Genomic DNA, 56363 nt, shown 5'->3' on the forward strand with positions numbered 1-56363 from the left:
CCTGCGCCAGGGCGGGAGCTCCTGCAAGCCCGACCGCCGCAAGCCCGGCAAGGCCAAGCACCAGATGGCGGCGGCTGAGCGACGGGCGGTGCGACGGAATAGAACGGGGTGTCATCATGGGATCTCCTTCAGGCGTCTTATGGCGTCGAAAGACGGCGGCTTCGTGACAGGAGCGGCAGGGCGGTCGGGCAGGCCAGCGGCCGCGAAGATGCCCCCGCTGCCGTTCGCCGAGACGGCCTCAACGCTCGATGATGTCGGATTCGGTCGGAACGAGAATTTCGCGCTTGCCCGCATGGTTGGCCGGGCTGATGATGCCCTCCTGCTCCATGCGCTCGATCAGCGAGGCGGCACGGTTGTAACCGATGCCGAGGCGGCGCTGGATATAGGAGGTCGACGCCTTGCCGTCGCGCAGCACGATGGCGACGGCCTGATCATAGGGATCGTCGGAGTCCGACAGATTGCCGGTGCCGGCCGGGCCGCCGCCATCCTCGTCATCCTCCTCGTCGGCGGTGATGGCCTCGAGATATTGCGGCGCGCCTTGCGTCTTGAGGTACGAGACGATGTCTTCCACCTCGTTGTCGGAGACGAAGGGGCCGTGCACGCGCTGGATGCGCCCGCCGCCGGCCATATAGAGCATGTCGCCCATGCCGAGCAGCTGTTCGGCACCCTGCTCGCCGAGAATGGTGCGACTGTCGATCTTCGACGTCACCTGGAACGAGATTCGCGTCGGGAAATTCGCCTTGATCGTGCCGGTGATGACATCGACGGAGGGGCGCTGCGTCGCCATGATCACATGAATACCGGCAGCGCGCGCCATCTGCGCCAGGCGCTGCACGGCACCTTCGATATCCTTGCCCGCAACCATCATCAGGTCAGCCATTTCGTCGATGATCACGACGATGTAGGGCATCGGTTTCAGGTCGAACTCTTCCGTCTCGTAGATCGCCTCGCCCGTCTGCCGGTCGAAGCCGGTCTGTACGGTGCGGGTCAGCACTTCGCCCTTGGCAAGAGCCTGTTCCACGCGGCTGTTGAAGCCGTCAATGTTGCGCACGCCGATCTTCGACATCTTCTTGTAGCGCTCCTCCATCTCGCGGACGGTCCACTTGAGCGCCACGACCGCCTTCTTGGGATCGGTGACGACAGGGGACAGGAGATGGGGAATGCCGTCATAGACGGAGAGTTCCAGCATTTTCGGATCGATCATGATCAGGCGGCACTGGTCCGGCGTCATGCGGTAGAGCAGCGACAGGATCATGGTGTTGATGGCAACCGACTTGCCGGAACCGGTGGTGCCTGCGACGAGCAGATGCGGCATCTTGGCAAGGTCGGCAATGACAGGCTCGCCACCGATCGTCTTGCCGAGCGCCATGGCAAGCTTCGCCTTGCTGGCGTCGAAGTCGCCGCTGCCGATCAGTTCGCGCAGGAAGACCGTCTCGCGACCCTGGTTCGGCAGCTCGATGCCGATCGCATTGCGGCCGGGAACGACCGCGACGCGGGCGGCGATCGCACTCATCGACCGCGCAATGTCATCGGCAAGGCCGATGACGCGTGACGACTTGATGCCGGGCGCCGGCTCGAGTTCGTAAAGCGTGACGACAGGACCCGGACGCACATGGATGATTTCGCCCTTGACGCCGAAATCCTCGAGAACGCCTTCGAGAATGCGGGCATTCTGCTCCAGCGCATCGGCCGACAGCGTGGCATCCCGCACCACGTTGCGCGGCTCGGAGAGCAGATGGACGGAGGGAAGCTGAAAACCCTCCGGGTCGAGCAACGAAGACTGCGCCTCCCGCACGACACGGGCGCCTGGACGCGTCGGTGCGGCAGGCGCCGCCACGCGACCGGACGCCCTTGCCCCAGCCTGCCGCAGACGCGGCGCATCGAAGGAAGGCTCGTCATCCTCATCCGGCAGGATGCCGGCCGGACGCATCGACTCGTCATCAGCCTCATCGACGGCGCCCATCGAGGGCGGCGAGATGCGCCGCCTTGCCGCCATGAAATCGGACATCGGGCTGTCGAGGGAGGGTTCGAGGCGACCCGGAGACCCGACCTTGGCTCGAACCGGTTCATTCAGCTTGCCGAACTCGTCCTCGTTGAAGTCATAAGGCGCATCATAAGCGGCCGTCTGGCGCGAGGGCGGCGCGATGCGCAGCAGCCGGCGCAGCCTTGCCTGCGTGATGTACCAGTAATGGGCCAGCGCCCCGAAGGCGAGCAGGCCGGCGAAGAAGCCCTCCCGCTCATCGTCATCCTCGTCCGCCGGCGCGGCCCGGCGGCGGCTCTGGACAGGCGCCTCCTCCTCGTCGTCCTCGTCAAAGAGTTCCTCCTCCTCGCGACCGACGAGACCGGCGGCAAACAGCAGGAACCAGACGGCCGGCACGGCAAAGAGCATGCCCAGAACGATCGCCACCGTGCCAGTCGGATAGTTTCCGATAAAGAGTGCAGGAAAGCGCAGGATCATGTCGCCGACGACACCGCCGATGCCGTTGGGGATAGGCCAGGTCATCGGCACCGGAAAGCAGCCGAGCGCGGCCGTTGCCAGCACCGTGCCCAGCGCAAAGCCGCCCAGGCGTGCGGGAATGCGGCGGAAGGAGCGGCCGGAGACCAGAGACAGGGACCAGGCCAGCACCGGAAGCAAGGCCAGCACGCTGGCAAGGCCGAAAAACTGCATCATAAGGTCGGCAAACACCGCACCGGGATAGCCGAGCAGATTGGTGGGCGGATTGCTGGTGGCATAAGAGAACGACGGATCTGCAACGTTCCAGCTGGCAAGCGCGGCAACGGCAAGGGCAAGGGCAAGGAAGAGAGCGAAACCGCACAGGGCGAGAATCTGGCGCACGATGAAGGACACCAGCGCATGGCGGGTGGAATTCGGCGCCATCGCGGCCGGAGTGCTTCTGCCCATGGTCGATCAGCCTGAACGTTTCGGTTTCGCGCGATGGCCAGAAAGGTTTTTCACCCGCCCGCACGCATCCCGTCTTCACGTCAGATTACGCAAGGTTGGTTAACGTCGCTTTAACCACGTCCGGACAGAGAGAGGGATCCGGGCCGCTTGGCGAGGCGGGCAGCTGTCAGCCGCCCGCGCGCGATGCGACCGGCATACCGTCCATGCCCACGGCCCGCTGCGCCTCTGCATTGCGCTGGTCGGTGTCCGCGAAGCGATAGCCACGTTCGATCAGCCGCTTTGTGTAGATCCTGTTGTAGACCATGCCCCAGCCGGCGCCGACGGCAAGCCAGCCGACCAGCAGGCCCGGCAGGCCAAGACCGATCACCCCCACCAGAAGCGCGGCGATGCCGCCTGCGACACACACGCTCGCACCCATGACGAGATCACCGCGGAAGATGGCAGGAACACCGCCGAAAACCAGCGAGGTCCAGCTAAAGCCGTAGTATCCGGTCCGCGAGAGACCGCTCCGGGAGTGCATCAGTTGAATTGCCTTCGCCACCATACAATCTCCGGTCAGAAAGTAATGTCAAATACTCCCTCCCCAAAAGCAGATACACCTCCGAAGAATTTCTTTCAAATCAATTTTAAATCCGCGTTTTTATTATCGTTTTCGCAAATAACGGATTGCAAATCATTAACGGACGTTAATGATGAAAAATGGCCCGGTTTCCCGGGCCACAGATCAGATATTCAAAATTCGGGGTGCGGAGGCGCCCAAGCGACGCCCACGCTCCTTACGAATGATAGGCAGCTTCGCCGTGCGAGGCGAGGTCGAGACCTTCGCGCTCGGCTTCCACCGGTACGCGCAGACCGATGATGATATCGACCACCTTGTAGAGGATCGCAGAGCCGATACCCGTCCACAGGATGGTGATGACCACGGCCTGGATCTGAACCATGACCTGGCCGGCCATCGTCTGTTCTCCGACATAACCGACGCCGCCCAGCGAAGCGGAGGCGAAGATGCCGGTGGCAATGGCGCCGAACATGCCGCCGATGCCGTGCACGCCGAAGACGTCGGCGGTATCGTCATAACCGAACTTGTTCTTCACCACGGAGACGAAGAAGTAGCAGAGCGGCGAAACGATGATGCCCATGACGATAGCGCCCATCGGGCCGACGATACCGGCAGCCGGGGTGACGGCAACGAGGCCGGCGATCATGCCGGATGCAGCGCCCAGCATGGAGGACTTGCCGCGCGTCAGCGCTTCGACAACGCACCAGGAGAGGGTGGCGGCAGCCGTGGCGACGAAGGTGTTGACGCTGGCGAGCATGGCGCCACCGGAGGCTTCGAGGTTGGAGCCGGCGTTGAAGCCGAACCAGCCGAACCACAGCATGGCGGCACCGACATAGGTGAGCGTCATGGAGTGCGGGGCCATCATGTCCTTGCCGTAGCCGGTCCGCTTGCCCACCATCAGGGCGCCGATCAGGCCGGCAACACCGGCGTTGATGTGAACGACCGTACCACCGGCGAAATCAAGCGCGCCGAGACCGAACAGGTAACCGTTGGCATCCCAGACCATGTGGGCCACCGGGAAGTACACGAAGGTGACCCACAGGATGCAGAACAGGATGGAGGCCGAGAACTTGATGCGCTCGGCGAAGGCGCCGATGATGAGCGCCGGCGTGATGGCCGCGAACGTCATCTGGAACAGCACGAAGATGAATTCCGGAATGACAACGCCCTTGGTGAAGGTTGCCGCCGTCGTGGTGGTCGACACACCCGACAGGAACATCTTGGCCGTACCGCCGAAGAAGGCATTGGTCGCGCCACCGAAGGCGAAGGAATAGCCGTAGAGAACCCAGATGATCATCACGGCGCAGGCGATGACCGTGCACTGCATCAGGACGGAGAGCATGTTCTTGGCGCGCACAAGGCCGCCGTAGAACAGACCGAGGCCGGGAACGGCCATGAACAGCACGAGAATGGTGCTGATGAACATGAAGGCCGTATCCCCCTTGTCGGGCGTCGGCGCAGCCGCTGCGGCGGCCGGCGCTGCATCCTGGGCAAAGGCGATGGCCGGCGCCAGGAGGGCTGCCGATGCGGCAGCCAGACGTCCATACATGGACGAGAACTTGGAAAATGACATTGCGAGAAACTCCCCTGATCAGCCGTGTCTTAAAGCGCTTCGGTGTTGGTTTCGCCGGTACGGATGCGCACGGCCTGCTCGATGGAATAGACGAAGATCTTGCCGTCGCCGATCTGGCCGGTCTTGGCGGCGGATGCGATGGCCTCGACGGCCTTCTCCACCAGGTCGGATGCCACCGCGATCTCGATCTTCAGCTTGGGCAGGAAGCTCACAGCATATTCCGTGCCACGGTAGATTTCGGTATGTCCCTTCTGGCGCCCGTAACCCTTCACCTCGGTCACGGTCAGGCCCTGGATGCCGACAGCGGTGAGGGCTTCGCGCACCTCATCCAGCTTGAATGGCTTGATAATGGCCATCACGATTTTCATGTGGTTTCCCATCCTTTGTTGCCTCGGCGCGGAGCCGACTCTCCTGCCGCTGACAGATCCGTGAGCAGCGACTGACCCTATACATTCAAGGCGCGTGCCAGATTCTCGCCACAAAACAAGTTATTGAATTATAAAGACTATCAGCGATACCACATGCTGAAATGCAATTGAGCGCCATTTAGGCGCTCAATTCTTAGGCAAAAATTCAAAAATGACCCCAAACTAGGCACTTGCCCGTTTGCGAATCAATCCTTCCTGCGCCACCGAGGCGACGAGTGCGCCCGAACGGTCATAAAGCGCGCCGCGCGTCATACCGCGCGCCCCCGAGGTGCTGGGGCTGTCCTGCGCATAGAGCAGCCAGTCATCCAGGCGGCTGGGACGATGGAACCACATGGCGTGGTCAATGCTCGCGGCCTGGATCGACGGATGGAAGATCGTGGTTCCGTGCGCGTAAAGCGAGGTATCGAGCAGCGTCATGTCCGAGAGATAGGCCAGCACGGCGGCCTGATAGTGCCGGTCATCCGGCACCGCGCCGGTGGCACGCACCCAGATCTGCTGCTCGGGCTTCAGCTTCTCATCGGAAATATAGTGAACCAGCGAGACGGGCCGGATCTCGACCGGACGCTTGCGCCCCCAGTAGCGCTTCACCGTTTCCGGCGCATGGGCCAGAAAATCCTTCTGGAACTCGTCCTCTCCCATCAGGTCTTCCGGCGCCCTGACGGAGGGCATCGCCGTCTGGTGGTCGTAGCCCGGCTCCTCGATCTGCGCGGAGACGGACATGGCAAAGATCGCCCGTCCGTGCTGGATGCCGGTCACGCGGCGGGTGGTGAAGCTCGAGCCGTCACGCAACCGCTCGACATCGTAGACGATCGGTACCTTGGGGTCGCCGGGCAGCAGGAAATAGCCGTGCAGGGAATGCACGAAGCGGTCCTCCGGCAGCGTGCGCTGCGCGGCCATCAGCGCCTGCGCGATCACCTGTCCGCCGAACACCCGCTGCCAGCCGATCTGCGGGCTGACCCCGCGAAACAGGTTTTCCTCCAGTCGCTCCAGGTCAAGCGTGGCGATCAATTCGTCCATCGGCGAGAGGGCGACGTCAGGCTGCGGCATTTTTCACGGTCTCCGACGGTAGGAAGCACAGGATCGATGATCTATATGTCGGGCAGTGCAATCACAAGTACGGCAGGAGCAAGCGATGCTGGATATGCTGATCGTGGGCGGCGGGTATGTCGGCCTTTCCGTCGCAGTGGCGACCAAACAGGCAGCGCCACATCTGTCCATCGCCGTGATCGAGGCTGCACCTGATCACGTCTGGGAAAAGGACGAGCGCGCCTCCGCCATCATTGCGGCCGCCTCGCGCATGCTGGACGTGATGGGGCTGTGGGACGAGATCGCCCCCCAGTCGCAGCCGATCAACCGGATGATCGTCACGGATTCGCGCACCGCCGATCCCGTTCGTCCGGTCTTCCTGACCTTCGACGGCGAGGTGGAGGAAGGCCGCCCCTTCGCCCACATGGTGCCGAATGTCGCCATGGTGCGGGCGCTGCGTCGCGCTTGCGGCGAGCTTGGCATCGAGATCCGTCACGGTGCCTCTGCCACCGGCTTCGTCGCCGGCTCCAATGCCGCCAGCCTGACGCTTTCGACCGGCGAGGTGCTGGAAAGCCGCCTCGTCGTCGCCTGTGACGGCGTTCGCTCGAAACTGCGCGATATGGCCGGCATCAGGACCGTGCGCTGGGATTACGGCCAGTCCGGCATCGTCACCACCGTCGAGCACGAGCGGCCGCATGAGGGCTGCGCGGAAGAGCACTTCCTGCCCCCCGGCCCCTTCGCCATCCTGCCGATGACCGGCAACCGCTCCTCGCTGGTGTGGACGGAGCGGACCGAGGATGCCAACCGGCTGGTCGCCGCCGACGACCTGATCTTCGAGGAGGAACTGCAGCGCCGCTTCGGCCACAAGCTCGGGACCCTCAGCGTGGTGGGCGGCCGCAAGGCGTTTCCGCTCGGCCTCACGCTGTCGCGCGCCTTCGTCGCCCCGCGCCTGGCACTGGCAGGCGATGCGGCGCATGGCATCCATCCGATTTCCGGCCAGGGCCTCAACCTCGGCTTCAAGGACGTGGCGGCGCTCGCCGAAACCGTGGTGGAAGCTGACCGCCTGGGGCTGGACATCGGCGCGCTGACAATTCTTGAGCGCTACCAGACCTGGCGGCGCTTCGACACCTTCCGCATGGGGGTGACCACGGACGTGCTGAACCGGCTGTTCTCCAATGACATCGGCCCGCTGCGCATCGCACGCGACTTCGGACTTGGCGTGGTGGAGCGCCTGCCGAAGCTCAAATCCTATTTCATCGGGGAAGCTGCCGGCACCAAGGCGAAGGACGCCCCACGCCTTCTGGCGGGACAGGCGATCTGACAGCCGTCACGCGCGGGGCCTGCAGGCCCCGCCGCCCGGGCGCGCCTCGATCAATCCTCGATGCGGCGCGCCTCGGACACCAGCATGATCGGAATACCGTCGCGAATCGGATAGGCGAGACGCGCGCTTTCGGAAATCAGTTCGTTGGTCTGGCGATTGAGCGTCAGACGCCCCTTGCCGAGCGGACAGACAAGGAGATCCAGCAGCTTCGGATCGACCTTGGCAAGCTTTTCGTCCATGGCGCGCCTCACCCTTGCCTATTGCAGAATGGTGTCGGAATCGCCGAACCCGCGGGCGAGGTGGATTTCGGTGATCGCCACCAGCGTTTCGGCGCGGGTCTTCAGATCCGGCGCCTCCAGCAGCGCCTGCTTCTCGGCAGGGCCGAAGGGCGACATCATCGACAGGGAGTTGACAAGCGTGCTGTTGCCGGCCCGTTCCACCGCCTCCCAATCCGCCTCCAGCTGGTTGGCATCGAGATAGGCGCGGAACACGCGCAGCAATTGCTGACGGTCGACCGTCGTTTCGTCATCCTCGCCGGAAAGATCCGACAGGAAGGGCATGAAGCGTACCGTGCGGAAGGGATGCCCCTCTCCCACTTCCTCCATCACGCGGAAGCGACAGACACCGCTCAGCGAAACGATGTAGCGGCCGTCGCCGGTTTCAGCAAAGGAGGTGATGCGGCCGATGCAGCCGATTGGGCTCAGCGCCGGACGGCTGCCCTCGCCGTTTTCGCCAAGCGCCGGCTGGATCATGCCGATCAGCCGGCTACCGGAAAGCGCTGAATCGAACATGGCGAGATAGCGCGGCTCGAAGATGTTGAGCGGCAACTGGCCGTTCGGCAGGAGCAACGCCCCACTCAGCGGGAAGACCGGCACGGTTTCCGGCAGATCTTCACGCTTCACATATCTCGCATTGCCGACATGCATGGGCTTCCTCCCCTTCAAGATGCACCGGAACAGGGCATCCTATATGTGGTGCCGGCATTCCGTTTCACAAGCCTAGCGGGACGCCTCGGCCTTCATCAGGAAAACAGGATGGAGGACAGGCGGCGGCGGGCCGAAATGGTCGCCGGGTCCTTCGGCCCCCAGGCTTCGAAGAACTGCAGCAGCTGGCGACGGGCCCCATCGTCATCGAACGTACGATCGGTCTTCATGATCAGCAGCAGATGCTCGGCTGCCTCGTCACGCCGGCCCTCGACATTGAGGATCTTGGCGAGCTTCATGCGCGATTCGTGGTGATCCGGATGCAGCGCAAGTTCATGTTCGAGCGCAACGGGATCGCCGAGCTTGCGGGCTTCCTCGATCTGCTGCAGTTTCAGGGCCACGGCCTGCACCGGCGCCTGCGACGACACTTCCGGCGGCAGCGATTCCAGCATCTGCCGGGCGCGTGCCATTTCGCCGAGCGTGATCAGGCAGTCGATCATGCCAGCCGCCGCCTTCGGATTTTCGGGATCGGCCTGCAGGACCGCGGCAAACAGCTGGGCGGCGCCATCGAGATCGCCACCGTCGAGCAGCGCGCGGGCTTCCTCCAGCGCGGCCTCGATCTCGGCCGCCTGATCGGCGCCGGCGGGACCGGCGACCTTGTCGATGAACTGGCGAATCTGGCTTTCCGGCACAGCCCCCATGAAGCCATCGACGGGGCGGCCATTGACGAAGGCGATGACGGCGGGAATCGACTGGATGCCGAGCTGGCCGGGGATCGACGGATGATCATCGATATTGAGCTTGACCAGCTTGACGCGGCCATTGCCCTCGTTGACGACCTTTTCCAGCGCCGGCGCCAGCTGTTTGCAGGGGCCGCACCAGGGCGCCCAGAAATCCACCAGAACCGGCTGGCGGCGCGATTCCTCGAGAACGTCCTTGGTAAAGGCGGCAGTCGTCGTATCCTTGATGTGGCCGCCGGACGCCGGAACGGCTGCACCGGCGCCGGGGGAGGCCGAACCGAAGCTCATCTTGCCGCTCATCTGGCCGCCGTAGGAACCGCCATAGGGATTGTTGCTGCCGCTGCTCATGGATGTCTCCCGGGGATGCTTCTTCTGTCTGTGACGTCTGCTGGCAAAGATCGTATGTCAGCCCGTGACTTTCAAGACAAGCGGCTCGTGTCCGGTGGCCTTGAGAAAGCGGATCAGGTCGTTGCGGCCGATCGAAGTGGTGGCATCGTTGGAGAGCGGATGACCGTTGATGATCTCGTGGCTCATCAGGTCTTCGTCCAGCACGAAGGTCACGTTGTTGCCGGTGTCGTTGAGGGCACCGAACACGGTGACGGAGCCGGGAATGACGCCGAGATAGTCCAGCATCTTTTCCGGGCTGCCGAAGGAGACGCGGCTGGAGGCGCCGATCACCTTGTGCACGCTCTTCAGATCGACGCTCGCCCGCTCCTCCACCGTGAGAACGAAGAAACGATCCTTCTTGTCCTTGACGAAGAGGTTCTTGGTGTGACCGCCCGGGATCTCGTCGCGCAGGCTTTCCGATTCCGACACGGTGAACACCGGCGGGTGGCTCTTCGTGGAATGGCAGATGCCGAGGTCATCGAGGAAGCGGAACAGGTCCTGCGCGGTCTTCGGGGCATCAGAGTTCGGGGCCTGGGAAACGGTCTCTGTCATGGCGGGAAACGGGACTTTCGGTGGGGCGCAAGCGCCGGAGGATCAGGATCGGAGAGCCCGATTATAGGAAGCGGAACAGCCGGACCACAAGCCGGCCTGCGGCACTTTCCGACACCTCCGCGAAGGCGTTCGCCTTGGGCATTTCAGCAGCCCCAGACGGACGGGGAAGAGAAGGCTCCAAATTTTATCTATTATATTCAGCTACTTGCGAGAAAAAATCAGGAATTTTGAAAATCCTGTCATTTCCCTGTTGCATTCAAAAATGAGTTGGGCCATATAGCCCCCGTCGCCGCAACGCAGCGACCCGCGGTTCAGCGAACTACCCCGAACCGACGGAATGATGAGCGGGTGTAGCTCAGGGGTAGAGCACAACCTTGCCAAGGTTGGGGTCGAGGGTTCGAATCCCTTCGCCCGCTCCATTTTCCAGAAAATGATGACATTGACGGTTGGAAGATGAAGCCCTTCGGGGCTTTGCCGCATTCCGGATTTCGGCCGTACGGGCGCTTGCGCGCCCGCACCTGCGATTCATTCCTCACGCCGGCATCGGGCCCACATAACGCGACTGCGGACGGATCAGGCGTCCGGTCTGTTCCTGCTCCAGCACATGCGCGGTCCAGCCCGCCATGCGGCCGGCGGCAAACACATTGGTAAAGCTGTCACGCGGGAAGCCGACCGCCTCCAGAAGCAGCGCAGTGTAGAACTCGACATTGGTCTGCAGCGGCCGCAGCGGCTTTCTTTCGTGCAGCAGCGAAAGGGCCGCGGCTTCGACCTTCCCGGCAAACGCGATGCGGCCGGAGCCATCCTTCAGCGCCGACACCGCCTCCTTCAGCACATCGGCGCGCGGATCGCGCACGCGGTAGATGCGATGGCCAAACCCCATCAGCCGTTCGCCACGATCGAGCGCGTCCGTCAGCCAGTCTACGATGCGGGCCTCGGTGCCGATCGCATCCAGCATGTCGAGCACCGGACCCGGCGCCCCGCCATGCAGCGGCCCCTTCAAGGCGCAGAGACCGCCGACGACGGAGGAGAAAAGTCCCGCCTTGGTGGAGGCAATCACGCGCGCCGCAAAGGTCGAGGCGTTGAAGCCGTGATCCGAGACAGTCACCAGATAGGTGTCGAGCGCCCGGACCTTGTCGTCCGCCGGCGGCTCGTTGCGCAGCATCGCCAGGAAATCGGCGGCGTGGGAGCGGGCAGCATCCGGCGCCACCAGCGGCAGGCCGCGCGCCTGGCGAATAATGGCGGCGGTAAAGACGGGCACGGCAGCCACCGCCAGCACATGATGTGGCTCGGCGCTGTCGTCTGGCAGCGCCGCCAGCAGAAGCCGCAGCGATTCGACGGGGCTGAGATGCGCCAGCCCCGGCAACAGCGGCTGCATCAACGCAAAGGCGCGCACACGCGCCTTGCCGAGACGGGCAGCGATCTCGCCGGCGGACAGCGACTGCGGCACAAGACCGCTCCACAACAGTTCCAGCACCTCTTCGAACCGATGACCGGCCAGTTGCTGCAGGTGATGGCCGGCAATGATCAGTTCGCCTGCCTGTCCGTCCACATGGCTGAGACGGGTTTCGGCGGCGATCACGTTGTCGAGGCCGGGAGCGGGGCTCTCGGCGGCCAGAACGGGGGTCAACGCGGCGGATGGGCTCATGGCAAGTCTCCTCAGGATGATGAAGGCCTTGAGCATGTTGCGCTGCACATATATGGTCAATCTTGATTCATCCAATCAATGTCAGATCGATCATGACCCAGCCCGACAAGTTCCTCGATGCCGAAGGTGCCGCCGTGACCCTCGGCATCAGCCGCGCCACCCTCTACGCCTATGTCAGCCGTGGCCTGATCCAGACGACGGGCACCGATGAAGACCCGCGCCGCCGGCTCTACAGCATCCACGACATCGAACAGCTGAAGAAGCGCAAGAACGTCGGACGGCGGCCGAAGGAGGCTGCCGCCAATGCCCTCGACTTCGGCCTGCCAGTACTTTCCTCCTCGGTGACGCTGATCGAGCATGGCCGGCTGTTCTATCGTGGCCAGGATGCGCTCTTGCTCGCCGAGCAGGCCAGCCTGGAAGACATCGCCCGGCTTTTATGGGATTGCGGCGAGGCCGATCCGTTCCGCGACCCCAAGGCGGAGCCGCAGGGCTGGAACGACGGGCTGCTTGCCGCCACCGAAAGCCTGCCGCTGACGGAACGCTGCCAGGCGCTGATGCCCTTCGTGGCGGCTGGCCGCGCCACGGCCTGGAAACGCGAGTCCCGAAGGCTCTGGCCGGGCGCGGCGGCGCTGACCCGCAGCATGGCTGCCGCCTGCCTCGCGCGCCAGCCGGACGGGCGCCCGGTGCATCTCCATCTGGCCGACCATTGGGGACTTGATGCCGCAGGCGCCGATCTCATCCGCCGCGCGCTGGTGCTGCAGGCCGATCACGAGCTGAACGCCTCCGCCTTTGCCGTGCGGGTCACCGCCTCCACCGGCGCTTCGCTCGGCGCCTGCCTCAATGCAGGGCTGTCTGCGCTGAGCGGCCCGCGGCATGGCGGCATGACGAGCCTCGTGGAACTGCTGTTCGACGAGGTGGAGCGGGAGGGCGATGCGGCCGAGGTGGTGGAAACCCGCCTGCGACGCGGCGATGGCATGCCGGGTTTTGGCCATCCGCTCTATCCCGACGGCGACCCGCGGGCGGACGGCATCCTTCCCCATCTGCCCGCAGACCCTCTGACGGCGGATCTGCTCGCCGTGATGGAGGAGACGGCGGGGCTGCGGCCGACCTGCGACGTGGCGCTGGTGGCGCTGCGCCGCAGGCTTGGCCTGCCGCGCGGTTCGGCGCTGGCGCTCTTCGCCATCGCCCGCACCACCGGCTGGATCGCGCATGCGCTGGAGCAGACGGAGGACGAGCGGCTGATCCGCCCGCGCGCCCGTTACGTCGGCCCGCCGCCCGGCTGATTCTTTTTTCAAAAAAATCGCTCGGGCTGCGGAATAGAGTGAGGGTCTGATCCGTATACTGGGGCATGAGCGACAAGAAGCACCCCTTCGATGTTCTGAACCAGCTGGCGACGCTGAGGCGCTACGCCCGTTCGCTCGTCCGCAATCCGGACGATGCGGAAGATCTGGTGCATGACGCGCTGGTCAAGGCCTACGAGCGGAAGGGCACCTTCCGCACCAACGCCAACCTGCGCAACTGGCTGCTCTCCATCGTTCACAACACGCATATCGACCGCCTGCGCCGCAAGCGCTCGACGGAGGCACGCCACCAGGCCGCGGCAGATCTCGGCGAAACCGCACATCATGCCGATCCGGATCAGTCGATCCGTCTGAGGCAGCTGCGCGAGGCCTTCTTTGCCCTGCCGGACGAGCAGCGCGATGCGCTGCATCTGGTGGCAATCGAGGGCCTGTCCTACCAGGAGGCGGCCGATGCGCTGTCCATCCCCGTGGGCACGCTGATGTCGCGCCTGTCGCGCGCCCGCGCAAGGCTGCGCGCCTTCGAAGAAAACGGCCGTCGCCTGCCAGCCGCAGGCAGCCATCTGACCATCATAGAAGGGGGCCGCGATGACACCCGTTGACCCGATCCAGTCCGCCGATCTGGAAGCCTATGTGGATGACCAGCTTGATGCCGGTCGCCGCATCGCGGTGGAAGCCTATCTCTCCGAACATCCGGAGATCGCCGCCCGCGTGATGGCCGATCTGGCCATCAAGGGCGAGTTGCGGCTGGCGCTGGCCGAGGGCCATCAGCGGCACGGTCGCCCGGACACGCGCGAAGCCGCCCGCCGGCTGCAGAGCGCGCTGGCGCGCGGCCGCCTGTTTCGCTCGCTCCAGAGGCTGGCTGCCACCGTGGCGCTGATTGCCGTCGGCTGGGGGCTGAGCCACCAGCTTGGCCCGCTGACGGTGTCGGAGGTGGTAGCCTCCGTGCCGCCGCCCGCCTTCGTGGAAGAGGCGCTGCGCGCGCATGGCACCGCGATGCTGCGAGAAACCATGCCGTCCCAGAAGGAAACACCGCAATACGACCCGGCGGAGATCCGCTCCGCCACCGCGATCGTGATGCCGGAGATCCCGAAGGACTGGAAGGTCAGCGACGTGCAGGTCTTCCCCTCCGCCTTCGGGCCGAGCGTGGAAATGGCCATCACGCGCGATGCCGATATTCGCCTGTCCCTGTTTGCCGTGCGTCCCGGCAGCTTTGCCGTGATGCCGGTCGCCATCGCCAGGGAAGGCGACGTGCAGGCGTCCTACTGGCAGATCGGCGAGGTGGCCTATGCGCTGGTCTCCCACGCCGAAGATGCCGTCAACCTGAAGGGAGAGGCCGAACGCCTCGCCCGTTCGCTTTACTGAGTAACCTGAGGAGCACATCATGAACCCCCGCTTCGGATACAATCCGGCGATCCAGTCGCAGGCGGCCTTCGATGAAGGCCTGCGCCAGCACATGCTGCGCGTCTACAACTACATGGGCCTCGGCCTTGTCATCACCGGCATCGTGGCCTTCATCGTCGGCACCACGCCGGCGCTCTACGTGCCGATCTTCTCCAGCCCGCTGAAGTGGGTGGTGATGCTGGCGCCGCTCGCCTTCGTCTTCTTCTTCTCGTTCAAGCTGCAGACCATGTCGGCCTCGGCCGCGCAGATGACGTTCTGGGCCTTCTGCGGCGTGATGGGCCTGTCGCTCGCCTCGGTGTTCCTGGTGTTCACCGGCGCCAGCATCGCCCGCACCTTCTTCATCGCCGCCACCATGTTCGGCGCCACCAGCCTTTATGGCTATGTGACGAAGCGGGACCTCGCCAAGTTCGGCTCCTTCCTGATCATGGGCCTGATCGGCGTGATGATCGCCTCGATCGTCAACATCTTCCTCGGCTCCAGCGCCCTGCAGTTCGCGGTCTCGGTCATCGGCATCTTCGTCTTCGTCGGCCTGACCGCCTGGGACACGCAGAACATCAAGGAACAGTATGCCGAGAATTTCGACCAAGAGAGCCAGCAGAAGCTCGCCGTGTTCGGTGCGTTGTCGCTCTATCTCAACTTCGTCAACATCTTCCAGCTGCTGCTGAGCCTTACCGGCCAGCGCGAAGAGTAAACCCGGTCCATATCTATCCGAAGGAGGAAACAACCCATGGACTACAACGACCGCCAGGCGATCGAGGGTCTGTTCGGCAAGCTCTCACGCGTGGAGAGCCAGTCCGGCCCGCGCGATACGGAAGCGGATGCCTTCATCCGTGATCGCATCGCCGCCCAGCCGGGTGCACCCTACTTCATGGCGCAGACGATCGTTGTGCAGGAACAGGCGCTGAACGAGGCGCAGGCGCGGATCGAGCAGCTGGAACACCAGCTGGCGAGCCGCCCGGCGTCCGGTGGCGGCTTCTTCTCCAGCCTGTTCGGCAGCGCCTCGCAGCCGGCCGTCCAGCGCAGCCAGCCGCAGGGCATGGCAACCACGTCCGGCATGCCCGGCCAGCCGCAGGCCGGCCCCCGCAATCCCTGGGGCCAGCAGGCGCCGGGTTATGGCGCGGCGCCCGGTTACGGTCAGGCCCAGGGTTTCGGTCCGGGCTTCGGTCAGGGCCAGCCCGCCCGCGGCGGCGGCTTCCTGGCCGGCGCAGCGCAGACGGCAATGGGTGTCGCCGGCGGCGTGCTGCTCGGCAATGCGATTGCCGGCATGCTCGGCGGTGACGAAGCGCAAGCTGCCGAAGAACCGGCGGCCTCCGACACCGGAGCAGCCGATAGCGGTGCCGACGATATGGGCATGGAAGAGGAATCCTTCTTCTGATCCTCCCTGACGTAACGAAATGGCCATGTTTCCATGGCATGGCCATTTCCCATGACCGCATCGTGCTTCCCATCCTTATCCGTTGAGTGATCGATGGCTCTGATTTCCCAACCATCGATGCCCGACAACGATGATGCCGAACCGGCCCCAAACGGCCGCCAGGACAGCTTTTCCACCATCCTTCGCGCACTTGCCGACGACGAGACGCGTACCCGCATCTCCGTGGCGGATCTGCTGGAGATCATGAAGGACCGCGCCTTCGGCGCATTGATCTTCATCTTCGCCATGCCCAACACCATTCCAACGCCGCCCGGCACCTCGGCGATCCTCGGCATTCCGCTCGTGTTTCTCAGCCTGCAGATGGCGATCGGCCAGAAACCATGGTTGCCCAGGCTGATTGCCGGACGCTCGATGCTGCGCAGTGATTTCGCAGGGATGATCGACAAGGCAAGCCCGTGGATCATGAAGGCGGAGCGCATGCTGAGGCCGCGCTATGCGGCCCTGTCGCAGCCCGCCATGGAGCGGGCGATCGGTGTGATCTGCCTCGTTCTGTCGATCATCCTCGCTCTGCCCATCCCGCTCGGCAACATGCTGCCGGCGGTGGCGCTTTGCGTGATGGCCTTCGGCATTCTCGAAAAGGATGGTGTCTGGGTGGTACTCGGCATCCTGATCGGCATCGCCTCGCTGTTTCTCGTGGCGGGCGTGCTTTATGCCATCGTCAAGGCGATCATCTTCTTCGCCGCCTCGATCTTTGCCTGATCAGAGCGTGAAGCCGTCCAGACGCGCCGACAGCGCCCGGATGCCCTCTTCATCGGCATTGGCGAAGGCAAAGCGCAGATAGCCTTCCTGATCCGGGCCGAAATAGCCGCCGGGAATGCAGGAGACACCCGCCCTCTTCGCCAGCGCCTCGGCAACCGTCGCGGAGGAAACACCGGCAAAGGGATGGCGCACGAAGGCGAAATAGGCACCGACGGCGGCCAGCTGCCAGTCCGGCAGCCCCGCCATCACATCCTTCAGCGCCTCGGCCCGTCTCAGGATCTCCAGCCGGTTTTCTTCCCGCCAGTCGGCAAGCCGCGGCAGCGCCTGTTCGACGGCCGCCTGGGCGGCACGCGGCGCGCAGATCTGCAGATTGTCCATGATCTTGGCCACCTCTGCGATGAAAGCCGGACCGGCCGTGATGGCGCCCAGCCGATGGCCGGGAATGCAGAAGCTTTTCGAAAAGCTGTAGAGCGAGACAACGAAATCCTGCCAGCCATCCCGACGGAAGAGAGCATGCGGCGCCTCGCCCGCCGAGGGCAGGAAATCGCGATAGGTCTCGTCGAGGATCAGCCAGACGCCGCGCTCCCGGCAGAGATCGGCAATGGCTGCCAGCAGGTCCGGAGGATAAACCGCACCAGTCGGATTGTTGGGCGAGACCAGCGCCAAAGCCTTCACACCGGTATCCAGCGCCGCGGCCACGGCCTCGATGCGCGGCAGAAAACCGTCTTCGGCGCGGCAGGCGACGAAGCGGGTGCCGATGCCGAGCATGGCGAGCGTCGTCTCATGGTTGAAGTAATAGGGCTCGGTCATCAGCACCGTATCGCCGGTGCCCGCCACCGCCATGACCGCGCAGATGAAGGCCTGATTGCAGCCTGAGGTAATATGGATGTTCTCCGCCACAAGCGCTGCACCATAGAGGTCGGCAACATGGGCGGCATAGGTCTCGCGCAGCTTTCGCTCCCCCTCGATCGGACCATAGCCGGTATAGGCAAGCGACGCGGCAGTCTGACCGAGAAGTTCGAGCATCACCGGATGGGCCGGATAGCCGGGAACCGCCTGCGAGAGATCGATCAGCGGCCCCTTTGCCCCGCCATAGGCGCGCGCCCAGGCCTGCACGGAGGGCACCGGTGGCGGGGAAATGCGATGGACGAGGCTGTTGAAGACAGGCTTTGGCGCGGGCATGCGAAACATCCGGGGACGGGAGCGGGAACTGGCAGGCGAAGCCGCGCAAGGGGCAGATGGGCGCGCGTCGTCGCAGTGGCGGACGGTCCTGCCGCTCCACCTCGCCCTTGCGGACGGGGCGGAACGGACAGGCGGAGCGTGTGGCGATCAGCTTCTGGAGAAGACGTAGTCGGTTTCCTGGCGCAGAACCTCGCCCGGCCGCAGCACGGCATTCGGGAAGCCCGCATGGTTGATCGCATCCGGCCAGATCTGCGTTTCGAGGCAAAGCCCGGCATAGGGGCCGTAGAGCTTGCCGGCAAGGCCCGGTACCGTCGGCTTCAGCTTGAAGCCGGCATAGAGCTGAACGCCGGGCTCGGTGGTGCGCACTTCCAGCGTGACACCGGAATTGACGCTGCGCACCAGGGCGACCGATCGCTTCTCGACCCGCTCGCCGGACAGGCAGAAGTTATGGTCGAATTCCACCTGGCCGCCATCCGGGCCGGTGCGGCGCACGGGCCCGAGTTCACGCAGATCCATGGCGCTGCCGGCAACCGGCACCAGCGTGCCGGTCGGCACCTGATGCTCATCCAGTTCCAGGTAATGGTCGGCGGCAATCATGATGTCGTGGCCGAGAACGTCATCGCGACCATCGAGGTTGAAATAGGTGTGCTGGCAGATATTGGCGAGCGTCGGCTGGTCGGTCACGCTTTCGTAGAGGACGTTGAGAACGCCATCCGCCTTCAGCTCATAGGTCGCTGTTACCGTGCAGTTGCCGGGATAGCCGCCACGGCCATCAGGATCGGTCACCTGCAGGATCACCTTGTTTTCGGAATGGGCGACGATCGTCCAGTTGGTCTTGCCAAGTCCGTCGCTGCCGCCATGCAGGTGCGTGTCGCCGTTCTGGTTGAGGTCGAGCTGGTAGCTCTTGCCATCCAGCGTGAACTGGCCCTTGCCGATGCGGTTGGCAACGCGGCCGGGCGTCGCGCCGAAATAGGAGGAATATTTCGGATAATCATCGAAATGGTCGAAGCCGAGCACCAGCGGCGCGTCATGGCCTTCAAGACGCAGGTCCTGGATCACGGCGCCCCAGGTGATGACATGCGCCGTCAGCCCGCCCCCGGAAATCTTCACCCGGTAAACCGTTTCGCCCTTGGGAGTGGTGCCGAAGATCTCGCCTTGCGTCGTCATGTCTGCCTTCCTGTTTTCGCTCCGAAGCGGGCGCAAACTGCGCCATTTCCGGGCCCTTGGCAATGCGAAACAAAGGCTCAGCGGGACAGCTGCCGGGTGGCGCGATCCAGCCCCTCCAGCGTCAGCGGAAACATCCGCTCCTCCAGCAAGCGGCGCATCAGCACGAGCGACTGGGTGTACTCCCAATGCGCCTCCGGCACCGGATTGATCCAGGCAACCCGGCGGAAATGGCCGGTGATGCGCGCCATCCAGGCGGCCCCCGGCTCCTTGTTCCAGTGTTCGACGGAACCGCCCGCCTGGGTGATCTCATAGGGGCTCATGGTCGCATCGCCGACGAAGATCACCCGGTAATCGGGCCCATAGCTGCGCAAGAGGTCGGTGACGGGCAGCCGCTCGGACCGGCGGCGGTTATCGCGCCACACGCTCTCGTAAAGGCAGTTGTGGAAGTAAAAATGTTCCAGATGGCGAAACTCGGCGCGGGCGGCGGAAAACAGTTCCTCCACCACCATCACGTGATCATCCATCGAGCCGCCGACATCGAAGAACATCAGAAGTTTGACCGCATTGCGCCGCTCGGGCCGCGTGCGCACGTCGAGATAGCCCTGTTCGGCGGTGGAGCGGATGGTGCCGGGCAGATCCAGTTCGTCGGCCGCCCCCTCGCGCACCCAGCGGCGCAGACGCTTCAGCGCCACCTTGATGTTGCGGGTGCCGATCTCGCGGGCATCATCGAAATCGCGGAACTCCCGCTTGTCCCACACCTTCACCGCCTTGCGATGACGGGAGGTGTCCTGGCCGATGCGGACGCCTTCCGGATTGTAGCCATGGGCGCCGAAGGGCGAGGTTCCGGCCGTGCCGATCCATTTCGAGCCGCCCTGATGGCGCCCCTTCTGCTCTGCCAGACGCTGCTTCAGCGTTTCCATCAGCCTGTCGAAACCGCCGAGCGCTTCGACCAGCGCCTTCTCCTCCGGCGTCAGGTGCTTTTCCGAAAGCTTGCGCAGCCAGTCGTCCGGCAGCGCCTGCGTCTCCATGCCCTCGGCACCGGAGACGGCTGAAAGCCCGCGAAAGACCTGGGCAAAAACCTGGTCGAACCGGTCGATATGGCGCTCGTCCTTCACCAGCGCGGCACGCGCCAGGAAATAGAAGGCCTCCACGTCGAAATCGGCAAGCCCCGCCTCCATTCCCGCCAGAAGATCCAGGAATTCCCGCAGCGTCACCGGGATCCTGGCATCCTTCAGCGCAAGGAAGAAGGGAATGAACACGGGCTCGTCCTTCAGAGGGTTCCGATCTGCTCCAGATCATACGGCGTCGTCTGGTAGATCTCGTTGATCCAGTTGCCGAACAGAAGATGCGCGTGGCTGCGCCAGCGGTTCTGCGGCGGCAGTGAGGCATCGTTATGCGGAAAATAATTGTGCGGCATCTTGATGGGAATACCGGCATTCACGTCGCGGAAATATTCGTCCGCGAGCGAGGTGGAATCATATTCCACATGGTTGAACATGTAGAGCCGGTTGCCCTTCTTCTCATGGACGAGGCAGACGCCCATCTCCTCGGATTCCATCAGGATCTCGAGGCCCTTCACCGTCTCGATATCCGCACGGCGCACTTCCGTCCAGCGCGAGACGGGCACCTGGAAATCGTCGGAGAAGCCGTTGAGATAGATGGAGGACGGGCAGAGATTGCGGTGACGATAGACGCCGAACGCCTTCTCCTTCAGCGCATGCTTCGGCACCTTGTGGAAGTGATAGATGGCGGCCATCGCGCCCCAGCAGACATTCAGCGTCGAATGGACATTGGTCTGTGTCCAGTCGAAGATCTGCTGCATCTCGTCCCAGTAGGTGACCTCTTCATAGTTGATCGTCTCCACCGGCGCGCCGGTGATGATGAAGCCGTCGAACTTGCGGTGCTTCACCTCCTCCCAGGTCTCGTAGAAAGACAGGAGATGATCCTCGGAGGTGTTCTTGGCCTTGTGGCCGCCGATGCGCACCAGCGAGAACTCCACCTGCAGCGGCGAGGCGCCGACAAGGCGCGCCATCTGCACTTCGGTCTTGATCTTGTTCGGCATCAGGTTGAGCAGACCGATCTGCAGCGGGCGGATATCCTGCCGCACGGCCACCGTCTCGGTCATCACCCGCACGCCCTCGTTCACCAGCGTTTCGAAGGCAGGCAGGGTATCGGGAATCTTGATCGGCATGGTTCGAACTCGACAAAAACAAAAAAACCGGTGGCGATACATCGCAACCGGTCCGGGGAAGCTTACATGTCTTCTCGCGGCCCTTTAGCGACTTGTTTAACGTGGCTGCAAGCCGGCCGGCCAAATCACCACGATGAAATGCTTAAATAGGCTGTTCTGTCGCGAAGGTCAATCAGGACGCAATGCCGTGTCCTGGCGGCAGCGCAAAGAGCGCCTCGCCCATGCCAAGCCCGAGCCTTCGAGGCGCCTCGCTCAAGGCGATCCAGTGCAGGCGGAAACGGATGGGCGGACTTCCGTCGAACGGCGTCTCCTCCCAGTGAAGCCAGCTTTCGGCAAAAGGGCCTGAGAGCGGCAGATGAAAATAATGCCGCCGGTGCGTGATCGGCCGCCCATCCCGCACAAAACGGTAGTCATGGCTGAACAGCGGCTGAGGGTGGGAAGCGGGCTCAAGCCCGGTTTCCTCGAAAAACTCGCGCGCCGCCGCCTGTGCAGGATCTTCCCCGGCCTCGACGGTTCCGCCCGGCACCTGCAGCGGCACCTCGGGAAAATCCGGCTCGTCAAACACCAGCAACCGGCCATCCCAGACGGCGTAGATCAGAACCTTGACTGCGTCGGCCATCAGCGCTCTCGCCGCGCCATGAAGGCCATGCGCTCGAACAGGTGGACGTCCTGCTCGTTCTTCAAAAGAGCGCCATGCAGTTTTGGTAGCGCGGTCTTCACGTCGACGCCGAGATCGTCGGGATCAACATCGTCGGCAACCAGCAGCCGGATCCAGTCCAGCGCCTCGGAGGTGGAAGGTTTCTTCTTGAGACCCGGCATCTCGCGGATCTCGTAGAAACGGGTCAGCGCCGCACGCACCAGCCGCTGCTTGATGCCGGGATAATGCACCTCGACAATGCGCGACAGCGTCTCGGCATCGGGAAAACGGATGTAGTGGAAGAAGCAGCGGCGCAGGAAGGCGTCCGGCAGTTCCTTCTCGTTGTTGGAGGTGATGATGACGATCGGGCGCACTTTCGCGCGCACGGTCTCGCCGGTCTCGTAGACGTGGAACTCCATGCGGTCGAGTTCCTGCAACAGGTCGTTCGGAAACTCGATATCGGCCTTGTCGATCTCGTCGATCAGCAGCACCACCTTTGTCTCTGCGGCAAAGGCCTGCCACAGCTTGCCGCGGCGGATGTAATGCGAAACCTCGTTGACGCGCGGATCGCCGAGCTGGCTGTCGCGCAGGCGAGACACCGCATCGTATTCGTAAAGCCCCTGCTGCGCCTTGGTGGTGGACTTGACGTTCCACTCGATCATGGACAGGCCAAGCGCTGCCGCCACTTGGCGGGCCAGTTCCGTCTTGCCGGTGCCGGGCTCGCCCTTCACCAGCAGCGGACGCTCCAGCCGGATTGCGGCATTGACCGCCACCATCAGGTCCTTGTCGGCAATGTAATCGGCCGTTCCGGTAAACTGCATCTCTCTTCCCGCTTGCATGCTCTGCAAGACAGGACGGTAAAGAGACGGCCCTGGTTTCGCAAGCGGCACAACGGGACGCATGGCGCATGGACGGAATCCGACACCGTGGCAGGATGAGCGGAAATCCGCTTGTATTCGGCCCACGTTCTGTCACGCTGTGTCTGGCATCCAAGGATGCTTCGACGCAGGCACCGGCCGACGACCGGCACCCGCGAAGAGCATGATCTCTTCGACACGACGACGGCTGACCTGCAAGCGCCGGCCTGCGAACATGGCCCGCGCCACGATTGTCCTGGCACGACAACCTGCGACCCGCCGCCTGAACAGCACCAGACATCATCCTCCGCCGCGCAAGCCTCAGGTTGCGCGCACGGATCCAGAAAGGGAAAACACCATGGCCAAGGGTCAAGTCCGCTCCAACCGCGAAGTCCGCAAGCCGAAGAAGGACAAGGCAAAGCCGTCCACGGCCCCGGTGACGAGCTTCACCACGCAGATGAAAAACGCCGACGCCGCCGCTCCCAAGAAGCGCTGAGGCAGGCCAGACGGTGAACCACGATCCCTCGGGGTTCACCGCTTTTGCTGTTTGCCATGCTCGCATCGGCCTTTTGCTTTTGCCGGAAGATGCGCTAAGGGCAGGGGCATGAACACCTCATCCTTTACCATCCTTCTCGGCGGCCATCTGAAGCGAACCGAGCGCCTCATGGCGCTGATCGCCGGCAGCCGGGTAATTGCCGCCGATAGCGGAATCCGCCATGCAAGCCTGCTCGGCCTTTCTCCGGAATTGTGGGTCGGCGATTTCGATTCGACCGATGCCGCGCTCGCCGCGCAGTGGTCGCGGGTCGAACGTCACCGTTACCCCGCCAACAAGGCGGCAACCGATGGCGAAATCGCGGTGGCGGAAGCCATCGATCGCGGCGCCAGACGCCTGATCCTCATCGGCGCCTTGAGCGGTGAGCGCTCGGATCACGCCCTGCAGCACTACCTGCACGGCATCAGCCTTGCCGAGGACGGTTTCGAGGTCGTGCTGACCTCCGGCGAGGAAGAGGCCTATCCGCTGATCGGCGGCGACCGGATGGAACTGGAACTGCCGAAGGGCTCGCTGTTTTCCGTCCTCGGCTTTTCGGTACTGGAAGGCCTTAGCCTTGCCAATGTGCGTTATCCGCTCCAGGATTTTTCGCTGACATTCGGCTCCTCGCGCACCATATCCAACATTGCCGAAGGAGCGATCGCGCTGTCCCTGAGAGAGGGCCGCGCCCTTCTGATCGCCCGTCCCGACGATTTCACCGGAGCTTGACGCAACACCATGGCCCCTCCCATTCTCAAGCTTGACGACATCCGGCTGAGCTTTGGCGGTACTCCGCTTCTGGCCGGCGCCAATCTTCAGGTGGAGCCGGGCGACCGGATCTGCCTTGTCGGCCGCAACGGTTCGGGCAAATCGACGCTGATGAAGATCGCCGCCGGCATGGTCGAGGCGCAGTCCGGCGAGGTCTTCCGCCATCCCTCCGCCACCATCCGCTACCTGGAGCAGGCCCCTGACTTTGCCGGCTTCTCCACGGTGCAGGCCTATTGCGAGGCAGGGCTGGGCCCAAGCGACGATCCCTACCGCGTCACCTACCTGCTCGACCATCTGGGACTGACAGGCCAGGAGGATCCCCGCCAGTTGTCCGGTGGCGAAGCGCGCCGCGCGGCCCTTGCCCGGGTGATGGCGCCCGAACCCGACATCCTGATGCTGGACGAGCCGACCAACCATCTCGATCTGCCGACCATCGAATGGCTGGAAGGCGAGTTGCAGAAGACCCGCAGCGCCATCGTGCTCATCTCGCACGACCGCCGCTTTCTCGAAAAGGTCTCCACGGCCACGGTCTGGCTGGATCGCGGGCTGTCGCGCCGTCTCGACCAGGGCTTTGCGCATTTCGAGGAATGGCGCGACCGCGTTCTGGAGGAAGAGGAAATCGAGCAGCACAAGCTCGGCAAGCAGATCGAGCGCGAGGAACACTGGCTGCGCTACGGGGTGACGGCGCGGCGCAAGCGCAACATGCGCCGCCTCGGCAACCTGCAGAGCCTGCGCGCCGAATATCGCGGCCATCGCGGCCCGCAGGGCACCATCCAGGCCTCGGCCACGGAGGGCAAGGAAAGCGGCAAGCTGGTGATCGAGGCAGAGGCCATCACCAAGCGCTATGGCGAGCGGCAGATCGTGGCACCGTTTTCGATCCGGGTGCATCGCGGCGACCGCATCGGCCTTGTCGGCCCGAACGGCGCCGGCAAGACGACGCTTCTGAAAATGCTGACCGGCCAGATGGATCCCGACAGCGGTACGATCAAGCTCGGCACCAATCTGGAGATCGCCACGCTCGACCAGAAGCGCGAAGACCTCAACCCCGAGGATTCGCTCAGCCACTACCTGACCGACGGCCGCGGCGAGAGCCTGCTGGTCAATGGCGAGCAGCGCCATGTGGCCGGCTACATGAAGGACTTCCTGTTCCAGCCGGAACAGATGCGTACCCCGATCAGGAACCTCTCCGGCGGAGAACGCGCCCGCCTGATCCTCGCGCGGATCATGGCAAAGCCGTCCAACCTGCTGATCCTCGATGAACCGACCAACGATCTCGACATCGAGACGCTGGACCTCCTGCAGGAAATCGTCGCCGGCTATAACGGCACCGTCATCCTCGTCAGCCACGACCGTGATTTCCTCGACCGTACCGTGACGTCCACCATCGCTCCCGCCAGCCCGGATGAACCGGACGGCCGCTGGATCGAATATGCCGGCGGCTATACGGACATGATGGCGCAGCGCAAGGGCGCGCTGGAAGAGAAGCGCCGCGCCGAGAAAGCCAGGACGGAGACCGCAGCCGCCACGGCAGGTGCGACGGCCGAGGCTCCGAAGGCGCGCGGCAAGCTTTCCTACAAGCAGAAATTCGCGCTGGAAAACCTGCCGAAGGAGATGGAAAAGGCCGAAGCCGAGATTGCCGCCCGCGAGGCGAAAATGGCCGACCCCAACCTCTTCGCCAAGGACCCCGCCAGCTTCAACCGCATTGCCGCCGAGATGGAGACGCTGCGGGAAAAGCTGGCGAAAATGGAAGAGGAATGGCTGGAGCTTGAAATGCTGCGGGAAGAGCTGGAAGGCTGAACCCAAGGAATTCAAAAGCTTAACAAAGCGTTACTCTTCGCGTCCCGCGTAACGCTGCGGAACAAATTCCGCATGAACCCGTTCGATCCGCAACCGGACAGCCTGCAACACAGGGGGCCGGCAGAAGCTCAACGGGAGACTCCCATGTCGACACATGTCGTGCGTCGTCGGCTGGACAGGGCAGCCATGAAACAGAGAGTACTGATTGTCGAGGACGAGTTCCTGATCGCCCTCGATCTTGCCGATACCATCGAGACCATGGGGCTGACGGTGACGGGCTTTGCCAGCGGTCGGGACAATGCCCTCGATTTCGCTCCCTTCGCGGATATTGCGCTGGTGGACATCAACCTGTCCGATGGCGCCACCGGCCCGGAGATCGGCCGTGAACTGTCGCAACGCTTCGGCGTCACCGTGATCTTCATGACCGCCAATCCGGAACAGTTGGGGGGAGACACGGGTCGCACCCTTGGCGTGCTCACCAAACCGGTCATGCCGCATGTGGTGGAACAGGCGGTGGATTATGCCATCGCAAGCCGCGTCGGCGGCTTGGCGGCCGTCCCGCGCGAATTGCAGGTTTTCCCGCATCATCGGGCCTGACGCCTGCGTCGCCGCCGGGGCCGCTTGCCAAGCCGCCCCGTCCCCGCTACATCTTCGCCTGCTCTAACGGGGTGCCGCATCATGCGGCTGAGAGGCTTTGCAGCCAACCCGCGGAACCTGATCCGGTTAACACCGGCGGAGGGATTAGACGGCTCGCAACCAGCGCCTATTCCCCGTGTCATAGAACCAAGGAGGCGCTGATGCGCAAGATCCATTCGTTTGCCTGCGCGGCGCTTGCCGCCCTGTCCCTCTCGCTGCCCGCAATGGCCGCGGACAAGCCCGTTCTCACCGTCTATACCTATGAGAGCTTTACTGCCGAATGGGGCCCCGGCCCCAAGGTGAAGGCCGCCTTCGAGAAGACCTGCAATTGTACGCTGAATTTCGTATCCGTGGCCGATGGGGTGGCGCTTCTGACCCGCCTCAAGCTGGAGGGCGCCTCCTCGAACGCGGATGTGGCGCTCGGACTCGACACCAACCTCGTTCAGGAAGCCAGGGAGACCGGCCTGTTTGCCGAGCACGGCATTGATACGTCAGCGGCCAAGGTGCCCGGCGGCTTTTCCGATCCGGTCTTCGTTCCCTATGATTACGGCCATTTCGCCGTGGTCTACGACACCCAGACGATCAAGACGCCGCCAAAGAGCTTGAAGGAGCTTGTCGAAGGCGATCCGTCGCAGAAGATTGCGATCGAGGATCCACGCACCTCCACCCCGGGGCTCGGCCTGCTGCTGTGGGTGAAGTCCGTCTATGGCGACAAGGCACCGGAGGCCTGGGCAAAGCTGCGCGGCCGCATTCTCACCGTCACGCCCGGCTGGTCGGAAGCCTATGGTCTGTTCACCAAAGGCGAAGTGCCGATGGTGTTCTCCTATGTCACTTCGCCCGCCTACCACGTTATGGAGGAAAAGACCGACCGTTATCAGGCGGCCCGCTTCGAGGAAGGCCATTACATCCAGATCGAGGTATCCGGCCTGCTGAAAGCCACCAGGCAAAAGGAACTGGCACAACAGTTCCTGGCCTTCACGCTGTCGCCCGCCTTCCAGTCGATCATCCCGACCACCAACTGGATGATGCCGGCGGCTGCAACGGCAGAACCGCTGCCGGAGGCCTTCGGCAAGCTCGTCTCGCCCTCGAAAACCTTCATGATGAGCCCGGAAGAGGTCGCCAGGAACCGGCAGGGCTGGATTCGCGAATGGCTTGCCGCCATGAGCATGAACTGAGGCAGTGATGCTGAGCACCGGTGAGGTGAGACGCGGACTGGCGGCGGGCGGTGCAAGCCTTGCCGCCATCGGCGGGCTCGTGACGCTTCCCACCGGCGCTCTCCTTGCTCTCGCCCCGGCCTCCTCTGCCGGCACCCTGTTCGACAGCTATACCCTGAGCCTTCTGCGCTTCACCCTGCTTCAGGCCACTCTCTCCACACTGCTGTCGGTCGCGCTGGCGCTGCCCGTTGCGCTGGCGCTTGCAAGACGCGCCGCATTTCCCGGTCGCATCTGGATTCTCCGGCTGATGGCGGTTCCGATGGGACTGCCTGTCCTGATCGGCGCACTCGGCCTGATCGGCATCTTTGGCCGGCAAGGCCTCGTCAACCGGCTGCTGGCAATCGCCGGAGTCGATCATCCCGTCAACATCTACGGTCTCTCCGGCATTTTGCTCGCGCATGCCTTCTTCAATCTGCCACTCGCCTGCCGTCTGATGCTGGCGGGGCTGGAGCGCGTGCCGGCGGAAGACTGGCGGCTGGCGGCAAGCCTCGGTCTGGGGCGTCTCTCCCTGCTGCGCCATGTGGAACTGCCGGCGCTGGCGCGGGTGCTGCCGGGCGCGGCGGGACTGATCTTCATGCTCTGCGCCACGAGCTTTACGCTGGTGCTGGTGCCGGGCGGCGGCCCGGCGGCAACCACGCTGGAGGTGGCGATCTACCAGTCCCTGCGCTTCGATTTCGATCCGGCCCGCGCGGTCGCGCTCTCCCTGCTGCAGATTGCGCTTACCGGGCTGGTGCTGGCGGTGCTGAGCCGCCTGCCCGCCGCCGAAGGCAGCCGCGGCGAAGGCCGCATACCGCGTCGCTTCGATGGAGCGGGGTTCGGGAGCCGGATCATGGATACGCTGGCGATCCTGCTAGCCACGCTGTTTCTCGTCCTGCCGCTCGGCGCGATCACCGCCGCCGGGTTGAAGGCGGATCTGCTGCGGCTGATCAGCCTGCCCGCTTTCCACCAGGCGCTGCTGACCAGCCTTGCCATTGCACTGACCGCAGGCCTGCTGTCGCTTCTGACGGCAAGCGGCATTCTCACGGCGCAGGCCGCGATTGCCGAGCGACGCCACCCCTCGCCTGTGCTTCGCGTGTTCGGCAGGGCCCTCTCCTCCCTCTCCTCTCTCGTTCTGCTGGTGCCGCCGGTGGTGCTCGGCACCGGCTGGTTTCTGCTCATCAGGCCGCATGCGGATGTGACGCGGGTGGCACCGCTGCTGATTGCCGCCATCAACATGCTGATGGCGCTGCCCTTTGTCATGCGCGTTCTGACGCCGGCCTTCGAAAGCCACCGGCTCCGCACCGCCCGGCTGGCCGCGAGCCTCAACGTGACGGGACTGGCGCGGCTGCGGCTGGTCGATGCACCGATTCTGGCGCGGCCGATGCTGATGGCGCTTTCTTTCGCCATGGCACTGTCGCTTGGTGATCTCGGCGCGGTCGCCCTGTTCGGCTCGCAGGATCTCGTCACGCTGCCCTGGCTGGTCTATAGCCGGCTCGGCAGCTATCGTACGCAGGATGCCGATGGTCTGGCGCTGCTGCTCGGTCTTCTCTGTCTGGCGCTGACGGCGCTCGGCACGGCCGGCGAAAGGAGACAGCCATGACCGCACAGCCAAAACAAACCGCGCTTGCGACGGAAAATCTCGCCGCGGTCGAACTGGACGGTGTGCGCCTCGCCCTCGGCGATATCCGCTTCGCCTTCGATGGCCGCATCCCGGCCGGACGGATCACCGCCGTCACCGGCCCATCCGGCTCCGGAAAATCCACGCTTCTCAACCTCATTGCCGGCTTCGAGATGCCCGATGCGGGCAGCGTGCGGCTGGCCGGACAGGATGTGACGCGCCTCCATCCCGGTGCCCGGCCGCTCTCGCTGGTGTTCCAGGATCACAACCTGTTTGCCCATCTGGATCTCTTCACCAATATCGGACTTGGCGTACATCCGGCCCTGAAACTCACCGGAGAGGACCGGACACGCATCTCAGCAGCCCTGCAGCGGGTCGGACTTGCCGGCTACGAAGGCCGCAAGCCCGGCACGCTTTCCGGGGGCGAACGGCAGCGGGCAGCCTTTGCACGGGCGCTGGTACGGCAGCGGCCCCTTCTGCTGCTGGACGAACCCTTCGCCGCGCTCGATCCGGGATTACGACTGGCGATGGCGGACCTCTTGTCCGATCTGCACCAGGAAACCGGCGCCAGCATCGTGCTTGTCACCCACGATCCGGGAGAGGTGATGCGGCTTGCCGACGAGGTGATCTATCTCAGCACCGGCAAAATCCTGTTTCACGGTGACAGACACGCTTTTTGTGCCCAAACGGCCCATCCGGAGATCAGCAAATTTGTGGCGTCGTCATAAAGCGTCAACCCATTCGCCACATTTTGGACGTGCAGCGATGTCATGCCGCAATGCGAAAGAGGGCGGGACGATTGTCTGTAAACGCTTGCGTTCTATCTGCAGAGGGAACACAACTGCGAAGACAGGCAGATCAGCCATCCGCAGCAAAGGCAGGACGGGTTCGGCAACGATCGGGCCGGTGAATGCGCCGGATGGCGGGTTTGGACGAATGACATTTCCGAGTGGACGGATCGACAGCGCGGATGACACCACGGCTCGGGCCCCCGATGCAAGCCGGCGCATGCCCGCGTTGAAAAGCCGTATGGCCATGCTGGCGCTGGCGGGCACGGCTCTTTTGTCCGGCTGCCAGTCGGTGATCGACCAGACCTACGAATCGAGCGTCAAGCCATCCTCCAATCCGCAGATCGTTGATGAGGTGCAGAAGAACGATCCGCGCGCCCAGATGGGTGCGCGCGAGCATCCGCGCATTGTTGCGAGCTATGGCGGCGAGTATCACGACGCCAAGACCGAACGGCTGGTGGCCCGCATTGCCGGCGCGCTGACCGCCGTGTCGGAAAATCCGAACCAGTCCTATCGCATCACCATCCTGAATTCGCCGGCGATCAACGCCTTTGCCCTGCCGGGCGGCTATCTCTATGTCACGCGCGGCCTTTTGGCGCTGGCCAATGATGCGTCCGAAGTGGCTGCCGTGCTCAGCCACGAAATGGCACATGTCACGGCCAATCACGGTATCGAGCGGCAGAAGCGCGAAGAGGCGGAGGTGATCGCCAGTCGCGTGGTGGCCGAGGTGCTCTCCAGCGATCTCGCCGGCAAGCAGGCGCTTGCCCGCGGCAAGCTGCGCCTTGCCGCCTTCTCGCGCCAGCAGGAGCTGCAGGCCGACGTGATCGGCGTGCGCATGCTGGGCGAAGCAGGCTATGATCCCTTCGCCGCCGCCCGCTTCCTCGATTCCATGGCCGCCTATGCGCGCTTCTCCGCGGTCGATCCGGAAACGGACCAGAGCCTCGACTTCCTCTCCAGCCATCCGAGCGCGCCGCAGCGCGTGGATCTCGCGCGCCAGCACGCCCGCGCCTTCGGTCAGGAAGGGACAGTGGGCGACAAGGGGCGCGACTATTACCTGACGGGAATTGACGGCCTGCTCTACGGCGACAGCCCGGACGAGGGCTATGTTCGCAACGAAACATTCCTGCATGCCGGTCTCGGTATTCGCTTCGACGTGCCGGAAGGATTCCGGATCGACAACAAGGTAGAAGCGGTACTCGCCACGGGACCGGATGAAACGGCGATCCGCTTCGATGGCGTTCAGGCGGGCGACGTGTCGAGCCTTGCCAATTATCTGACGAGCGGCTGGGTGGCCGGCTTGCAGCCCGACACGGTTCAGGAAACCACGATAAACGGTCTGCCGGCGGCAACCGCACGCGCCTCTGCCGAGCGCTGGGATTTCGACGTGACCGTGATCAGGCTCGACAAGCAGATTTTCCGCTTCCTGACGGCCGTACCGAAGGGAAGCAGCACGCTGCAATCGACAGCCAACACGCTGCGCCAGACCTTCCGCCGCATGACACCGCAGGAAATCGCCTCGCTGAAGCCGCTGCGCGTGCGCGTCGTGACGGTTCAGCCGGGCGAGACGATCACCACCATGGCGGCGCGCATGATGGGCACCGATCGCAAGCTCGACCTGTTCCGGCTGATCAATGCGCTTTCCACCGGGGCGACGATCAGCCCCGGCCAGCGCGTGAAAATCATCTCGGAATAACCGACTGGATCAGCAGGCGGCCGCCATCTGCGGATTGTTGCTGACGAGCGCGGATTTCAGCTTCTCGATGGCGCGGCTTTCGATCTGGCGCACGCGCTCCTTGGAAATGCCGAGTTCCGCACCGAGCGCCTCCAGCGTCGCACCGTCATCGGTCAGGCGGCGCGCGCGGATGATCTTCTTCTCGCGTTCATTGAGCTTGGTGAGCGCACCCTGCAGCCATTTCATGCGGCGTTCGCCGTCGATCATGCCGGAGACCTGCTCATCCGGCAGCGGCTCATCGCTTTCCAGCATGTCGAGGCGCTCGCCGCTGTCGGCATCGCCGGCAATGGTGGGCGCCTGCAGCGAGGCGTCGTTGCTGGAGAGGCGGGCATCCATGGTCTGCACATCGGAAAGGCTGACACCGAGCGCGGTGGCGATTTCCTCATGAATGGCCTGGGAGGTCATGTTGGTACCGCCGCGGGCAAGCTTGGCGCGAAGCCGGCGCAGGTTGAAGAACAGCGCCTTCTGGGCCGAACTCGTGCCACCGCGCACGATCGACCAGTTGCGCAGGATATAGTCCTGCATCGAGGCGCGGATCCACCAGCTGGCATAGGTCGAAAAACGGACATCGCGCGAAGGCTCGAACCTTGCCGCCGCCTCCAGCAGCCCTACATAGCCTTCCTGTACAAGGTCGCTCATCGGCAGGCCAAAGCCGCGGAACTTGGATGCCATGGCGATGACGAGACGCATATGGGCGAGAGCAATCTGGTTGCGGGCGTCCTGGTCCTGGTCATCTTTCCACCGCACGGCCAGATCACGCTCTTCTTCGCGCGCCAGATAGGGCGCGGACATGGCGATCTTGATCATATGACGGTCTGCGGACATGGCATTCATCGCGCTCTCCATGAAACTGGTTGACCAGACGGAAAGCCATGCCAGAGAGACATCTGCCGCTTGCCCGCCCACAGGGCCTGTCGCCGGCAGATCGCATCGGGTGACATCACTTTCCATTCCCCTCGTTCATCGAACCGGGGGAGAGACTTCGCCTTCCCCACCGGGCACACCCGAGAGCGCCTCTGAAGCCACTCTTCGCCGTACCGGCGGGTCAACGTCGCGATGCAAAAAAAGTTCCAATAAAAAACCCGGCTTTCGCCGGGCTTTTTTCACCAGTGGGCCACGCGCGAGCGTATCAGGCCGCTTCCTCGTGCGAATCTTCCTCGTCCAGAACCTTGCTGCGCTTCGGTCCCTTGGCAAGATTGGTCTCGATCAGGCGCACAGCCTCCGTCTCCGACATCTTGTTGACGGCGGCGATTTCGCGCGCCATGCGGTCAAGAGCGGCCTCATAGAGCTGACGCTCGGAATAGGACTGCTCTGGCTGGTTTTCCGCACGATAGAGATCGCGCACGACCTCCGCGATGGAAATCAGGTCGCCGGAATTGATCTTGGCATCATATTCCTGGGCGCGGCGCGACCACATGGTGCGCTTCACGCGGGCCTTGCCCTGGACAACCTTCAGAGCACGCTCGACGAAATCGGTTTCCGACAGCTTGCGCATGCCGATGCTGACGGCCTTGGCGACCGGCACCTTCAGGCGCATCTTGTCCTTCTCGAAATCGATCACGAACAGTTCGAGCTTCATGCCAGCCACTTCCTGTTCTTCAATGGCCGTGATAGTGCCAACTCCATGCGCCGGGTACACGATTGCTTCACCGGTCTTGAAACCGTGGCGCGCTGAAGATTTTTTCTGCTGGGTCGTCATTCGTTTAACAAACTCCCTGTTACGCACCCAACCGCCCAGGCCGGGGCCGGGTCAGTCAGGCCCGGATGAGACGGGGGAACCGTCGGTGACTCCATACTGGTCCGGTTAAACGCGCGCGAAAACCACACCCTGCCGCAAGCGGCGACGACAACGTCCAATAACTGACCATGTCACGGGAACCGCGTTGGGTGCTGTACTGCTTTCGTGATGTTTTTAGGGCACGCGAATGCCACTTTGTGGAACAGTTCCCAATGCCTATCACAAATATGGGCAGAAATCAATAATTTGCTTTCGCAGGTGCACGGGCGCAACGCTTGCGACCGTGCCCAATCGTTAAGCAAATCGTAATCGTGACCGTCGACCGACTCAGTCGCCCTTGCCGGGCTCCGGCGAAAAATACTGCTCGTACTTGCCTTCGACGCCATCCATCTCCTTGGCTTCCGGCAGGGCATCGCGCTTGACGGTGATGTTCGGCCAGATCTGGGCAAACTCGGCATTCAGCTTCAGCCACTTGTCGAGGCCCGGCTCGGTATCGGGCTTGATCGCCTCGGCAGGACATTCCGGCTCGCAGACGCCGCAATCGATGCATTCGTCCGGATGGATAACCAGGAAGTTCTCACCCTCATAGAAGCAATCGACCGGGCAGACTTCAACGCAATCGGTATATTTGCAGCGGATACAATTGTCGGTCACGACATACGTCATGAGGCACTCCAGTGACATCACGGTCGTCGGCATCGGCGACGGGAGACGCCTGCCGACCGGGGCGGCGCTGGGCAAGGTCGACAGCGCACCCATGTTTCCGGCGCACGCAAGCCCCCAGCTTTGCCAGTTTGACTAATGGCTTTGCGCAGGCTTAGCAAGGACAAACAATCCCTGTTATGCCCCAGCAATGGCAGACTGTTCCAATCATGCCGGCACTTCTGCGGCAGGGCATTGCGCGCCGCCAGCATCCCGTGACGTCATGACACAGTCACCGGCTCAACCCGGCCCCAGCTTGCGCTGGGCACGTTCAAAGGGCGAGAGAGGCGCCTGCTGCGGCGTGCGGTCTTCGTAAAGCGTCTGCGCCTCTTCGAAGGGGCCGCGCCGATCACCGGGGGCCCGCACGATCAGAACCCGGTCGCCCCGTTCCAGCTTCAGTTCGATGACGTCACCGATCCTGACCATGCGGCTTGACTGCTGCACGATCTGGCCGTTGACCTGCACGAAGCCCGCCTCGACCAGATCCTGCGCCAGCGCGCGGGATTTGACGATGCGCGTGAAGAAAAGCCACTTGTCGATGCGCTGACGCTGATCTCCCGGTGGCTTTTCGTTCATGGCTACTTCTTCATCTGCTCCTTGAGAGCAGCGAGCTTGGCAAACGGCGAATCCGGATCCACCGGCTTCTCCTTGCGCGGTGGCTTTGCCTCGAAGCGGGCGGGCTGCGTCATCTTGCCGCGATCATTGCGATCGCCGCGGTCGGAGCGTTCGCCGCGCGGCGGACGGTCGCCCTTGCCTTCTGGCCGGCGGTCGCCGCGATCCGGACGGCCACCTTCGCGGTTCGGACGTCCACCCTGCTCGCCACGCTCGTCCCCGCGGCGATGGTCACGACGCCCCTCTCCACGGCCTTCGCCACCGCGGCCTTCACTGCTGCGACCTTCGGGTCCGCGCGCCTCTGCCGGCTGCCCCTGACGACCGCCATGGCCACGACGATCGCCATGGCCGCGGCCCTGGCGCTGGTTGTCGCTGCGACCGCCACCCGGACGCCACAGCAGGACAGGTTTCGGCTCCTCGGCAACCGCTGTTTCGGCAGAGCCCTCGACCGCTTCGGCGACGGGGGCCGCAGCCTCGGTAACGGTGACAGCCGCCTGCTCGCCATCGGCCGCCGCTGTTTCTTCCGATGCCGCATCGGCATCATCGTGATCGGCAGCAACCGCGTCCTCACCTTCGGCAGCGGCCGGCGCCGGCTGCTGGCTGGCAAGGAAGGCCTGAACCTCTTCCGCCTTCACCTGATCGGCGCGGTAGCCGAGACCCTTCAGGATTTCCTCCATGTCGTCCGGCGTCGCGCCGAGAATCGACAGCATGGCCGTCGTCGTCATGAAACGGCGACCGTCATAGGCGCCTTCGGGGCGCGCGGGCGAACCCGGCTTCCATTGCAGGAGCGGACGGATCAGATCGGCAAGGCGCTCCAGAATATCGACGCGAACGGCACGCTTGCCGAGATAACGGAAACCGGCCAGCTTGTAGAAGTTGCGCTCGAAGCTCGGATCGGTCACGACGGAGGTGCGACCGGCAGCAAGCGCCGGGATCAGATCGCCATAACCAGGCTTGTCGAGACCGTCGTTCTTCAGCGCCCAGAGAAGGGTGATGAGTTCGGCCGGCGCGGGCTTCAGAAGAGCCGGCATGAAAATGTGGTAGGCGCCGAAGCGGATGCCATAGCGGCGCAGCGAGGCGCGCGCATCCTGATCGAGCGTCTTGACCTCTTCAGCCACGTCGCGACGGAACATGACGCCCAGATTTTCAACGAGCTGGAAGGCCAGGCCCTTGGCGAGACCCTGCAGGTCTTCGGCGCGCGACAGGTCGTCGAGCGGCTTCAGAACGGTTGCGACGTGATGATTGACGAAACGCTCCAGACGCGCTGCGACGTGATCGCGCGCATTGCCGGTGAGCTGCTCGTCGGCCAGAAGGATGAGACGCGGATGCATGATATGGTCGCTGGCGGCAAGCCGCGCCACCGGCTCACCCAGCCAGCGCACGAAACCGTCCGAACCCACCGCCAGATCGCTGTTGCCGCAGGCATAGAGGCGTGCGGCGCGCGCCTCGAATTCCAGTGCAAGCGCCTTCTGGGCCGCCGCCTGAACGGCCTTCGCGTCCGGACCGTCACCCCCGGATACGGGCGTAAACCGGAAACCGGCTAGTTGACCGACGTGATGTCCCTCGACGAAGACATCCCCATTCACACTGATTTCAGCTTCCAGCATCGCATTCTCTCTCAGGCGCTTCATGAGCACAGATGTCCTGCGATCAACAAAGCGTTTCGTCAACCTTTCATGTAGCGCGTCCGACAACCTGTCCTCGATTTCTCGCGTCTTTTCTTGCCAGTGTGTCGGATGCGCCAGCCAGCCCGGACGGTTGGAAACATAGGTCCAAGTCCGAATTTGGGCGATACGCGCAGAAAGCGTATCGATTTCGCCATCGGTGCGGTCCGCGCGCTGCACCTGCTCGGCCATGAAGCTCTCGTTCACCGTGCCATGACGCACGAGATCGAAGAACAGCGTGGAGATCAGATCAGCATGCTGGGCGGGTGTAATGCGCCGATAATCGGGAAGCGCGCAGGCTTCCCAGAGCTTTTCGACCCGCTCGGACGTCGTCGCGAGATCGACAACCTCCGGATAGCGGGAGAGATAATCCAGCGCCTGACTGTCGGTCGCCGGCAGCGCGCGCGTCAGTCCCGCAACAGTGGGCGCCGCATCGAGACTCGCGCGCAAGTCGCGGATCGAGGTAAAGTCGAGCGCTTTCGAACGCCACTGCAGCACCTTCACCTGGTCGAACTGATGGGTCTCGATGCGCTCCACCAACTCGTCGTCGAAAGGCTGGACCTGACCGGTCACGCCGAAGGTTCCATCCTTCAGGTGACGACCCGCGCGACCGGCGATCTGGCCGAGTTCGCCGGGGTTGAGATTACGGAACTGATAACCGTCGAACTTGCGATCCTGGGCAAAGGCCACATGATCGACATCGAGGTTGAGCCCCATGCCGATCGCATCGGTGGCAACAAGATATTCAACGTCGCCCGCCTGATAGAGCCCCACCTGCGCGTTGCGGGTGCGGGGGCTCAGCGCCCCCAGCACGACGGCGGCACCGCCCCGCTGGCGGCGGATCAGTTCGGCAATGGCATAGACCTCATCTGCGGAAAAGGCGACGATGGCCGAGCGCTGCGGCAGTCGGGTGATCTTCTTCTGGCCGGCATAAAAGAGCGTCGAAAGACGCGGCCGCTCCACCACGGTGATGCCGGGCAGGAGCTTTTCCAGGATCGGTCGCATGGTGCCGGCGCCGAGCAGCAGAGTTTCCTCGCGCCCCCGCAGATGCAGGATGCGGTCGGTAAAGATATGCCCACGCTCCAGATCGCCAGCCAGTTGCACTTCATCGATCGCGACGAAAGCGGCCCTGGTCTCGCGCGGCATGGCTTCCACGGTACAGACGGAAAAGCGCGCGCCGGGCGGCGAGATCTTTTCCTCGCCCGTCACCAGCGCCACATGCTGCGGCCCCACCCGTTCGACCACCCGCGTGTAGACCTCGCGCGCCAGAAGGCGAAGCGGCAGGCCGATCACGCCGGACCCGTGTGCGACCATCCGCTCGATGGCGAAATGCGTCTTGCCGGTGTTGGTCGGGCCGAGGACCGCGGTGACGCCGCGACCGCTCAAGATCATGGGCTTGGAATTCAAGGCACTATCCGCACTTTGCATGGCGCTGCCGGTACAAGAAGCACCTAGCTTGCGCCACACATGGCGACACAAACGCCGGAAGGCAAGCGACAAGCAGGGCTGGAACGCCTTTTTTTGACAGCGGACATGTCCAAGACTCAGGCGGCGGACCCGGTCCGTCGTCCGGCGAGCCCGGAACAGTGTGAGAACGAATCAGAGACGAATCACTCACATCTGTAAATTCAGCTTTTGTTCCAGCCGACAGCAATACGGATACGGTCAGGGCAGGCTCGTCAAAGAATCACAGCGAAGGAGCCCGAGTCGAACCACAGTGTCCGCGTTGCACAGCCGGCCGAAAACTGGCGCCGTACATCATCTTCATATATCAGCCCGCCTGACGAACTGACCAGGATACATTGGATTTCGAAATATATTTTGTGAAATGCATGACCAGGCCTCGACGATACCATCCGCCAGGATCCATGAGTTTCATCGGGAGAAACGGTCAGGATTTGCCGATGATTTTGCGGCTGGAACCCGTTGGAACCAAAAAGGCCGCGCCACGTTCTTGCCGCACCATCAAGGAATTCATGCAGCGGAGACCATCACATGCTCGGAACAGTTCTCCTTATCATTCTCATCCTCCTGCTCGTCGGCGCCCTTCCGAACTGGGGCTACAGCCGTGGCTGGGGGTATGGGCCGTCGGGCGGCCTCGGGCTGGTCCTCGTCATCTTGATCATCCTGCTGCTGATGGGCAGAATTTAACTTGCGAATATTCGCACAGACAGAGGGAAGGAAACCGACATGAAGAAGATTCTGGCAGTGGCCGCCGTCGTTGGCATGCTCGCTTCGTGCTCCACCACCGAAAAGGGCACAGCCATCGGCGCCGGCACGGGTGCCGTTCTGGGTGGCGCGATCACCAATAGCTGGGGTGGCGCAGCCGTTGGTGCCGTGGCTGGCGGCCTGGTCGGTGCAGCAATCGGCGAATCGCAGAAGCACAAGGGTTACTGCGTCTATCGCGATCGTTACGGCCGCACCTATGAGGCACGCTGCCGCTAACCCCTCCCTTGGAAACGCGAGGAGCCGGTGCCGCCGCACCGGCTCTTCTTTTTGAGCACGACTGCACACCTGCCGGGCTTGCGGACATGCAAACGCCGGAGCATTGCCCCGGCGTCCTCGTGCGACCAACAGATTTGATCGGACTGTCAGACGAAATACTGGCCGCCATTGGCGGTAATGGTCGAACCGGTGATGAAACCGGCCTCATCGGAGGCGAGGAACACGACGCAACGGGCAATCTCCTCCGGCTGGCCGAGGCGACCCACCGGAATCTGCGGCAGGATGCGCTCGTTCATCACCTTTTCCGGCACGGCCATGACCATTTCGGTGGCGATATAGCCCGGGCAGATCGCATTGACAGTGATGTTCTTGGCTGCCCCCTCCTGCGCAAGCGCCTTGGTGAAGCCGATGTCGCCGGCCTTGGCGGCGGAGTAATTGGCCTGCCCCATCTGCCCCTTCTGACCGTTGATGGAGGAAATGCTGATGATACGGCCAAAGCCGCGATCCCGCATGCCACTCCAGACCGGATGCGTCATGTTGAAAAGGCCGGTCAGGTTGGTGCTGATCACCTCGTTCCACTGCTGCGGCGTCATCTTGTGAAACATCGCATCACGCGTGATGCCGGCATTGTTGACGAGAACGTCGACAGGTCCGACCTCGGCCTCGACCTTCGCAATGCCTTCGACGCAGGCCTCGTAGGAGGACACATCCCATTTGAAGACGGCAATGCCCGTCTCCCCCTGAAAGGCGCGGGCGCGCTCGTCATTGCCCGCGTAATTGGCGGCGACCTTATAGCCTGCCGCCTTCAGACCCACCGAAATTGCCGCGCCAATTCCGCGCGTGCCACCGGATACCAATGCCACTCTCGTCATGCTGCACTCCCCTTCACGGATAAGACGCCCGGCCCTTCTGGCGTGGTCGGATAGACTAAAGCGCGATGCAGTCGATGGATCTTCGGCAGCGCGCTTCAAGCTCTGCTGGATAGGCACGGGCACGCGAAACCGCCTGACGACTCCGCGTCACCGTGCCAAAGCGCACTCACATGGCTTCGAAGCACATGGCAACGCCCATGCCACCGCCGATGCAGAGCGTAGCAAGGCCCTTCTTGGCGCCGCGCCGCTTCATCTCGAACACCAGCGTGTTGAGAACGCGCGCGCCGGAGGCACCGATCGGATGGCCGATGGCGATCGCCCCGCCGTTGACGTTGACGATCGCGGGATCCCAGCCCATGTCCTTGTTCACGGCGCAGGCCTGGGCAGCGAATGCTTCGTTGGCCTCGACCAGATCCAGATCGCCAACCGACCAGCCTGCCTTTTCCAGCGCCTTGCGGGAGGCCGGGATCGGACCCGTGCCCATGATCTGCGGATCGACGCCCGCCGTTGCCCAGGAGACGATGCGCACGAGCGGCGTGATGCCGCGGCGCACCGCTTCCGCCTCGGTCATCAGCAGCGCGGCAGCGGCGCCATCATTGATGCCGGAGGCATTGCCGGCCGTCACGGTGCCTTCCTTGTCGAAGGCGGGGCGCAGCTTCGCCATACCGTCGAGCGTGGCTCCCTCGCGGATGTATTCGTCCTTGTCGATCGTGACATCACCCTTGCGCCCCTTCAGGACGAAGGGGATGATCTCGTCGGCGAAACGCCCGGCTTTCTGGGCGGCTTCCGCCTTGTTCTGCGAGGCGACGGCGAACTGGTCCTGCTCGTCGCGCGACAACTGCCACTGGCGGGCAATGTTTTCGGCGGTAATGCCCATGTGATAGCCGTAGAAGGCATCGGTCAGGCCATCCTTGATCATGGTATCGATCATCTTCATGTCACCCATCTTGGTGCCATTGCGAAGATGGGCGCTGTGGGGCGCCATGGACATGGATTCCTGGCCGCCGGCCACGATGATCTTCGCATCGCCGAGCGCGATCTGCTGCATGCCGAGCGCAACCGCGCGCAGGCCGGAACCGCAGAGCTGGTTGAGGCCCCAGGCGGTCGCCTCCTGCGGCAGGCCGGCCTTCATCGCCGCCTGACGGGCCGGGTTCTGCCCCTCGCCGGCCGGCAGCACCTGGCCGAGGATCACCTCGTCCACCTCGGAAGCCTCCACGCCGGCGCGCTCCAGAACCCCCTTGATGGCGGCCGCACCCAGTTCATGGGCGGCGACGCTGCCGAAGGCGCCGTTGAACGAACCGACGGCAGTTCGGGCGGCAGAAGCGATCACGATCGAGGGCTGTGTCATGGGCATCTCCTCATTGTTCCTGGTTGTTGTCCCAGAGACTGACAAAGGTTCAGGTCCAAGTCAAACGGGCAATGGTAGCAATTTATTGAGCTTTGTCAGAAGTCTGACGATTGTATCAGATCGGGCCTGGAGGGCTGCCGCATTGCACAATTCATTTGTCAGTGCGGCTTGTTTGCGCATAAGGTTGCAGAGGGAGTGAAACATCACCTAACCATATTGACGGGATCAGGAGGCAATCATGGCGAAAACGGATGGCGAAGTGGTCATAAAGAAATATGCCAACCGCCGCCTCTACAATACGGGCACCAGCACCTATGTGACACTGGAAGACCTGGCGACGATGGTGAAGAAGGGCGAGGATTTCGTGGTGCAGGACGCCAAGAGCGGCGAGGACATCACCCATTCCGTCCTGACGCAAATCATCTTCGAGCAGGAGTCCAAGACCGGCAACACGCTTCTGCCGATCTCCTTCCTGCGCCAGCTGATCTCCTATTACGGCGACCAGATGCAGATGGTGGTGCCAACCTTCCTCGAACATTCGATGAAGACCTTTGCCGACCAGCAGACACAGATGCGCGAGCACATGACGCGCGCCTTTGGTGATACGCCGCTGACCAAGAACCTGCAGGTTCCGATCCAGATGATGGAGGAACAGGTGCGCCGGAACACGGACATGTTCCGCCAGGCCATGCAGATGTTTTCGCCCTTCAGCGCGCCGGCGCAACCTGCCAGCGAGGCCAAGAAGGCACCGGATGCCAAGGATCTCGATGAACTGAAGGAGCAACTGCGCGCGCTGCAGACCCGACTGGACAGCCTGGGATCCTGATCGCCCGCACGAGGCTTGCCGCCCTTGCGGAATGTCGTTCCGGACATCCTGATGCAAGCGCCGGAGAAGATATGCGGGGCCGCCAGGTGCGGCCCTCTTGCATGCGATGTCGAGACCCCCAAGGTGGCCGGGACGGCAAATCGCAGGCAACAAAAAAGGCCGGTCAATGCCGGCCTTCCTCATGCAATCTCCCGGATGGGATTATGCGCTTTCCTTCGGCGTCAGAACCTGGCGACCGCGATACATGCCCGTCTTCAGGTCGATGTGATGCGGACGGCGCAGTTCGCCGGAGTTCTTGTCCTCGACATAGGTCGGGGTCTTCAGGGCGTCAGCCGAGCGGCGCATACCGCGCTTGGACGGGCTCACTTTTCTCTTCGGTACTGCCATTCTCGTTACTCCAAATAGGCGTGCAAAGCGAAATCCGCGGCCGGGTTCGACCGTACAGGACCTGCCTCGATCTCGGAAATTGGGGGCGCTTATACATGCCCCACAGGGATTTGACCAGTCCCCGCACGGAATTTTTAAGGGCCGCGCGAATCAGGCCTCGTCTGCCGGAACGATCCACGTCTCCCTCAACGCCGCCTCCCGCCATTCGATCCAGGCGGGATGCGCCTGTAGTGCCTGCATATAGGTCGCAACGGGCGTGTCAACCGCGAAATCATAAACATCAAGGCGATTGACGACGGGCGCGAACATCGCGTCGGCGGCGGTAAAGGTGCCGAACAGGAAGGGGCCGCCGGACGCCGCCGTGCAGGCGCTCCAGATCTCGGCGATGCGGGCGACATCCGCCCTCACCGCATCGGACACTGCGATGGCACCCTTCGGGCGACGCATGTTCATGGGGCAGGCATTGCGCAGCGCGCGAAAGCCCGAGAGCATTTCCATGGAGATCGCGCGCGCCACGGCACGATCTGCCCGCACCTGCGGCCACAGAACGGCCTCGGGGAAGAGTTCGGCGACATATTCGATGATGGCCAGCGATTCCCAAACCCGCACGGTGCCGTGATGCAGCGCCGGCACCTTGCCGGTCGGCGAAATCTCGCGAAACAGCGGGTTGCTGGCATCGTCATCAAAAGGGATCAGTACCTCGTCGAAATCGATGCCGGCGGCCTTCATGGCAATCCATGGCCGGAACGACCAGGACGAGTAATTCTTGTTGGCGATATGGAGAACCAGTCTGTCCATGGCGGCCTTCCCTGAAGCAATGTTCCTGCCAATCCTAGCGGCGGGCCAGGGTCTGCGACCAGCGACAAATGCTGCTGTCACTCATAAAGGCATCTGATGTATTCGCCAGACGCTCTGGCCCGTCGTTCGACGATACTCGCAAGGCGCTGCATCCCGCGGCCGGGTCGACTGGCGACCCGTGTGATCGGATTGGGCAGCGCGACCGCCAGCAGCGCGGCCTGCCGGCGGCTGAGCTGGGCGGCCGAGACGCCGAAGTGATGCCGGGCTGCCGCCTCGATGCCATAGATCCCGGGGCCCCATTCCGCCACGTTGAGATAGGTTTCCATCATCCGCCGCTTGGACCAGACGAGATCCGCCCAGAGCGCAAGCGGCAGTTCCAGCGCCTTGCGCACAAAGGACCGACCGTTCCACAGAAACAGGTTCTTGGCCGTCTGCATGGGAATGGTGCTGGCGCCGCGGGTGGCCTCCCCGTCCAGTGCGTTCTGCATGACGCCGCGCATCTGCGGCCAGTCGACGCCGTCATGGGCGCAGAAACGGCCATCCTCCGACATCATCACCGACTGCACGAGGATGGGCGCGATATCATCGAAGCCAACCCAGCGGCGATCATAGCCCCTGAAGAGCGCAAGATCGGCCAGCATCAGGGTGGAGACGGGATGGGTGAAGGGGACCGCATAAAGAAGCACCAGCGCATAGGGCAGCAGCAGCAGGCCGACCACGGCAGCCAGGGTTCGTCTTGCCCATCGGGGAAGCGCCCGGCCATAGGGGAAGCGTGACCCCGATCTCGACGTCGGCCTCGACAAGGGCTCCTCCAGTTCGGACTGCCGTTCGGGTGTGAGATCCAAGGGTCCCGCTCGTTTTTGCCTCTGCGTCCGCTACATAGCGGCTGATGCCGGCAAAGGCCAGCCGACACAGGCGAAAGCAGCCGTGTTTTGCGCAAAACGTCGTTGCCAGCCAGACGGATGCGTGCCAATGAACCCGGCATGACGACCATCGACGCCACCGCCTTCGAAACCCTTCTGCGCCAGGCCGCCCACGAGACGGAGGCGCTGCTGTCCGCACTGCTCGCAGAGCCCTCACTGACGGACGAGATCACGCGGCCTGCCGAACTCCTGGCCGCCATGCGGCATGGAACGCTGAACGGCGGCAAGCGGTTGCGCCCTTTCCTGGTTTCCCAGTCAACGGCCCTCTTCGATGGTCCGATGGCTGCCGCAGCACGCGTCGGGGCAGCGCTCGAATGCCTGCACAGCTATTCGCTGGTGCATGACGACCTGCCGGCCATGGACGACGACGACCTGCGCCGTGGCCAGCCGACCGTGCACAAGGCCTTCACGGAAGCGACTGCCATCCTCGCCGGCGACAGCCTGCTGACCTATGCCTTCGACATCATCACCGCGCCGGAAACGGTGCTCTCTGACGATCGCAAGGTGCAACTGGTGCTGGCCTTGTCGCGCGCGGCCGGCCTCGGCGGCATGGCCGGCGGCCAGGCTCTCGATCTCGCCGCCGAGACACAGGCGCCGGACGAGGCCGGCATCGTGATGCTGCAGGCGATGAAAACGGGCGCGCTGCTGCGCTTTGCCTGCGAGGCGGGCGCGATCATTGCCGGCGCGGATACCGCCGATCGCCAGCGCCTCAGGCGCTTCGGCGAAATCATCGGCCTTGCCTTCCAGCTTGCCGACGACGTGCTCGACATCACCGCCGATGCGGCCACCATGGGCAAGGCGACGGGGAAGGATGCCGGTCGCGGCAAGGCCACGCTGGTCGGCCGCCACGGGCTCGACTGGGCCGAACAGCGGCTCGACCAACTGGTCGGCGAAGCAATTCTGCTGCTGGCGCCCTATGGCGACAAGGCTGCCATTCTGATCGAAACGGCCCGCTTCGTGGCCAACCGCACGCGCTGACGGGGCGCCGGATCACGGTTGCTGATGCGTCCGATCACATCTTGTCGCGTGACGTCATGAGGCTTTCCGCTAGGCTTGCGCACGCCGAACCGGAATTAAGCCATGTCTGACCTTCTCGCACACCTGCCGCAGATCACCGCCGCCTATCTCATCTATCTGGTCGCGGTGACAAGCCCCGGCCCCGCGAACATCGCCATCATCGGCACCGCCATCAATCAGGGGCGAAAGCCGGCTATCGTGATCGCGCTCGGCATCTTCGCCGGATCCTTCACCTGGGCCATGGCAGCGGCCCTCGGCCTCTCCGCCATCCTGACCCGATATGGCGAGGTATTGCAGGTCCTGAAGGTGCTCGGCGGCCTCTATCTGCTCTATCTCGGCGTCAAGGCCTGCCGTGGCGCGCTGCGGCAAACGTCGACGACGGAACTGCGACAGAACGGCAAGGATACGCGGCTGTCGAAACTCTTCCTGACCGGCTACGGCATCCACCTCACGAACCCGAAATCCATTTTCGGCTGGCTGGCGACAATTTCCGTCGGCCTGCCGCCTGGCGCCTCGGCCGGTTCCGTGGCGCTGGTGGTGGCCGGCTGCCTTTTCACCGGGCTGATCGTGTTTCTCGGCCATGCGCTGCTGTTCTCGACGGCGCGGGCTGGAAAACTATACCAGAGTGCCCGCCGCCCGCTCGATGCGCTGATGGCGCTCGTCTTCGGCACCGCCGGCGTCAAGATGATTTCCAGCGCGTTTTGATCCATGCAAAAAGGCGCCGCTTGCGCGACGCCTTTTGTTGGCCAATGGAAGCGATCGATCAACCGTTGTTGGTGATCGGCGCAATCTGCACTTCGACGCGGCGGTTCTGGGCGCGGCCGTCCGGCGTGGCGTTGGAGGCCACCGGCTGCGAGGCGCCAAAGCCCATCGTCGACATGCGGCGCTGGTCGACGCCGCGCGAACCGAGATAGTTGGCGACGGAAGCCGCGCGACGCTCGGAGAGGCCCTGGTTATGCGCCACGCTACCGGTCGAATCGGTGTGGCCGTTCACGTCGATATAGGTGCGGTTGAACTTGTTCAGCACGATGGCAACCGAGTTCAGCGTTGCATAGAAGCCAGGCAGCACCTGATCCTGATCCGTCGGGAAGGTGATGTTGGAGGGCATGTTGAGAACGATGCGGTCGCCGACGCGGGTAACGGATACGCCGGTACCCTGCAGCTGGGCGCGCAGCTCGGATTCCTGCTGGTCCATGTAATTGCCGATGGCGCCGCCGGCGAGCGCGCCGATGCCGGCGCCGATCAGCGCGGCATCACGGCGGCCATGCGCCGAACCGCCGACGGCAAGACCCGCCAGCGCGCCGAGACCGGCACCGATGGCGGCACCGCCCGCAAGGTTGGAGGTCTTCTGCTGACCCGTATAGGGGTCGGTCGTGGTGCAGGCGGAAAGATAGGTCGCGCACATCGCGACAAGCACAATTTTCTTCAGCATCGAATCTTCGTCCCCGTCATATCGGTCTGACTTCCATCACCACGAATTACGGCAATAACGAGGACGTCCAGCCACTGTCGAAACGCGCATGTTGCCCTTATTCCGCAGCCGTCTTCTGGCCGAACCGCTTTTCGATGTAATCGATCACCAGCGCCTCGAAATCCGCGGCAATGTTCGGCCCGCGCAGGGTGAGTGCCTTCCTGCCGTCGATAAAGACGGGCGCGGCGGGCGTCTCGCCGGTGCCCGGCAGCGAAATGCCGATATCGGCATGCTTGCTTTCGCCCGGTCCGTTGACGATGCAGCCCATGACGGCCACGTTCAGCGCTTCCACACCCGGATATTTCTCGCGCCAGACCGGCATGTTCTTGCGGATGTCCTCCTGGATGCGCTGGGCAAGTTCCTGGAAGACGGTGGAGGTGGTGCGGCCGCAGCCGGGGCAGGCCGCGACGACCGGCACGAACTGGCGAAAGCCCATGACCTGCAGCAGTTCCTGCGCCACCTGCACCTCGCGGGTGCGGTCGCCATTCGGCTCCGGCGTCAGCGAGACGCGGATCGTATCGCCGATCCCCTGCTGCAGCACATAGCCCATGGCCGCCGAGGAGGCGACGATGCCCTTGGAGCCCATGCCAGCCTCCGTGAGGCCGAGATGGAGAGCGTGGTTCGAACGCTCGGACAGCATAGAATAGACCGCGATCAGATCCTGCACCTGGCTGACCTTGGCCGAGAGAATGATGCGATTGCGCGGCAGGCCGATCTCTTCGGCGAGTTCAGCCGACAGGAGCGCCGACTGACAGATCGCCTCATGCATGACCTGGCGTGCCGAGAGCGGCGAGCCGGCCTGCTGGTTCTCGTCCATCAGGCGCGTCAGAAGATCCTGGTCGAGCGAGCCCCAGTTGACGCCGATGCGTACCGGCTTGTCGTAGCGGATCGCCATTTCGATGATCTCGGCAAACTGCTTGTCCTTCTTGTCCTTGAAGCCGACATTGCCGGGATTGATGCGGTATTTCGCCAGAGCTTCCGCACAGGCCGGATGATCGGCCAGCAGCTTGTGACCGATATAGTGGAAGTCGCCGATCAGCGGCACATCCATGCCAAGCCGGAGCAGCCGTTCGCGGATTTTTGGCACGGCGGCCGCACTTTCGTCGCGGTCGACCGTGATGCGGACGATTTCCGAGCCGGCCCGGTAAAGCGCCGCCACCTGGGCGACGGTCGCATCGACATCGGCCGTATCGGTATTGGTCATCGACTGGACGACGACCGGCGCACCGCCGCCGACGATAACGCCGCCCACATCGACGGCAACGGAGGCACGACGCGGTTTGGGTTCGTAATCGGCAGCCATCTTCGATCTCACACTTGGAGCAAAAGTGCCTTTCAGGTGGATCAAGCGCGGGGGCTTGTCAACACCCGCATCGGATCACATTCGCAGCTGTTGCTCCCTAATGACCACCACCTGCGGCCCGATCGGCATGACGGGCAAGACCGGACAGCGCCAGCACCACCAGATGCAACGCCGGGAGGCCAATGAAGATCATGGCAAGTCCCGTATGCTCGGCAATGAAGCCGATGGCGGACGGCGCCACCAGGATGCCTGAATAGCCCATCGTGGTGACGACCGAGAGACCGATGCCCTGCGCCATGCCCGGCAGGTTGCCGGCCGCCGAAAAGGCGATCGGCACCATGTTGGAAATGCCGATACCGGCAATCGCAAAGCCGAGAATGGCCATGGCCGGGCCGGTGGCGAAGCCGGCCGTCAGCAGGCCGAGGATCGAGGCCACCGTGCAGAAGCGCAGCGTGTTGACCGCACCGAACCGGTCTCGCACCAGATCGCCGGCAAAGCGCATGGTCGCCATGGTGAGCGAGAAGGCGCCGAAGGCAAGGCCGGAGAGCTGCACGGAGGCGCCCAGCTCGTTGCGGAAATAGAGCGCGCCCCAATCGAGGATCGCTCCTTCCGGAATCATGCTGAATAGCGCCACGAGACCGATCAGCCAGGGCAGAGGGGTCATCGGCAGACGCACCTTGTCCTTGACCTCTTCGGGATGCGGCTGGTCCAGCAGCATCATCGGCCAGGCAAGGGCCACCATGGCGGCGGCGAGGAAGGTCACGAGCAGACTGTGTCCGACGACACCAAGCCAGGCCATCAGCACGCCGCCGGTCGCCGACCCCAGCAGGCCACCGAGGCTCCAGAAGGCATGGCAGGAAGACATGATGGAGCGGCGCATCTGCTTTTCGGTGGCGACCGCATTGGCGTTCATCGAGACATCCATGGCACCAATCAGGCCACCGAACAGAAAGATGGCGATGGCACCGGCCCAGATGCTGCCGACAAGGCTGAGGAGTATGAGCGTCGGCAGCACCAGAATTGCCGTAATACGCGTCACCCAGGCAGAACCAAGCCGGGCGATCTGGATGCCAGCGATCGGCATCATCACGATGGAGCCCACGCCGAAGACGAGGATCATCAGGCCAAGGGCCGCTTCGCTGAGCGAGAGGCGGCTGGCGAATTCGGGAATCTTGGGCGCCCAGGCGCCGATCAGGAAACCGTTCATCAGGAACATCAGCGCCACGGCTGCGCGCGCGCGGGTGATGATGGGCGCGCGGGCAAGCGTGCCGGTCACGGCTGGATTATCGGTCATTGCAATGCTCTCTCTCCCCGGGGTGTCCAAGCCCCTCACATCCCGGCCAAGATGATTTCGCAGCCGGCATCCCGAACAGGCCGCAGCCGCACCGGATCGACATCCGGTTCGGTCAGCAGGCAGTGATATTGGTCGGCCGCAGCCACCGCATAGGGGGCCGAGACCTCGAATTTTTCGCGCGTGGCGGCGACAGCGACCTTGCGGCTGCGGGCGGCCACGAACTGCTTGAAGGCAGCATCCTCCAGACCGAAGGCAGACAATGCACCATCCGGATCGATCCCGCAGGTGCCGATGAAGCAGAGATCCGGGCGGATCTGCGCCATAGCTTCAATGGCGCGGGCGCCGACAGAACCGCCGGCCACCCGGTCGAGACTGCCGCCGATCAGGATCACCTCCACGAGCGACTTTTCCTGCAGGGCAAGCGCAATGGCCGGCGAATTGGTGGCGGCAGCGACCGCCAGATCCTCCGGCAAGGCTTCGGCAATGGCAAGATTGGTGCTGCCCGCGTCGAAATAGACGAGGCATTGCGCCGGAATCAGCGACACCGCCGCCACGGCCAACGCCTTCTTGCGCTCCGCGGCAACCCCGATACGGTGTTTCAGCGTCGTGCGGCCGGGACCAATGGCAAGCGCACCCCCATAGACCCGCTCGCAGAGACCGGCCGTTGCCATGTCGCGCAGATCGCGCCGGATGGTGTCTTCCGACACGCCGAACAGGCTGGCCAGCGTAGCGGCAACCACCCGTCCGTCCTGCCTCAGACGGCGCAGGATTTCCACCTGCCTTTCCTGCACCATCAGATCCGTCATCACGTTCTCCGCAACTTCACGCAGCAATACGGATAAACGTGCACAAACGGGCATTCAAGCCACAAAAGCCGGCAGCCCTTCACGTTTCGTGAGCAGAACGGCCCGTGACGAAAAAAGGAGTGCAATGGGCGGGCCGCAACGGCGAAACCCGGCAGAGGACATCCGAGGCGCTATGGGGCGGCGGCACATGATGTGCAGCGCGGCAACGGTCTACAGTCCCTCTCCCCGTCGAGCAGGGAGAAGGCTGGTGGGCGCAAGTCTGTCGCAGGATGCGATTGCATCCTGCGATACGTCCTGAAGCGGATCAGGCGGTGTAGGTGATCAGCAGATCCTTGGCGTCGATCTGGTCGCCGGCCTTCACCAGCACTTCCGCCACATCGCCATCCTTTTCGGCATGCAGCGCCGTTTCCATCTTCATCGCCTCGATGGAGAGCAGCACGTCGCCAGCCTTCACCTTCTGGCCGGGAGCGACGAAGACCCGGGAAATGACGCCCGGCATGGGCGCACCGAGATGGGCGGCATTACCGGCTTCGGCCTTGCGGCGGGCGATGCTGGTGGCAGCCCGGCTGCGATCCGGCACCTTGATGCGGCGCGGCTGACCGTTCAGTTCGAAGAAGACGGTGACGAGACCCTGTGCATCAGGCGCACTGGCCGCCTGGTTGACGATGACCAGCGTCTTGCCCTTCTCGATGTCGGCGAACAGTTCCTCGCCATCCGCCATGCCGTAGAAATAGGCGGGCGTCGGCAGAACCGAGACCGGGCCATAGGTATCGGCGGCCAGCGCAAAATCGGTGAAGACCTTCGGATACATGAGATACGAGGCGAATTCGAAGTCATCGACGGGACGGCCGAGCTTATCCTCGATCGCCTTGCGCTCGGCCGCCAGATCGGCCTCCTTCAGCAGCGAACCGGGACGAGCGGTATAGGGCGTGTCACCCTTCAGCGCCTTCTTCTGCAGCGCTTCCGGCCAACCGCCCGGAGGCTGGCCGAGATCGCCCTTCAGCATGGAGACGACGGAATCCGGGAAGGCGATATCCCTGTCGGGGTTCTCGACATCGGCAACGGTGAGATCCTGCGCCACCATCATCAGCGCCATGTCGCCGACGACCTTGGAAGAAGGCGTCACCTTCACGATATCGCCGAACATCTGGTTGACGTCGGCATAGGTCTGGGCGACCTCGTGCCAGCGCGTCTCGAGCCCCAGCGAACGGGCCTGTTCCTTGAGGTTGGTGAACTGGCCGCCCGGCATTTCATGCAGATAGACTTCCGAGGCCGGCCCCTTGAGGTCGCTCTCGAAGGCTGCATACTGGTGGCGCACCGCTTCCCAGTAGAAGGAAATGCGGCGGATCCAGGCGGGATCAAGGCCGGGATCACGCTCGGTGCCGGACAGCGCCTCGACGATCGAACCGAGGCAGGGCTGCGAGGTATTGCCGGAGAAGGCGTCCATGGCCGCATCCACCGCATCGACGCCCGCTTCGACGGCGGCGAGAACGGTCGCGGCGGCGATGCCCGAGGTGTCATGTGTGTGGAAATGGATCGGCAGGTCGGTCGCCTCGCGCAGCGCCTTGAACAGCACGCGGGCGGCGGCCGGCTTCAGGAGGCCCGCCATGTCCTTCACCGCGATGATATGGGCGCCGGCCTGTTCCAGCTCGGCGGCCAGCGCTGTGTAATATTTGAGATCGTACTTGGGCCGCGCGCTGTTCAGCAGATCGCCGGTATAGCAGATCGTCGCCTCGCAGAGCTTGTTCTCGTCCTGAATGGCGTCCATCGAAACGCGCATGTTTTCGACCCAGTTCAGGCAGTCAAACACGCGGAACAGATCGATGCCGCCCTTGGCGGCCTGCCGGACGAAGTATTTCACCACATTGTCCGGATAGTTGGTGTAGCCGACGCCGTTCGCGCCGCGCAGCAGCATCTGCAGCAGGAAGTTCGGCGCCCCTTCGCGGATCAGCGCCAGGCGTTCCCACGGATCTTCCGTCAGGAAGCGCATGGAGACGTCGAAGGTCGCCCCGCCCCAGCATTCCAGCGAGAAGAGGTTCGGCAGTGCGCGGGCATAGACCGGCGCGATACGGGCAATGTCATGGGTTCGCATGCGGGTGGCGAGCAGCGACTGATGGCCGTCGCGCATCGTCGTATCGGTCAGCAGCACCTGCGGCTGGGCACGCATCCAGGCGGCAAAGCCCTTCGGGCCCAGTTCCTCGAGCTTCTGCCGGGTGCCGGGCTGAACCTCCCCCTCGATATAGGGCACGACGGGCTTCGGCGCCTTCTCCGACGGCTTGGGCCGGCCCTTGGTTTCCGGATGGCCGTTGACGGTCACGTCGGCGAGGTAGGTGAGCAGCTTGGTGGCGCGGTCCTGGCGCTTCACCTGCTGGAACAGTTCCGGCGTCGTGTCGATGAAGCGGGTGGTATAGGAATTGTCGCGAAAGCTCGGATGGCCGATGATCGCTTCGAGGAAGGTGAGGTTTGTTGCGACGCCGCGGATGCGGAATTCGCGCAGCGCCCGGTCCATGCGGCTGATCGCTTCCTGCGGGGTTCCGCCCGAGGCCGTGACCTTGACCAGCAGCGGATCGTAGTAGCGGGTGATGATCGCGCCGGTATAGGCCGTGCCGCCATCAAGACGGATGCCGAAGCCGGCTGCGGAGCGGTAGGCGGTGATACGCCCGTAATCCGGAATGAAGTTCTGCTCCGGATCCTCCGTCGTGATACGGCACTGCAGCGCATGGCCGTTGAGACGGATGTTCTCCTGGGCCGGCACGCCCGATTCCGGCGTGCCGATCGCCTCGCCTTCGAGAATGTGGATCTGCGCCTTGACGATATCGATGCCGGTGACGACTTCGGTGACCGTATGCTCGACCTGGATGCGCGGATTGACCTCGATGAAGTAGAATTTCCCGGTATCGGCATCCATCAGATATTCGACTGTGCCAGCGCCGATATAGTTCGTGGCGGCCGCGATCTTCAGCGAGTAACCGGCCAGCTCCTGTCGCTGCGCCTCCGAAAGATACGGCGCCGGTGCGCGCTCGACGACCTTCTGGTTGCGGCGCTGGATGGAGCAGTCACGCTCGAAGAGATGCACGACATGGCCGTGCGTATCGCCAAGAATCTGGCTTTCCACGTGGCGGGCGCGCTCGACGAGCTTTTCCAGATACACCTCGTCCTTGCCGAAGGCGGCCATCGCCTCTCGCTTGGCCTCGGTCACCTCCTTGGCAAGGTCCGCTTCCGAGCGGATGACGCGCATGCCGCGACCACCGCCCCCCCAGGAGGCCTTGAGCATGACGGGATAGCCGATCTCGGCGGCCATCTTGCGGACCACATCCATGTCGTCAGGCAGCGGCTCCGTCGCCGGCACGACCGGAACGCCGACGGAAATCGCCAGATTGCGCGCCGCCACCTTGTTGCCCAGCTGGCGCATGGTCTCGGCCGTCGGGCCGATGAAGATGATGCCTGCATCGTTGCAGGCCTCGACGAATTCCGGGCTTTCAGACAGAAGACCATAGCCCGGATGAATGGCGTCGGCGCCGGACTGCTTGGCGACGCGAATCACTTCGGCAATGGAGAGATAGCTTTCGATGGGACCGAGATCGCGGGCCAGATGCGGACCGCGGCCAACCTGATAACTCTCGTCCGCCTTGAACCGGTGCAGCGAAAGCTTGTCTTCCTCTGCCCAGATCGCAACCGTTTTTATGCCGAGCTCATTAGCCGCGCGAAACACGCGGATGGCAATTTCGGACCGGTTGGCGACAAGAATTTTCGATATCTTCAAGACGATCTCCCACTCGCTTTCGCGGGCATGCTGCACCCGCGAAGAAGATCATTACCGGCTTTTTGGCGAAGTTCAATTTCCAGCCGGTGTGAGAGACCAAATTTGTGTCAGCTTCGCGTCAGCTGACCAGTCCGAGACGAAATGCCATGGCAATCACATGCTGGCGATTCTTGGCGTTGAACTTCTCCTGGATGACGTTGATGTACCAGTCGACGGTATGACTGGAGATCTGCAGCTCGCGGGCGATCTCGTTGGACGTCATGCCATCGGCCAGCAACGAAAGAACCTCCATCTGCCGTTTGGTGAGCTCCGTATCATGGCCGGCGCTACGCTCCAGTTCGACTGCGGCGCCCTGCAGTTCCAGCAGGCGCCAGAACAGTCGTCGCGCTGCGGTATCAAAAAGGGACAGTTCAGCCGGAGAAAGATCAACCGGCCGGCCACCGATGGCAACCTGACCGAGCAAGCCGGTCCGGCCGTGGATCGGGAATGTGTAGCCATCGAGAATGCGGTAGCGCGCCGCATCCTGCAGCATTCTTGCGGTCCGCTTATGATAGGGGTCCTCGCGGAAGGTCTCGACCGCATCGCGCCAGCGGAACGGCCTCTGCGCCACCATCAGCATGCGCCGCATCGGATCGATCAACCCGTATTTCTTGGTCGCATAGGTCTTGCGCCAGCCTTCCGGCCAGTGACCGGCGAGCATGAGATTGGCCTGATCGGAATTCGGCTTCTGGTTCAGCCAGATACCGTAGAAGTCAAAATCATAGATGGAAAGAAGCGCTTCCAGTTCCCGCGTCAGTTCTGCCGGCGTCTTCGTTTCGTTGATTAATATCAAGAGCTGCAGAATTGAGTGAATTTTCACTCAGACCCCCTGCCGCATAAATCGCGGCCCCTAATGTTAGAACTTTATTATTTTCACGTGTATAATCAAACCTTTATCTGCCGTGTCCGTGACCGAGAAAAGTTCGACATCGCCCACAGTGGGCGCCATTCTCGCACAGATTGCAAGCCTGTTCTTGCATGATCCCGTTTTTGCGCAATATTGCTCCACAGGCTGGGCGGGACCCCGTTCACATTGCATACAGGTGCGACGTGCTACCGGTGCGGGGCCATTATACATATCGACGTCACACCGAGGTCACACCGTTGAGTCTGTTCCAAGTCTATGCCCGCGCTCTGAAATATCTCGGATCCAGCCGGATTCGCGTGTCGCTCGTGGTCGTCGCAAACATCGTCTTGGCAGTCATCACCATTGCGGAACCGATCCTGTTCGGCCGCATCATCGATGCGATTTCGGGCGGCGGCGACGTGACGCCGATCCTGCTGCTATGGGGCGGTTTCGGTGTCTTCAACACGCTCGCCTATGTGCTGGTGGCGCGCGAGGCGGACCGCCTGGCGCATGGCCGCCGTGCCACACTGTTGACCGAAGCCTTCGGGCGCATCATTTCCATGCCGCTCGCCTGGCATCACCAGCGCGGCACCTCGAATGCGCTGCACACGCTGCTGCGCGCCAGCGAAACCCTGTTTGGCCTTTGGCTGGAGTTCATGCGCACGCATCTCTCCACCATCGTGGCGCTCGGCCTGATGCTGCCGACGGCGCTCGCCATGGACTGGCGCCTGAGTTCGGTGCTGATCGTGCTCGGCGTGCTCTACTGGATCATCGGCCGCACGGTGATGAACCGCACCAAGGAAGGCCAGGCCTCGGTCGAGGGGCACTACCACACGGTCTTCTCGCATGTCAGCGATTCCATCAGCAATGTGACCGTGCTGCACAGTTACAACCGCATCGAGGCCGAAACGCGGGCCCTGAAGGGCTTCACAGAGCGACTGCTCGCCGCCCAGTACCCGGTACTGGACTGGTGGGCGATCGCCAGTGCGCTGAACCGCATCGCCTCCACCGTGTCCATGCTGATCATCCTGATCATCGGCGTGGTGCTGGTGCGCAATGGCGAGATCAAGGTCGGCGACGTCATTGCCTTCATCGGCTTTGCCAACCTGCTGATTGGCCGTCTCGACCTGCTGCGCCAGTTTGCCACCCAGATCTTCGAGGCTCGCTCCAAGCTTGAGGACTTTTTCCGTCTGGAAGATTCCGTCAAGGAGCGGGAGGAACCGGTCGGCGCTGCCGAGCTTGCCCATGTCCGCGGCGAAGTGGAGTTCCGCAACGTCTCCTTCGATTTCGCCAATACCACGCAAGGGGTGCGGGATGTATCCTTTACCGCGCGCGCGGGACAGACGGTGGCGATCGTCGGACCGACCGGCGCCGGCAAGACCACGCTCGTCAACCTCCTTCAGCGCGTCTACGATCCGCAGCAGGGCCAGATCCTGATCGACGGCACCGATATCGCGACCGTCACCCGCAAGTCGCTACGCCATTCCATCGCCACCGTCTTCCAGGATGCCGGCCTTCTGA

General features: G+C 63.4%; 55 protein-coding genes, 1 tRNA gene and 2 riboswitches (2 of these 58 only partly in view). Of the genes, 23 read left to right on the forward strand and 33 right to left on the reverse strand.

All coding sequences use genetic code 11. From position 1 onward, the window contains the following. The 6 genes from F3H95_RS15335 to tesB all read right to left on the reverse strand — a co-directional run. Positions 1 to 118 carry the 5' end (the start) of an outer membrane lipoprotein carrier protein LolA gene (locus F3H95_RS15335; protein WP_149746633.1) on the reverse strand. The gene continues 530 nt to the left of window position 1, outside the view, so the window shows 118 of its 648 coding nt (coding positions 1-118); it begins with the start codon at positions 116 to 118; its stop codon lies off the left edge, out of view. 120 nt (positions 119 to 238) lie between these two features. Continuing rightward, positions 239 to 2902, reverse strand: a complete 2664-nt coding sequence (locus F3H95_RS15340; RefSeq protein ID WP_149746634.1) for a DNA translocase FtsK — start codon at positions 2900 to 2902, stop codon at positions 239 to 241. 166 nt (positions 2903 to 3068) lie between these two features. Beyond that, positions 3069 to 3443 (reverse strand): hypothetical protein, encoded by a 375-nt coding sequence (locus tag F3H95_RS15345; RefSeq protein ID WP_143126252.1) that lies wholly within the window; start codon positions 3441 to 3443, stop codon positions 3069 to 3071. Between the two features lie 235 nt (positions 3444 to 3678). Then, positions 3679 to 5034, reverse strand: coding sequence for an ammonium transporter (locus F3H95_RS15350; RefSeq protein WP_149746635.1), 1356 nt, complete (start codon positions 5032 to 5034; stop codon positions 3679 to 3681). A gap of 29 nt (positions 5035 to 5063) precedes the next feature. Further along, complete coding sequence (locus F3H95_RS15355) at positions 5064 to 5414, reverse strand: P-II family nitrogen regulator (protein WP_185969881.1); 351 nt, start codon at positions 5412 to 5414, stop codon at positions 5064 to 5066. 210 nt (positions 5415 to 5624) lie between these two features. Next, complete coding sequence (tesB, locus tag F3H95_RS15360) at positions 5625 to 6509, reverse strand: acyl-CoA thioesterase II (protein WP_244618027.1); 885 nt, start codon at positions 6507 to 6509, stop codon at positions 5625 to 5627. Positions 6510 to 6564: 55 nt separating this feature from the next. On the opposite strand from tesB, the gene F3H95_RS15365 reads away from it, so the two are divergent. After that, a complete protein-coding gene (locus F3H95_RS15365) occupies positions 6565 to 7809 on the forward strand; it encodes a ubiquinone biosynthesis hydroxylase (RefSeq protein WP_280177845.1) in 1245 nt (414 codons plus the stop codon). Between the two features lie 50 nt (positions 7810 to 7859). Here the strand turns inward: F3H95_RS15365 and F3H95_RS15370 are convergent, their stop codons facing one another. The 4 genes from F3H95_RS15370 to F3H95_RS15385 form a co-directional block, all read right to left on the reverse strand. Beyond that, on the reverse strand, positions 7860 to 8048 hold the full coding sequence (locus F3H95_RS15370; protein WP_149746637.1) for a Trm112 family protein: 189 nt from the start codon (positions 8046 to 8048) through the stop codon (positions 7860 to 7862). 18 nt (positions 8049 to 8066) lie between these two features. Next, positions 8067 to 8735, reverse strand: a complete 669-nt coding sequence (locus F3H95_RS15375; RefSeq protein WP_143126257.1) for an LON peptidase substrate-binding domain-containing protein — start codon at positions 8733 to 8735, stop codon at positions 8067 to 8069. A gap of 95 nt (positions 8736 to 8830) precedes the next feature. After that, on the reverse strand, positions 8831 to 9820 hold the full coding sequence (gene trxA, locus F3H95_RS15380; protein WP_149746638.1) for a thioredoxin: 990 nt from the start codon (positions 9818 to 9820) through the stop codon (positions 8831 to 8833). 57 nt (positions 9821 to 9877) lie between these two features. Further along, positions 9878 to 10411 (reverse strand): prolyl-tRNA synthetase associated domain-containing protein, encoded by a 534-nt coding sequence (locus F3H95_RS15385; RefSeq protein ID WP_149746639.1) that lies wholly within the window; start codon positions 10409 to 10411, stop codon positions 9878 to 9880. Positions 10412 to 10755: 344 nt separating this feature from the next. On the opposite strand from F3H95_RS15385, the gene F3H95_RS15390 reads away from it, so the two are divergent. After that, positions 10756 to 10830: transfer RNA gene (locus F3H95_RS15390), tRNA-Gly, on the forward strand. A 113-nt stretch (positions 10831 to 10943) separates the two neighbouring features. Here F3H95_RS15390 and F3H95_RS15395 read toward each other — a convergent pair. Further along, positions 10944 to 12056: a citrate synthase/methylcitrate synthase gene (locus tag F3H95_RS15395; protein WP_149746640.1), complete on the reverse strand. Its 1113-nt coding sequence runs from the start codon at positions 12054 to 12056 to the stop codon at positions 10944 to 10946. 92 nt (positions 12057 to 12148) lie between these two features. Between F3H95_RS15395 and F3H95_RS15400 the strand changes: the two genes are divergently transcribed. The 6 genes from F3H95_RS15400 (at position 12149) to F3H95_RS15425 (ending at position 16892) form a co-directional block, all read left to right on the forward strand. Continuing rightward, the gene (locus F3H95_RS15400) at positions 12149 to 13339 is read left to right on the forward strand and encodes a citrate/2-methylcitrate synthase (protein WP_149746641.1); all 1191 of its coding nucleotides are present in this window, start codon (positions 12149 to 12151) and stop codon (positions 13337 to 13339) included. A gap of 65 nt (positions 13340 to 13404) precedes the next feature. Then, positions 13405 to 13956 (forward strand): sigma-70 family RNA polymerase sigma factor, encoded by a 552-nt coding sequence (locus F3H95_RS15405; protein WP_143126262.1) that lies wholly within the window; start codon positions 13405 to 13407, stop codon positions 13954 to 13956. After that, complete coding sequence (locus tag F3H95_RS15410) at positions 13943 to 14719, forward strand: anti-sigma factor (protein WP_143126263.1); 777 nt, start codon at positions 13943 to 13945, stop codon at positions 14717 to 14719. Before F3H95_RS15405 ends, F3H95_RS15410 begins: the two co-directional genes overlap by 14 nt. A gap of 19 nt (positions 14720 to 14738) precedes the next feature. Beyond that, positions 14739 to 15449 (forward strand): Bax inhibitor-1/YccA family protein, encoded by a 711-nt coding sequence (locus F3H95_RS15415; protein ID WP_143126264.1) that lies wholly within the window; start codon positions 14739 to 14741, stop codon positions 15447 to 15449. 36 nt (positions 15450 to 15485) lie between these two features. Continuing rightward, on the forward strand, positions 15486 to 16133 hold the full coding sequence (locus tag F3H95_RS15420; RefSeq protein ID WP_149746642.1) for a DUF2076 domain-containing protein: 648 nt from the start codon (positions 15486 to 15488) through the stop codon (positions 16131 to 16133). Positions 16134 to 16226: 93 nt separating this feature from the next. Then, entirely contained in the window at positions 16227 to 16892 is a 666-nt protein-coding gene (locus F3H95_RS15425) for an exopolysaccharide biosynthesis protein (protein ID WP_210245892.1), read from the forward strand. Here the strand turns inward: F3H95_RS15425 and F3H95_RS15430 are convergent, their stop codons facing one another. The 6 genes from F3H95_RS15430 to F3H95_RS15455 all read right to left on the reverse strand — a co-directional run bounded on the left by F3H95_RS15430 (position 16893) and on the right by F3H95_RS15455 (position 22890). After that, positions 16893 to 18074 (reverse strand): aminotransferase, encoded by a 1182-nt coding sequence (locus tag F3H95_RS15430; protein ID WP_149746643.1) that lies wholly within the window; start codon positions 18072 to 18074, stop codon positions 16893 to 16895. A gap of 147 nt (positions 18075 to 18221) precedes the next feature. After that, on the reverse strand, positions 18222 to 19241 hold the full coding sequence (locus F3H95_RS15435) for an aldose epimerase family protein (protein ID WP_149746644.1): 1020 nt from the start codon (positions 19239 to 19241) through the stop codon (positions 18222 to 18224). 77 nt (positions 19242 to 19318) lie between these two features. After that, positions 19319 to 20500, reverse strand: coding sequence for a VWA domain-containing protein (locus F3H95_RS15440; protein ID WP_149746645.1), 1182 nt, complete (start codon positions 20498 to 20500; stop codon positions 19319 to 19321). Between the two features lie 11 nt (positions 20501 to 20511). Further along, positions 20512 to 21432 carry a homoserine O-succinyltransferase gene (metA, locus tag F3H95_RS15445; RefSeq protein WP_149746646.1) on the reverse strand — a complete coding sequence of 307 codons (921 nt, stop codon included), beginning with the start codon at positions 21430 to 21432 and terminating at the stop codon, positions 20512 to 20514. Between the two features lie 64 nt (positions 21433 to 21496). After that, a riboswitch (SAM riboswitch) is annotated at positions 21497 to 21574 on the reverse strand. 30 nt (positions 21575 to 21604) lie between these two features. Continuing rightward, positions 21605 to 22054 (reverse strand): NUDIX hydrolase, encoded by a 450-nt coding sequence (locus F3H95_RS15450; protein WP_149746647.1) that lies wholly within the window; start codon positions 22052 to 22054, stop codon positions 21605 to 21607. Then, the gene (locus tag F3H95_RS15455; RefSeq protein WP_143126271.1) at positions 22051 to 22890 is read right to left on the reverse strand and encodes a MoxR family ATPase; all 840 of its coding nucleotides are present in this window, start codon (positions 22888 to 22890) and stop codon (positions 22051 to 22053) included. The genes F3H95_RS15450 and F3H95_RS15455 overlap by 4 nt, the downstream gene beginning before the upstream one ends. A 394-nt stretch (positions 22891 to 23284) precedes the next feature. On the opposite strand from F3H95_RS15455, the gene F3H95_RS27165 reads away from it, so the two are divergent. The 8 genes from F3H95_RS27165 (at position 23285) to F3H95_RS15490 (ending at position 31948) form a co-directional block, all read left to right on the forward strand. Next, complete coding sequence (locus F3H95_RS27165) at positions 23285 to 23422, forward strand: hypothetical protein (protein ID WP_185969882.1); 138 nt, start codon at positions 23285 to 23287, stop codon at positions 23420 to 23422. A gap of 108 nt (positions 23423 to 23530) precedes the next feature. Further along, positions 23531 to 24184 carry a thiamine diphosphokinase gene (locus F3H95_RS15460; protein ID WP_149746648.1) on the forward strand — a complete coding sequence of 218 codons (654 nt, stop codon included), beginning with the start codon at positions 23531 to 23533 and terminating at the stop codon, positions 24182 to 24184. Between the two features lie 9 nt (positions 24185 to 24193). After that, positions 24194 to 26020 (forward strand): ABC-F family ATP-binding cassette domain-containing protein, encoded by a 1827-nt coding sequence (locus F3H95_RS15465; protein WP_149746649.1) that lies wholly within the window; start codon positions 24194 to 24196, stop codon positions 26018 to 26020. Positions 26021 to 26164: 144 nt separating this feature from the next. Next, positions 26165 to 26617 carry a response regulator gene (locus F3H95_RS15470; protein WP_143126274.1) on the forward strand — a complete coding sequence of 151 codons (453 nt, stop codon included), beginning with the start codon at positions 26165 to 26167 and terminating at the stop codon, positions 26615 to 26617. Between the two features lie 57 nt (positions 26618 to 26674). After that, positions 26675 to 26778: riboswitch (TPP riboswitch) on the forward strand. A 39-nt stretch (positions 26779 to 26817) separates the two neighbouring features. Continuing rightward, complete coding sequence (thiB, locus tag F3H95_RS15475; RefSeq protein ID WP_149746650.1) at positions 26818 to 27831, forward strand: thiamine ABC transporter substrate binding subunit; 1014 nt, start codon at positions 26818 to 26820, stop codon at positions 27829 to 27831. Between the two features lie 7 nt (positions 27832 to 27838). Then, the gene (locus tag F3H95_RS15480; protein ID WP_149746651.1) at positions 27839 to 29449 is read left to right on the forward strand and encodes a thiamine/thiamine pyrophosphate ABC transporter permease ThiP; all 1611 of its coding nucleotides are present in this window, start codon (positions 27839 to 27841) and stop codon (positions 29447 to 29449) included. After that, complete coding sequence (locus tag F3H95_RS15485) at positions 29446 to 30195, forward strand: ATP-binding cassette domain-containing protein (RefSeq protein WP_149746652.1); 750 nt, start codon at positions 29446 to 29448, stop codon at positions 30193 to 30195. Before F3H95_RS15480 ends, F3H95_RS15485 begins: the two co-directional genes overlap by 4 nt. Before the next feature lie 280 nt (positions 30196 to 30475). After that, positions 30476 to 31948: a M48 family metalloprotease gene (locus F3H95_RS15490; protein WP_149746722.1), complete on the forward strand. Its 1473-nt coding sequence runs from the start codon at positions 30476 to 30478 to the stop codon at positions 31946 to 31948. Positions 31949 to 31957: 9 nt separating this feature from the next. On the opposite strand, the gene F3H95_RS15495 is transcribed toward F3H95_RS15490, so the two are convergent. The 3 genes from F3H95_RS15495 to fdxA form a co-directional block, all read right to left on the reverse strand. After that, the gene (locus F3H95_RS15495; protein ID WP_143126279.1) at positions 31958 to 32821 is read right to left on the reverse strand and encodes an RNA polymerase factor sigma-32; all 864 of its coding nucleotides are present in this window, start codon (positions 32819 to 32821) and stop codon (positions 31958 to 31960) included. A gap of 295 nt (positions 32822 to 33116) precedes the next feature. After that, the gene (locus tag F3H95_RS15500) at positions 33117 to 33686 is read right to left on the reverse strand and encodes a CarD family transcriptional regulator (protein ID WP_143126280.1); all 570 of its coding nucleotides are present in this window, start codon (positions 33684 to 33686) and stop codon (positions 33117 to 33119) included. A 366-nt stretch (positions 33687 to 34052) separates the two neighbouring features. After that, on the reverse strand, positions 34053 to 34391 hold the full coding sequence (gene fdxA, locus F3H95_RS15505; RefSeq protein ID WP_143126281.1) for a ferredoxin FdxA: 339 nt from the start codon (positions 34389 to 34391) through the stop codon (positions 34053 to 34055). Between fdxA and F3H95_RS27170 the strand changes: the two genes are divergently transcribed. Then, a complete protein-coding gene (locus F3H95_RS27170; RefSeq protein WP_188134393.1) occupies positions 34390 to 34527 on the forward strand; it encodes a hypothetical protein in 138 nt (45 codons plus the stop codon). The two genes, fdxA and F3H95_RS27170, sit on opposite strands and share 2 nt — an antisense overlap. Before the next feature lie 140 nt (positions 34528 to 34667). On the opposite strand, the gene F3H95_RS15510 is transcribed toward F3H95_RS27170, so the two are convergent. Continuing rightward, positions 34668 to 35003: an RNA-binding S4 domain-containing protein gene (locus F3H95_RS15510; RefSeq protein WP_149746653.1), complete on the reverse strand. Its 336-nt coding sequence runs from the start codon at positions 35001 to 35003 to the stop codon at positions 34668 to 34670. Positions 35004 to 35005: 2 nt separating this feature from the next. Continuing rightward, on the reverse strand, positions 35006 to 38095 hold the full coding sequence (locus F3H95_RS15515; RefSeq protein ID WP_188134401.1) for a helicase-related protein: 3090 nt from the start codon (positions 38093 to 38095) through the stop codon (positions 35006 to 35008). A 603-nt stretch (positions 38096 to 38698) separates the two neighbouring features. Here F3H95_RS15515 and F3H95_RS15520 point away from each other — a divergent pair. Then, complete coding sequence (locus F3H95_RS15520; protein ID WP_143126284.1) at positions 38699 to 38854, forward strand: DUF3309 family protein; 156 nt, start codon at positions 38699 to 38701, stop codon at positions 38852 to 38854. Positions 38855 to 38893: 39 nt separating this feature from the next. After that, positions 38894 to 39148 (forward strand): YMGG-like glycine zipper-containing protein, encoded by a 255-nt coding sequence (locus F3H95_RS15525; protein ID WP_143126285.1) that lies wholly within the window; start codon positions 38894 to 38896, stop codon positions 39146 to 39148. 146 nt (positions 39149 to 39294) lie between these two features. On the opposite strand, the gene F3H95_RS15530 is transcribed toward F3H95_RS15525, so the two are convergent. Both F3H95_RS15530 and F3H95_RS15535 read right to left on the reverse strand, forming a co-directional pair. After that, entirely contained in the window at positions 39295 to 40020 is a 726-nt protein-coding gene (locus tag F3H95_RS15530) for a beta-ketoacyl-ACP reductase (protein WP_143126286.1), read from the reverse strand. Between the two features lie 166 nt (positions 40021 to 40186). Next, the gene (locus tag F3H95_RS15535) at positions 40187 to 41368 is read right to left on the reverse strand and encodes an acetyl-CoA C-acetyltransferase (protein ID WP_143126287.1); all 1182 of its coding nucleotides are present in this window, start codon (positions 41366 to 41368) and stop codon (positions 40187 to 40189) included. Between the two features lie 238 nt (positions 41369 to 41606). Between F3H95_RS15535 and phaR the strand changes: the two genes are divergently transcribed. Further along, the gene (gene phaR, locus F3H95_RS15540; protein WP_149746655.1) at positions 41607 to 42194 is read left to right on the forward strand and encodes a polyhydroxyalkanoate synthesis repressor PhaR; all 588 of its coding nucleotides are present in this window, start codon (positions 41607 to 41609) and stop codon (positions 42192 to 42194) included. Between the two features lie 201 nt (positions 42195 to 42395). Here phaR and rpmF read toward each other — a convergent pair whose 3' ends face one another. The 3 genes from rpmF to mtgA all read right to left on the reverse strand — a co-directional run bounded on the left by rpmF (position 42396) and on the right by mtgA (position 44224). Continuing rightward, the gene (gene rpmF, locus F3H95_RS15545) at positions 42396 to 42581 is read right to left on the reverse strand and encodes a 50S ribosomal protein L32 (RefSeq protein WP_092999643.1); all 186 of its coding nucleotides are present in this window, start codon (positions 42579 to 42581) and stop codon (positions 42396 to 42398) included. Between the two features lie 150 nt (positions 42582 to 42731). Continuing rightward, a complete protein-coding gene (locus F3H95_RS15550; RefSeq protein ID WP_149746656.1) occupies positions 42732 to 43379 on the reverse strand; it encodes a glutathione S-transferase family protein in 648 nt (215 codons plus the stop codon). Positions 43380 to 43456: 77 nt separating this feature from the next. Then, positions 43457 to 44224 carry a monofunctional biosynthetic peptidoglycan transglycosylase gene (mtgA, locus tag F3H95_RS15555; protein WP_188134394.1) on the reverse strand — a complete coding sequence of 256 codons (768 nt, stop codon included), beginning with the start codon at positions 44222 to 44224 and terminating at the stop codon, positions 43457 to 43459. A 147-nt stretch (positions 44225 to 44371) separates the two neighbouring features. Here mtgA and F3H95_RS15560 point away from each other — a divergent pair, with 147 nt between their 5' ends. Both F3H95_RS15560 and F3H95_RS15565 read left to right on the forward strand, forming a co-directional pair. Beyond that, positions 44372 to 45280, forward strand: coding sequence for a polyprenyl synthetase family protein (locus tag F3H95_RS15560; protein ID WP_188134402.1), 909 nt, complete (start codon positions 44372 to 44374; stop codon positions 45278 to 45280). 102 nt (positions 45281 to 45382) lie between these two features. Continuing rightward, positions 45383 to 46024, forward strand: a complete 642-nt coding sequence (locus tag F3H95_RS15565) for a LysE family translocator (protein ID WP_149746658.1) — start codon at positions 45383 to 45385, stop codon at positions 46022 to 46024. Between the two features lie 58 nt (positions 46025 to 46082). Here the strand turns inward: F3H95_RS15565 and F3H95_RS15570 are convergent, their stop codons facing one another. From F3H95_RS15570 to F3H95_RS15595, 6 genes are all read right to left on the reverse strand, one after another. Beyond that, on the reverse strand, positions 46083 to 46751 hold the full coding sequence (locus F3H95_RS15570; protein WP_143126292.1) for an OmpA family protein: 669 nt from the start codon (positions 46749 to 46751) through the stop codon (positions 46083 to 46085). Positions 46752 to 46848: 97 nt separating this feature from the next. Beyond that, on the reverse strand, positions 46849 to 48093 hold the full coding sequence (gene ispG / locus F3H95_RS15575; protein ID WP_143126293.1) for a flavodoxin-dependent (E)-4-hydroxy-3-methylbut-2-enyl-diphosphate synthase: 1245 nt from the start codon (positions 48091 to 48093) through the stop codon (positions 46849 to 46851). A gap of 97 nt (positions 48094 to 48190) precedes the next feature. Continuing rightward, a complete protein-coding gene (locus F3H95_RS15580) occupies positions 48191 to 49309 on the reverse strand; it encodes an MFS transporter (RefSeq protein WP_244618037.1) in 1119 nt (372 codons plus the stop codon). A gap of 113 nt (positions 49310 to 49422) precedes the next feature. Beyond that, entirely contained in the window at positions 49423 to 50193 is a 771-nt protein-coding gene (locus F3H95_RS15585; RefSeq protein WP_149746660.1) for a DeoR/GlpR family DNA-binding transcription regulator, read from the reverse strand. A gap of 304 nt (positions 50194 to 50497) precedes the next feature. Next, the gene (gene pyc / locus F3H95_RS15590; protein WP_149746661.1) at positions 50498 to 53956 is read right to left on the reverse strand and encodes a pyruvate carboxylase; all 3459 of its coding nucleotides are present in this window, start codon (positions 53954 to 53956) and stop codon (positions 50498 to 50500) included. Positions 53957 to 54074: 118 nt separating this feature from the next. Beyond that, positions 54075 to 54815, reverse strand: coding sequence for a LuxR family transcriptional regulator (locus F3H95_RS15595; protein WP_143126297.1), 741 nt, complete (start codon positions 54813 to 54815; stop codon positions 54075 to 54077). Positions 54816 to 55099: 284 nt separating this feature from the next. Between F3H95_RS15595 and F3H95_RS15600 the strand changes: the two genes are divergently transcribed. Further along, positions 55100 to 56363: the 5' portion of a glucan ABC transporter ATP-binding protein/ permease gene (locus F3H95_RS15600; RefSeq protein ID WP_143126298.1), read on the forward strand. Its footprint extends 509 nt past the window's final position; only the first 1264 of its 1773 coding nucleotides appear in the window; it begins with the start codon at positions 55100 to 55102; its stop codon lies off the right edge, out of view.

This window comes from Rhizobium sp. RU35A, from assembly GCF_900156005.1.
Lineage (GTDB): Bacteria > Pseudomonadota > Alphaproteobacteria > Rhizobiales > Rhizobiaceae > Neorhizobium > Neorhizobium straminoryzae.

Bases quoted from the DNA above. Each gene is read 5' to 3' on its own strand.
- F3H95_RS15340 (WP_149746634.1), bottom strand. From the start codon at position 2,902: ATGGGCAGAAGCACTCCGGCCGCGATGGCGCCGAATTCCACCCGCCAT.
- F3H95_RS15350 (WP_149746635.1), bottom strand. From the start codon at position 5,034: ATGTCATTTTCCAAGTTCTCGTCCATGTATGGACGTCTGGCTGCCGCA.
- F3H95_RS15355 (WP_185969881.1), bottom strand. From the start codon at position 5,414: ATGGGAAACCACATGAAAATCGTGATGGCCATTATCAAGCCATTCAAG.
- tesB (WP_244618027.1), bottom strand. From the start codon at position 6,509: ATGCCGCAGCCTGACGTCGCCCTCTCGCCGATGGACGAATTGATCGCC.
- F3H95_RS15370 (WP_149746637.1), bottom strand. From the start codon at position 8,048: ATGGACGAAAAGCTTGCCAAGGTCGATCCGAAGCTGCTGGATCTCCTT.
- F3H95_RS15375 (WP_143126257.1), bottom strand. From the start codon at position 8,735: ATGCATGTCGGCAATGCGAGATATGTGAAGCGTGAAGATCTGCCGGAA.
- trxA (WP_149746638.1), bottom strand. From the start codon at position 9,820: ATGAGCAGCGGCAGCAACAATCCCTATGGCGGTTCCTACGGCGGCCAG.
- F3H95_RS15385 (WP_149746639.1), bottom strand. From the start codon at position 10,411: ATGACAGAGACCGTTTCCCAGGCCCCGAACTCTGATGCCCCGAAGACC.
- F3H95_RS15395 (WP_149746640.1), bottom strand. From the start codon at position 12,056: ATGAGCCCATCCGCCGCGTTGACCCCCGTTCTGGCCGCCGAGAGCCCC.
- F3H95_RS15400 (WP_149746641.1), top strand. From the start codon at position 12,149: ATGACCCAGCCCGACAAGTTCCTCGATGCCGAAGGTGCCGCCGTGACC.
- F3H95_RS15405 (WP_143126262.1), top strand. From the start codon at position 13,405: ATGAGCGACAAGAAGCACCCCTTCGATGTTCTGAACCAGCTGGCGACG.
- F3H95_RS15410 (WP_143126263.1), top strand. From the start codon at position 13,943: ATGACACCCGTTGACCCGATCCAGTCCGCCGATCTGGAAGCCTATGTG.
- F3H95_RS15415 (WP_143126264.1), top strand. From the start codon at position 14,739: ATGAACCCCCGCTTCGGATACAATCCGGCGATCCAGTCGCAGGCGGCC.
- F3H95_RS15420 (WP_149746642.1), top strand. From the start codon at position 15,486: ATGGACTACAACGACCGCCAGGCGATCGAGGGTCTGTTCGGCAAGCTC.
- F3H95_RS15425 (WP_210245892.1), top strand. From the start codon at position 16,227: ATGGCTCTGATTTCCCAACCATCGATGCCCGACAACGATGATGCCGAA.
- F3H95_RS15430 (WP_149746643.1), bottom strand. From the start codon at position 18,074: ATGCCCGCGCCAAAGCCTGTCTTCAACAGCCTCGTCCATCGCATTTCC.
- F3H95_RS15435 (WP_149746644.1), bottom strand. From the start codon at position 19,241: ATGACGACGCAAGGCGAGATCTTCGGCACCACTCCCAAGGGCGAAACG.
- metA (WP_149746646.1), bottom strand. From the start codon at position 21,432: ATGCCGATCAAGATTCCCGATACCCTGCCTGCCTTCGAAACGCTGGTG.
- F3H95_RS15455 (WP_143126271.1), bottom strand. From the start codon at position 22,890: ATGCAGTTTACCGGAACGGCCGATTACATTGCCGACAAGGACCTGATG.
- F3H95_RS27165 (WP_185969882.1), top strand. From the start codon at position 23,285: ATGGCCAAGGGTCAAGTCCGCTCCAACCGCGAAGTCCGCAAGCCGAAG.
- F3H95_RS15460 (WP_149746648.1), top strand. From the start codon at position 23,531: ATGAACACCTCATCCTTTACCATCCTTCTCGGCGGCCATCTGAAGCGA.
- F3H95_RS15465 (WP_149746649.1), top strand. From the start codon at position 24,194: ATGGCCCCTCCCATTCTCAAGCTTGACGACATCCGGCTGAGCTTTGGC.
- F3H95_RS15470 (WP_143126274.1), top strand. From the start codon at position 26,165: ATGTCGACACATGTCGTGCGTCGTCGGCTGGACAGGGCAGCCATGAAA.
- thiB (WP_149746650.1), top strand. From the start codon at position 26,818: ATGCGCAAGATCCATTCGTTTGCCTGCGCGGCGCTTGCCGCCCTGTCC.
- F3H95_RS15480 (WP_149746651.1), top strand. From the start codon at position 27,839: ATGCTGAGCACCGGTGAGGTGAGACGCGGACTGGCGGCGGGCGGTGCA.
- F3H95_RS15485 (WP_149746652.1), top strand. From the start codon at position 29,446: ATGACCGCACAGCCAAAACAAACCGCGCTTGCGACGGAAAATCTCGCC.
- F3H95_RS15490 (WP_149746722.1), top strand. From the start codon at position 30,476: ATGCCCGCGTTGAAAAGCCGTATGGCCATGCTGGCGCTGGCGGGCACG.
- F3H95_RS15495 (WP_143126279.1), bottom strand. From the start codon at position 32,821: ATGAATGCCATGTCCGCAGACCGTCATATGATCAAGATCGCCATGTCC.
- F3H95_RS15500 (WP_143126280.1), bottom strand. From the start codon at position 33,686: ATGACGACCCAGCAGAAAAAATCTTCAGCGCGCCACGGTTTCAAGACC.
- F3H95_RS27170 (WP_188134393.1), top strand. From the start codon at position 34,390: ATGAGGCACTCCAGTGACATCACGGTCGTCGGCATCGGCGACGGGAGA.
- fdxA (WP_143126281.1), bottom strand. From the start codon at position 34,391: ATGACGTATGTCGTGACCGACAATTGTATCCGCTGCAAATATACCGAT.
- F3H95_RS15510 (WP_149746653.1), bottom strand. From the start codon at position 35,003: ATGAACGAAAAGCCACCGGGAGATCAGCGTCAGCGCATCGACAAGTGG.
- F3H95_RS15515 (WP_188134401.1), bottom strand. From the start codon at position 38,095: ATGATCTTGAGCGGTCGCGGCGTCACCGCGGTCCTCGGCCCGACCAAC.
- F3H95_RS15520 (WP_143126284.1), top strand. From the start codon at position 38,699: ATGCTCGGAACAGTTCTCCTTATCATTCTCATCCTCCTGCTCGTCGGC.
- F3H95_RS15525 (WP_143126285.1), top strand. From the start codon at position 38,894: ATGAAGAAGATTCTGGCAGTGGCCGCCGTCGTTGGCATGCTCGCTTCG.
- F3H95_RS15530 (WP_143126286.1), bottom strand. From the start codon at position 40,020: ATGACGAGAGTGGCATTGGTATCCGGTGGCACGCGCGGAATTGGCGCG.
- F3H95_RS15535 (WP_143126287.1), bottom strand. From the start codon at position 41,368: ATGACACAGCCCTCGATCGTGATCGCTTCTGCCGCCCGAACTGCCGTC.
- phaR (WP_149746655.1), top strand. From the start codon at position 41,607: ATGGCGAAAACGGATGGCGAAGTGGTCATAAAGAAATATGCCAACCGC.
- rpmF (WP_092999643.1), bottom strand. From the start codon at position 42,581: ATGGCAGTACCGAAGAGAAAAGTGAGCCCGTCCAAGCGCGGTATGCGC.
- F3H95_RS15550 (WP_149746656.1), bottom strand. From the start codon at position 43,379: ATGGACAGACTGGTTCTCCATATCGCCAACAAGAATTACTCGTCCTGG.
- F3H95_RS15565 (WP_149746658.1), top strand. From the start codon at position 45,383: ATGTCTGACCTTCTCGCACACCTGCCGCAGATCACCGCCGCCTATCTC.
- F3H95_RS15570 (WP_143126292.1), bottom strand. From the start codon at position 46,751: ATGCTGAAGAAAATTGTGCTTGTCGCGATGTGCGCGACCTATCTTTCC.
- ispG (WP_143126293.1), bottom strand. From the start codon at position 48,093: ATGGCTGCCGATTACGAACCCAAACCGCGTCGTGCCTCCGTTGCCGTC.
- F3H95_RS15580 (WP_244618037.1), bottom strand. From the start codon at position 49,309: ATGTTCCTGATGAACGGTTTCCTGATCGGCGCCTGGGCGCCCAAGATT.
- F3H95_RS15585 (WP_149746660.1), bottom strand. From the start codon at position 50,193: ATGACGGATCTGATGGTGCAGGAAAGGCAGGTGGAAATCCTGCGCCGT.